The organism is Actinomyces sp. (assembly GCF_030530635.1).
Classification (GTDB): Bacteria; Actinomycetota; Actinomycetes; order Actinomycetales; family Actinomycetaceae; genus Actinomyces.
On record NZ_JAUMUL010000006.1, the window covers coordinates 1 to 57671 of the forward strand.

At 68.1% G+C, this 57671-nt stretch carries 49 protein-coding genes and 2 pseudogenes (1 of these 51 running past the window's edge); 40 read left to right on the top strand and 11 right to left on the bottom strand.

What is annotated here, in order from left to right; all coding sequences use genetic code 11:
• Nucleotides 1–145: 145 nt before the first annotated feature.
• Nucleotides 146–1027: a PHB depolymerase family esterase gene (locus Q4A20_RS02800; protein WP_303120040.1), complete on the bottom strand. Its 882-nt coding sequence runs from the start codon at nt 1025–1027 to the stop codon at nt 146–148.
• Between the two features lie 418 nt (nt 1028–1445).
• Between Q4A20_RS02800 and rpsO the strand changes: the two genes are divergently transcribed.
• Entirely contained in the window at nt 1446–1715 is a 270-nt protein-coding gene (gene rpsO / locus Q4A20_RS02805; RefSeq protein WP_303120042.1) for a 30S ribosomal protein S15, read from the top strand.
• 265 nt (nt 1716–1980) lie between these two features.
• Here rpsO and fucO read toward each other — a convergent pair whose 3' ends face one another.
• The gene (fucO, locus tag Q4A20_RS02810) at nt 1981–3132 is read right to left on the bottom strand and encodes a lactaldehyde reductase (protein ID WP_303120044.1); all 1152 of its coding nucleotides are present in this window, start codon (nt 3130–3132) and stop codon (nt 1981–1983) included.
• Nucleotides 3133–3649: 517 nt separating this feature from the next.
• Here fucO and Q4A20_RS02815 point away from each other — a divergent pair.
• Nucleotides 3650–6016 carry a polyribonucleotide nucleotidyltransferase gene (locus tag Q4A20_RS02815; RefSeq protein ID WP_303120047.1) on the top strand — a complete coding sequence of 789 codons (2367 nt, stop codon included), beginning with the start codon at nt 3650–3652 and terminating at the stop codon, nt 6014–6016.
• Between the two features lie 209 nt (nt 6017–6225).
• Entirely contained in the window at nt 6226–7587 is a 1362-nt protein-coding gene (locus Q4A20_RS02820; protein ID WP_303120050.1) for a pitrilysin family protein, read from the top strand.
• Nucleotides 7588–7593: 6 nt separating this feature from the next.
• Here Q4A20_RS02820 and Q4A20_RS02825 read toward each other — a convergent pair whose 3' ends face one another.
• A complete protein-coding gene (locus Q4A20_RS02825; protein ID WP_303120053.1) occupies nt 7594–7986 on the bottom strand; it encodes a hypothetical protein in 393 nt (130 codons plus the stop codon).
• Nucleotides 7987–8424: 438 nt separating this feature from the next.
• Here Q4A20_RS02825 and Q4A20_RS02830 point away from each other — a divergent pair, with 438 nt between their 5' ends.
• The 4 genes from Q4A20_RS02830 (at nt 8425) to dapB (ending at nt 11157) form a co-directional block, all read left to right on the top strand.
• Nucleotides 8425–8616 (top strand): hypothetical protein, encoded by a 192-nt coding sequence (locus Q4A20_RS02830; protein WP_303120056.1) that lies wholly within the window; start codon nt 8425–8427, stop codon nt 8614–8616.
• A 92-nt stretch (nt 8617–8708) separates the two neighbouring features.
• The gene (locus tag Q4A20_RS02835) at nt 8709–9605 is read left to right on the top strand and encodes an ATP-binding cassette domain-containing protein (RefSeq protein ID WP_303120058.1); all 897 of its coding nucleotides are present in this window, start codon (nt 8709–8711) and stop codon (nt 9603–9605) included.
• Entirely contained in the window at nt 9602–10408 is an 807-nt protein-coding gene (locus tag Q4A20_RS02840; RefSeq protein ID WP_303120060.1) for a hypothetical protein, read from the top strand. Before Q4A20_RS02835 ends, Q4A20_RS02840 begins: the two co-directional genes overlap by 4 nt.
• Nucleotides 10405–11157, top strand: coding sequence for a 4-hydroxy-tetrahydrodipicolinate reductase (gene dapB / locus Q4A20_RS02845; protein ID WP_303120063.1), 753 nt, complete (start codon nt 10405–10407; stop codon nt 11155–11157). The genes Q4A20_RS02840 and dapB overlap by 4 nt, the downstream gene beginning before the upstream one ends.
• An 88-nt stretch (nt 11158–11245) precedes the next feature.
• Here the strand turns inward: dapB and Q4A20_RS02850 are convergent, their stop codons facing one another.
• Nucleotides 11246–11887 (bottom strand): N-acetyltransferase, encoded by a 642-nt coding sequence (locus tag Q4A20_RS02850; RefSeq protein WP_303120066.1) that lies wholly within the window; start codon nt 11885–11887, stop codon nt 11246–11248.
• A gap of 144 nt (nt 11888–12031) precedes the next feature.
• Here Q4A20_RS02850 and dapA point away from each other — a divergent pair, with 144 nt between their 5' ends.
• The 3 genes from dapA (at nt 12032) to Q4A20_RS02865 (ending at nt 16199) form a co-directional block, all read left to right on the top strand.
• On the top strand, nt 12032–12928 hold the full coding sequence (gene dapA, locus Q4A20_RS02855) for a 4-hydroxy-tetrahydrodipicolinate synthase (RefSeq protein WP_303120069.1): 897 nt from the start codon (nt 12032–12034) through the stop codon (nt 12926–12928).
• Nucleotides 12929–13170: 242 nt separating this feature from the next.
• Nucleotides 13171–13989, top strand: coding sequence for an ABC transporter ATP-binding protein (locus Q4A20_RS02860; RefSeq protein ID WP_303120071.1), 819 nt, complete (start codon nt 13171–13173; stop codon nt 13987–13989).
• A gap of 179 nt (nt 13990–14168) precedes the next feature.
• On the top strand, nt 14169–16199 hold the full coding sequence (locus Q4A20_RS02865) for an FtsX-like permease family protein (RefSeq protein WP_303120073.1): 2031 nt from the start codon (nt 14169–14171) through the stop codon (nt 16197–16199).
• A 41-nt stretch (nt 16200–16240) separates the two neighbouring features.
• Here the strand turns inward: Q4A20_RS02865 and Q4A20_RS02870 are convergent, their stop codons facing one another.
• The 3 genes from Q4A20_RS02870 to Q4A20_RS02880 all read right to left on the bottom strand — a co-directional run bounded on the left by Q4A20_RS02870 (nt 16241) and on the right by Q4A20_RS02880 (nt 22540).
• Entirely contained in the window at nt 16241–17998 is a 1758-nt protein-coding gene (locus tag Q4A20_RS02870; protein WP_303120076.1) for an AMP-binding protein, read from the bottom strand.
• On the bottom strand, nt 17995–19872 hold the full coding sequence (locus Q4A20_RS02875; protein ID WP_303120079.1) for an AMP-binding protein: 1878 nt from the start codon (nt 19870–19872) through the stop codon (nt 17995–17997). The genes Q4A20_RS02870 and Q4A20_RS02875 overlap by 4 nt, the downstream gene beginning before the upstream one ends.
• A 211-nt stretch (nt 19873–20083) precedes the next feature.
• Nucleotides 20084–22540 (bottom strand): AAA family ATPase, encoded by a 2457-nt coding sequence (locus tag Q4A20_RS02880; RefSeq protein WP_303120081.1) that lies wholly within the window; start codon nt 22538–22540, stop codon nt 20084–20086.
• A gap of 449 nt (nt 22541–22989) precedes the next feature.
• Here Q4A20_RS02880 and Q4A20_RS02885 point away from each other — a divergent pair, with 449 nt between their 5' ends.
• On the top strand, nt 22990–23907 hold the full coding sequence (locus tag Q4A20_RS02885; protein ID WP_303120083.1) for a PAC2 family protein: 918 nt from the start codon (nt 22990–22992) through the stop codon (nt 23905–23907).
• A 37-nt stretch (nt 23908–23944) separates the two neighbouring features.
• Here Q4A20_RS02885 and Q4A20_RS02890 read toward each other — a convergent pair whose 3' ends face one another.
• Nucleotides 23945–24802 carry a spermidine synthase gene (locus tag Q4A20_RS02890; RefSeq protein WP_368502413.1) on the bottom strand — a complete coding sequence of 286 codons (858 nt, stop codon included), beginning with the start codon at nt 24800–24802 and terminating at the stop codon, nt 23945–23947.
• 96 nt (nt 24803–24898) lie between these two features.
• Here Q4A20_RS02890 and dinB point away from each other — a divergent pair, with 96 nt between their 5' ends.
• The 24 genes and pseudogenes from dinB (at nt 24899) to dnaE (ending at nt 52452) form a co-directional block, all read left to right on the top strand.
• Nucleotides 24899–26134, top strand: a complete 1236-nt coding sequence (gene dinB / locus Q4A20_RS02895) for a DNA polymerase IV (protein ID WP_303120086.1) — start codon at nt 24899–24901, stop codon at nt 26132–26134.
• A 225-nt stretch (nt 26135–26359) separates the two neighbouring features.
• Nucleotides 26360–26737, top strand: coding sequence for a DUF3040 domain-containing protein (locus Q4A20_RS02900; RefSeq protein ID WP_303120089.1), 378 nt, complete (start codon nt 26360–26362; stop codon nt 26735–26737).
• Nucleotides 26738–27291: 554 nt separating this feature from the next.
• Nucleotides 27292–27723: a division/cell wall cluster transcriptional repressor MraZ gene (gene mraZ, locus Q4A20_RS02905; protein ID WP_303120092.1), complete on the top strand. Its 432-nt coding sequence runs from the start codon at nt 27292–27294 to the stop codon at nt 27721–27723.
• A gap of 289 nt (nt 27724–28012) precedes the next feature.
• A complete protein-coding gene (gene rsmH / locus Q4A20_RS02910; protein ID WP_303120096.1) occupies nt 28013–29086 on the top strand; it encodes a 16S rRNA (cytosine(1402)-N(4))-methyltransferase RsmH in 1074 nt (357 codons plus the stop codon).
• On the top strand, nt 29083–29553 hold the full coding sequence (locus Q4A20_RS02915; protein WP_303120099.1) for a hypothetical protein: 471 nt from the start codon (nt 29083–29085) through the stop codon (nt 29551–29553). The genes rsmH and Q4A20_RS02915 overlap by 4 nt, the downstream gene beginning before the upstream one ends.
• A 38-nt stretch (nt 29554–29591) precedes the next feature.
• Nucleotides 29592–31376, top strand: coding sequence for a penicillin-binding protein 2 (locus Q4A20_RS02920; RefSeq protein WP_303120188.1), 1785 nt, complete (start codon nt 29592–29594; stop codon nt 31374–31376).
• Nucleotides 31377–31448: 72 nt separating this feature from the next.
• Nucleotides 31449–33071: a UDP-N-acetylmuramoyl-L-alanyl-D-glutamate--2,6-diaminopimelate ligase gene (locus Q4A20_RS02925; protein WP_303120101.1), complete on the top strand. Its 1623-nt coding sequence runs from the start codon at nt 31449–31451 to the stop codon at nt 33069–33071.
• A complete protein-coding gene (murF, locus tag Q4A20_RS02930; RefSeq protein ID WP_303120103.1) occupies nt 33068–34534 on the top strand; it encodes a UDP-N-acetylmuramoyl-tripeptide--D-alanyl-D-alanine ligase in 1467 nt (488 codons plus the stop codon). The genes Q4A20_RS02925 and murF overlap by 4 nt, the downstream gene beginning before the upstream one ends.
• Complete coding sequence (mraY, locus tag Q4A20_RS02935) at nt 34531–35619, top strand: phospho-N-acetylmuramoyl-pentapeptide-transferase (protein WP_303120105.1); 1089 nt, start codon at nt 34531–34533, stop codon at nt 35617–35619. The genes murF and mraY overlap by 4 nt, the downstream gene beginning before the upstream one ends.
• 91 nt (nt 35620–35710) lie before the next feature.
• Nucleotides 35711–37237 (top strand): UDP-N-acetylmuramoyl-L-alanine--D-glutamate ligase, encoded by a 1527-nt coding sequence (murD, locus tag Q4A20_RS02940; RefSeq protein ID WP_303120107.1) that lies wholly within the window; start codon nt 35711–35713, stop codon nt 37235–37237.
• 1 nt (nt 37238) lies between these two features.
• On the top strand, nt 37239–38531 hold the full coding sequence (locus tag Q4A20_RS02945; RefSeq protein ID WP_303120110.1) for a putative peptidoglycan glycosyltransferase FtsW: 1293 nt from the start codon (nt 37239–37241) through the stop codon (nt 38529–38531).
• Nucleotides 38524–39762, top strand: a complete 1239-nt coding sequence (locus tag Q4A20_RS02950) for a glycosyltransferase (RefSeq protein ID WP_303120113.1) — start codon at nt 38524–38526, stop codon at nt 39760–39762. Before Q4A20_RS02945 ends, Q4A20_RS02950 begins: the two co-directional genes overlap by 8 nt.
• Before the next feature lie 44 nt (nt 39763–39806).
• The gene (gene murC, locus Q4A20_RS02955) at nt 39807–41291 is read left to right on the top strand and encodes a UDP-N-acetylmuramate--L-alanine ligase (RefSeq protein WP_303120190.1); all 1485 of its coding nucleotides are present in this window, start codon (nt 39807–39809) and stop codon (nt 41289–41291) included.
• A gap of 40 nt (nt 41292–41331) precedes the next feature.
• Nucleotides 41332–42213, top strand: a complete 882-nt coding sequence (locus Q4A20_RS02960; RefSeq protein WP_303120116.1) for a cell division protein FtsQ/DivIB — start codon at nt 41332–41334, stop codon at nt 42211–42213.
• 147 nt (nt 42214–42360) lie between these two features.
• Nucleotides 42361–43608 carry a cell division protein FtsZ gene (gene ftsZ / locus Q4A20_RS02965; protein ID WP_303120118.1) on the top strand — a complete coding sequence of 416 codons (1248 nt, stop codon included), beginning with the start codon at nt 42361–42363 and terminating at the stop codon, nt 43606–43608.
• Between the two features lie 3 nt (nt 43609–43611).
• Nucleotides 43612–44421, top strand: a complete 810-nt coding sequence (locus tag Q4A20_RS02970) for a polyphenol oxidase family protein (protein ID WP_303120120.1) — start codon at nt 43612–43614, stop codon at nt 44419–44421.
• Nucleotides 44422–44545: 124 nt separating this feature from the next.
• Nucleotides 44546–45007, top strand: a complete 462-nt coding sequence (locus Q4A20_RS02975) for a cell division protein SepF (protein ID WP_303120123.1) — start codon at nt 44546–44548, stop codon at nt 45005–45007.
• 14 nt (nt 45008–45021) lie between these two features.
• Nucleotides 45022–45315, top strand: coding sequence for a YggT family protein (locus Q4A20_RS02980; RefSeq protein WP_303120126.1), 294 nt, complete (start codon nt 45022–45024; stop codon nt 45313–45315).
• 226 nt (nt 45316–45541) lie between these two features.
• Nucleotides 45542–45709 (top strand): annotated as a pseudogene (locus Q4A20_RS02985) (DivIVA domain-containing protein); the annotation flags it as partial.
• 164 nt (nt 45710–45873) lie between these two features.
• On the top strand, nt 45874–46482 hold the full coding sequence (locus Q4A20_RS02990) for a DivIVA domain-containing protein (RefSeq protein ID WP_303120192.1): 609 nt from the start codon (nt 45874–45876) through the stop codon (nt 46480–46482).
• A 140-nt stretch (nt 46483–46622) separates the two neighbouring features.
• Nucleotides 46623–47267 (top strand): signal peptidase II, encoded by a 645-nt coding sequence (gene lspA, locus Q4A20_RS02995; protein WP_368502414.1) that lies wholly within the window; start codon nt 46623–46625, stop codon nt 47265–47267.
• Nucleotides 47264–48184 (top strand): RluA family pseudouridine synthase, encoded by a 921-nt coding sequence (locus Q4A20_RS03000; RefSeq protein ID WP_303120129.1) that lies wholly within the window; start codon nt 47264–47266, stop codon nt 48182–48184. Before lspA ends, Q4A20_RS03000 begins: the two co-directional genes overlap by 4 nt.
• A gap of 82 nt (nt 48185–48266) precedes the next feature.
• Nucleotides 48267–48827 (top strand): GNAT family N-acetyltransferase, encoded by a 561-nt coding sequence (locus tag Q4A20_RS03005; RefSeq protein ID WP_303120132.1) that lies wholly within the window; start codon nt 48267–48269, stop codon nt 48825–48827.
• Nucleotides 48828–48837: 10 nt separating this feature from the next.
• Entirely contained in the window at nt 48838–52452 is a 3615-nt protein-coding gene (gene dnaE, locus Q4A20_RS03010) for a DNA polymerase III subunit alpha (protein WP_303120135.1), read from the top strand.
• 216 nt (nt 52453–52668) lie between these two features.
• Here the strand turns inward: dnaE and Q4A20_RS03015 are convergent.
• Nucleotides 52669–52893, bottom strand: a pseudogene (locus Q4A20_RS03015) (RNA-binding S4 domain-containing protein); the annotation flags it as partial.
• Between the two features lie 88 nt (nt 52894–52981).
• On the opposite strand from Q4A20_RS03015, the gene Q4A20_RS03020 reads away from it, so the two are divergent.
• Entirely contained in the window at nt 52982–53383 is a 402-nt protein-coding gene (locus Q4A20_RS03020) for a hypothetical protein (protein ID WP_368502415.1), read from the top strand.
• Nucleotides 53384–53442: 59 nt separating this feature from the next.
• On the opposite strand, the gene Q4A20_RS03025 is transcribed toward Q4A20_RS03020, so the two are convergent.
• On the bottom strand, nt 53443–55029 hold the full coding sequence (locus tag Q4A20_RS03025; protein WP_303120137.1) for a xylulokinase: 1587 nt from the start codon (nt 55027–55029) through the stop codon (nt 53443–53445).
• 79 nt (nt 55030–55108) lie between these two features.
• Here Q4A20_RS03025 and Q4A20_RS03030 point away from each other — a divergent pair, with 79 nt between their 5' ends.
• From Q4A20_RS03030 to Q4A20_RS03040, 3 genes are all read left to right on the top strand, one after another.
• Nucleotides 55109–55357: a hypothetical protein gene (locus tag Q4A20_RS03030; RefSeq protein WP_303120140.1), complete on the top strand. Its 249-nt coding sequence runs from the start codon at nt 55109–55111 to the stop codon at nt 55355–55357.
• A gap of 67 nt (nt 55358–55424) precedes the next feature.
• Nucleotides 55425–55622, top strand: a complete 198-nt coding sequence (locus Q4A20_RS03035) for a CopG family transcriptional regulator (RefSeq protein ID WP_303120198.1) — start codon at nt 55425–55427, stop codon at nt 55620–55622.
• On the top strand, nt 55619–55990 hold the full coding sequence (locus Q4A20_RS03040; protein ID WP_303120143.1) for a type II toxin-antitoxin system death-on-curing family toxin: 372 nt from the start codon (nt 55619–55621) through the stop codon (nt 55988–55990). The genes Q4A20_RS03035 and Q4A20_RS03040 overlap by 4 nt, the downstream gene beginning before the upstream one ends.
• A gap of 101 nt (nt 55991–56091) precedes the next feature.
• Here the strand turns inward: Q4A20_RS03040 and Q4A20_RS03045 are convergent, their stop codons facing one another.
• Nucleotides 56092–56496 (bottom strand): hypothetical protein, encoded by a 405-nt coding sequence (locus Q4A20_RS03045; RefSeq protein ID WP_303120145.1) that lies wholly within the window; start codon nt 56494–56496, stop codon nt 56092–56094.
• A 34-nt stretch (nt 56497–56530) separates the two neighbouring features.
• Between Q4A20_RS03045 and Q4A20_RS03050 the strand changes: the two genes are divergently transcribed.
• Nucleotides 56531–57671 carry the start of a glycoside hydrolase family 3 N-terminal domain-containing protein gene (locus Q4A20_RS03050; protein WP_303120148.1) on the top strand. Its footprint extends 1277 nt past the window's final position, so only the first 1141 of its 2418 coding nucleotides appear in the window; it begins with the start codon at nt 56531–56533; its stop codon lies off the right edge, out of view.

Below are 57671 nucleotides of genomic sequence, written 5' to 3' on the forward strand. Positions count from 1 at the left end.
CCTCGTCCCATTGAGCGTACTTCCGGGGGCTGCGCCCCCAACAGCGTCGACGCCCGGCCCCGGGACGCCCGGGCGGGGGGGGGCGCGGGCCCCCAGGGGCGGCCCGCCGCCGCCGTGCGAGGCACGTCTTTGCGGCGCGTCTTCGTCACTGCCGCGGGTGAGCGGCGAAGAACTCCCACATCAGTTGCGAGGCCTTGATCTCCTGGGTGATCGTGCCCAGGGCGGACAGGTCCACGCCCGTGCCCGGCCAGGTGTGCCCGCCGGCGTCCACCGTGTACAACGCCACCTCGGCACCGCCTTCACAGGAGCCGTACCGGGTCAGGGACACGTGGTCGCCGACCTTCTCGGTGGTTGGCTCGGCGGCGCAGCCGTTCAACTGCGCCCAGCCGCTCGCGGCCGCCTCGACCTTGTAGCCCCAGCGGGGATCGTCATTGCCGTCATAGGGGTTGACTACGTCGTCGGTACCGTGGAAGGTCACCACGGAGACCGGCTGCGCCGGGGTGCAGGTAGAAGGATCGAGCCTGGTCGAATCATCGGCCGCCGCCCTGCCCGCTCGCAGTCCCGCTACGGGTGCGATGGCGGCGATCAGATCGGGGCGCTCGCATGCCAGGGCACTGGCCATGCGCCCGCCCCCGGAGTAACCGGTCGCATATACGCTGTCGGTATCGACGCAGGCCTGCTCAGTCAGGGTGTCGATTACGGCGGCCAGGTAGGCGACGTCGTCGCGGGCGTCGTCCGCGGGGTACTCGCCTGCGGTTGTGGGCACGCCGGGCACATTCCACGCCCAGTTGCCGTCGGGCAGTGGATTATCTGTGTCTAGGGCGATCGCGGCGGTCGGCTGGGCGACGATGAAGCCGGTATCGGCGGCGTCGGCCACCGCATCCAGACCACTGATCTCGGCCTGGGACACGCCGTTCGAATTGGAGCCGTGCAGGTCCAGTACGAGGGGCAGAGATGTGGCGGGGTCGGCGCCGTCGGGCACATGCACGCGGACCGGGTAGGTCTGGCCTTCGAAGGAGACCTCCACGGTCTGGGTACCCGACAGGGCGCGGCTGCATGGTGGCTTCGCTGTGGCGGGATCGGACGATCCGGCGGGTCCTGAAGAGGAGGAGTTCGCGCATCCGGTGACGGATGCAGCCGACAAGAGGGCGGCCGTGACAATGAGGGAGACGAGGCGAGGCCCGCCCCTGGGGACGGACGGCCTCGGCGATGGCGCAGTGAAGAACACAGACGACTCCTCAGGGAGGTAGAAGTGATTGAAGTAACAGGATGCTAGCAGGTGCGGGAGTGGTACGTGGCGGATGTATGTGCCCGATGCCACCGGGGCGGGGGAGAGCCCGGCCTGCTGCGGCTGATATGGTTGCTCGGCCGTAGATCGGCCGCGGATGTGTCATGCCCGGGAGAACCAGCCCCGGCGCTCCGCGCAACGAGAAACAGGAGTCATCGTGTCGATTTCCCCCGAACGCAAGCAGGAGCTCATCGCCGAGTACGCCACCCACGAGGGCGACACCGGCTCCCCGGAGGTCCAGGTCGCCATCCTGTCCGAGCGGATCTCCAACCTCACCGAGCACTTCAAGTCCCACGCGCACGACCACCACTCGCGTCGCGGCCTGTACCTGCTGATCGGTAAGCGCCGCCGCCTGCTGGACTACCTCGAGCGTGAGGACATTGGGCGCTACCGCTCCCTGATCGCCCGCCTCGGCATCCGTCGCTGAGCGGACGCATTTGAACTGACCGGGCCCGGGCCTCCACTGTGGAGACCGGGCCCGGTGCGTGGTGGTTATCCGGCCATGCGTTGCCGGATTCTGGGCGAATTCATCTCGCACCTACTTGCACGGAACCCGTACGGACCTCCAAAACACGTGACTTTGAGGGGAACTCGTGGTACGAGACGCAGCGCGGTGGGTGACTCATGCCGATAACTCGTTGCCGCAGGGAGCGCCGCTGCCTACCGATCGGCATCGGCGCGCTCGGGACGGCTTACAGCAGCGAGCGGTACAGCGCCTCGATGTCCTCGCGGGTGGCCGGGCGGGGGTTGCCGGGTGTGCACACGTCGGCGAAGGCGTCCTCGGTGAGTGCGGCGATCCCGGACTCGTCCACGCCCACCTCGCTGATGCGGGTGGGGTTGCCCAGGTCGCGGGTCAGCTGAGCGACGGCGTCGACGGCGGCCTGGCGCGCCTGCTCCAGCGGCAGGGTCTGGGCATCGGCCACCCCGAAGGCCTCGGCGATGTCGCGGTACTTCTCTCCGGTGTACTCGGCGTTGAAGGCCATGATCGGGGCCAGCAGGATGCCGTTGGCCACCCCGTGCGGGGCGTTGTAGCGCCCGCCCAGCGGGTGCGCCATGCCGTGTACCAGCCCCAGGCCCACGTTGGAATAGGCCATACCGTTGATGTAGGCGGCCAGCCCCATCTGCTCCACCGCGTCGGCGTCACCGTCGGCGGCCCGGCGTAGGTTCTTGGCGATCATCTGGATGGAGCGCAGGCACAGGGCATCGGACAGCTCCCAGGCACCGGGGGTGATGTAGCCCTCGATGGCGTGGGTGAGGGCGTCCAGGCCGGTGGCGACCTTCAATCCGCGGGGCATGCCGTCCATGAGGTCGGGGTCCACCACGGCGATCACCGGGATGTCGTGCGGGTCGACGCATACGAACTTCCGCTGGTTGGCGGTATCGGTGATGACGTAGTTGATGGTGGTCTCCGAGGCGGTGCCCGCGGTGGTGGGCACCCCGATGATGGGCGTGCCCGGGTGCTTGGTGGGGGAGACTCCCTCCAGACTGAGCACGTCCTCGAACTCGGGGTTGGTGGCGATCACCGAGATCGCCTTGCAGGTGTCCTGGGGGCTGCCGCCGCCCAGGCCGATGAGGATGTCGGCGCCCGAGGCCCGGAAGGCGGCCAGACCCGCCTGCACCTTGTCCACCGGCGGGTTGGGGACCACGTCGGAGAAGATCTCCCAGGCAATGCCGGCGCCGTCGAGCAGATCGGTGATGCGGGCGGCGGTGCCATTGTCAGCCAGGACCGGATCGGTGACGATAAAGGCCTTGCGCAGGCCGCGGGCAGTGATTTCGGTGGGGATGTTGGCAATGGCGCCGCGTCCGAAGTAGCCGGTCTGGTTGAAGATCATCCGGTACGTCATGAGTGTGCTCCCTTGGTTCTAGCTCGCGGTGTCGTGCGGGTGGCGGATCCGCCATGGATCCAACTCACTTTTGAAACGATTTCATGAGGTCGTCCTCAAGGGGAAGGTCCGAAGGTCCCGGGACCGCCGGGCGCGTTCTATTTCACGTTGGAAGGCATCTACGCCGCACCCGTCCGAGCGGCGGGAAAGGTAGGATCTAGCCGTCCGTCTTCGAATCCAAGGGCCGAGCCGGGCGTTTTCGGGGTGCCGACTAAGGTTCCGCCGATCACGCCGTCCCGGATCTGATCCCCGGGGGAGCCCGTGTCGCGGTAAGCGGACGGCGCCGGGTGCGGCGTCGTCGGCTCGGCCTATGGCCATGGGGGAGCGGAACCGGCGGTCGGGAGGTACTCGACAGCCGGACGGCACGGCCCGTCGGTTTTCGGTGGTGGCCTCCGGACCAGCGTGCGCGCCGCTCCGTGGGCCTCGATCGAAGGCCACGGCCGGCCATACGATCGACATAGAAAGAGACACGCAACATATGTTCCTTGACGACCCCGAGGTCACGGCCGCCGAGGCCGTGATCGACAACGGTCCCTTCGGCAAGCGCGTGGTCCGCTTCGAGACCGGGCGCCTGGCCAAGCAGGCCGCCGGCAGCGCGATGGCCTACCTCGACGGAGAGACCACCGTCCTGTCGGCCACCACCGTGGGCAAGCACCCCAAGGACCAGTTCGACTTCTTCCCGCTCACTGTTGACGTGGAGGAGCGCCAGTACGCCGCCGGCCGCATCCCCGGTTCCTTCTTCCGTCGTGAGGGGCGCGCCGGTACCTCCGCGATTCTCGCCTGCCGCCTGATTGACCGTCCGCTGCGCCCCTCCTTCGTTAAGGGGCTGCGCAACGAGGTGCAGGTGGTGGAGACCGTGCTGTCCATCCACCCCGACGACGCCTACGACGTGCTGGCCATCAATGCGGCCTCCATGTCCACCCAGATCGCGGGTCTGCCCTTCGCCGGCCCGGTGGCGGGCACCCGCCTGGCCCTCATTGACGGCCATTGGGTTGCCTTCCCCCGCTACTCCGAGCTTGAGCGCGCCACCTTCAACATGGTGGTGGCCGGGCGCGTGCTCGAGGACGGCGACGTCGCCATCATGATGGTAGAGGCCGGCGCCACCGAGAACGCCTGGGACCTGATCGCCGCCGGGGGCACCGCGCCCACGGAGACGGTTGTCGCCGAGGCCCTGGAGGCCGCCAAGCCGCACATCAAGGTCCTGTGCGAGGCGCAGCTGGAGGTCGCCAAGCACGCCTCCAAGCCCACCGCCGACTTCCCGCTCTATCTGGACTACACCGACGAGCAGTACGACGCCGTCGAGAAGGCTGCCGAGGCTCATGACCTGGCCGCTGCCATTGCCACCGAGGGCAAGCAGGCCCGTGACGAGGCCACCGACGCCGTGCGCGAGAAGGTGCTGGCGGACCTGGCCGAGGCCTATCCGGCCGAGGAGGACGCCAAGGCCCTTAAGGCCGCCTTCCGCTCAGTGACCAAGAAGATCGTGCGCCACCGCACCCTCACCGAGGGTGTGCGCATGGACGGCCGGGGCCTGAAGGACATCCGGACCCTGGCCGCCGAGGTCGAGGTGCTGCCCCGCGTGCACGGTTCGGCGATCTTCGAACGCGGCGAGACCCAGATCATGGGCGTGACCACTTTGAACATGCTGCGCATGGAGCAGCAGATCGATGACCTGTCGCCGCTCAAGCACAAGCGCTACATGCACCAGTACGTCTTCCCGCCCTTCTCCACCGGCGAGACCGGCCGCGTCGGTGCTCCCAAGCGCCGCGAGATCGGCCACGGCGCCCTGGCCGAGCGCGCCCTGGTTCCGGTGCTGCCCAGCCGGGACGACTTCCCGTACGCCATCCGCCAGGTCTCCGAGGCTCTCGGCTCCAACGGGTCGACCTCCATGGGTTCGGTGTGCGCCTCGACTCTGTCGCTGCTCAACGCCGGTGTGCCGCTGCGCGCTCCGGTGGCCGGTATCGCCATGGGACTGATGCACGAGGAAATCGACGGCGAGACCAAGTGGGCCACGCTCACCGACATCCTCGGCAGCGAGGACGCCTTCGGCGATATGGACTTCAAGGTCGCCGGCACCAGGGACTTCATCACCGCCCTGCAGCTGGACACGAAACTCGACGGTCTGCCCTCCGACGTGCTGGCCGGTGCGCTGGCCCAGGCCCGCGACGCCCGCCTGTTCATCCTGGATGTGCTCGCCCAGGCGATCGACACTCCCGACGAGATGGCCCCCACCGCGCCGCGCGTGCTGACGGTACACATCCCGGTGGACAAGATCGGTGAGGTCATCGGCCCCAAGGGCAAGATGATCAACCAGATCCAGGAGGACACCGGTGCCGAGCTGACAGTCGAGGACGACGGCACCATCTACATCGGCGCCTCCGACGGCCCCTCGGCCGAGGCCGCTCGTGACGCCGTAAACGCCATCGCCAACCCGCAGATGCCGGAGATCGGCGAGCGCTTCGTCGGTACGGTCGTGAAGACCACCACCTTTGGCGCCTTCGTGTCGCTGACCCCCGGCAAGGACGGCCTGCTGCACGTCTCCCAGATCCGTCGATTGGTGGGCGGCAAGCGCGTGGAGAACGTCGAGGATGTCCTCAACGTGGGCGACAAGGTCGAGGTCGAACTGGCCGAGATCGACCAGCGGGGCAAGCTCAGCCTGAATGCCGTTCTTACCGAGGAACAGCTGGCCGCCGAGGCTGAGAACCGCGCCCACCGCGAGGAGGCGCGCGGCGACGGTGAGCGCAGGCCCCGCCGCCGCCGTGAGCGCACCGACTATGAGGGTGAGCGCCGGGAGCGTCGCCCGCGCCGCCGCCGCATGCGTACCGTGGAGTCCGCCGAGGAGGAGTGAGACCCGGTCACGCCGGATGTCATTGACAGGGGCCGGGCTCCGTGCGATCACGACGATCAGCCGGGGCCCGGCCTCCTTTCTCCCACCGAGATCGGTAGAAGTTACGTGCCGAGGTCGGTCGTAATGGTGGCGCGTCGCCTGGCGGTGGGCAGGGCGTGTCTGAGATCGGCGGGAATGACGTGCCGAGGTTGGTCGTCTAGGCTCGTGCGGTGATCACTCCCGCCCCGACCGGCCCCGAAACCAGCTTCGCAGAAGCCGCCCTCAACCGCGCACCCGCCGGCGCCCCCGACACCGAGCTGCGCCTCGTTGACGACGGCGCCACCATCCGCCGCTCGATCCTGCCCGGCGGGGTGCGGGTGATCACCGAGCAGGTGCCCGCGCTGCGCTCGGCGTCGGTGGGCATGTGGTTCGGCGTCGGCAGCCGCGATGAGCGTTCCGGCCAGGAGGGCTCCACTCACTTCCTGGAGCACTTACTGTTCAAGGGCACGGCCACGCGCAGCGCCCACGACATCGCCGAGGCCTTCGACATGATCGGCGGAGAGTCCAACGCCGCCACCTCCAAGGAGCACACCTTCTACTACGCCCGCGTCCTCGGCCCCGACGGCTTGACTGCGCTGGACGTGCTCGCCGACATGGTGACCTCATCCCGGCTGGACCCGGATGAGGTGGAGACCGAGCGCGGGGTGATCATCTCTGAACTGGCCGAGGCAGCCGACGACCCCGCCGAGATCGCCCAGGAGGCCTTCGTCCGCGCCGCCTTCGGAGACGACACCCCACTGGGACGTCCCATCGGCGGCACCTACGAGACGGTCTCGGCCGTGCCCCGCGACGCCGTATGGGAGCACTACCAGCGCACCTACGCCTCCGACGCTCTGGTGGTCGCAGCCGCCGGCGCTGTCGACCATGACGAGTTCTGTGCGCGTGTCACCGCCGATCTGGACGCCGCCGGCTGGGATACGGCCGGCAGCGTCGCTCCCCGGCCGCGCCGCTTCGAGACCGAGCCCGTGGCGGAGCTGACGGTTCACGACATCACCGTGAACCGGGAGGCCGAGCAGTGCCATGTCTACCTAGCCTGCCAGGGCATCCCGGCCCTGGATGAGCGCCGCTGGGCGATGAGCGTGCTCACCACGATCCTCGGTGGCGGCATGTCCTCACGTCTGTTCCAGGAGATCCGTGACAACCGCGGCCTGGCCTACGCCACCTACGCCTTCGACACCCCCTACGTGGGCGCGGGTGCCTTCGGGATGTATGCCGGTTGCGCCCCCGGCGACGTCGATGAGGTGCTGGCCGTCATGGCCGGTGAGTTCGAGTCGCTGGCCGCCGACGGTATCACCGCGCGCGAGCTGGAGCGTGCCCGCGGCCAGATCCGCGGTTCCATGGTGCTAGGGGGAGAGGACTCGCTGTCCCGCATGGGGCGCCTGGGGCGCGCCGAGGTCGTCACTGGTCGCCTGCGCTCCATGGAGGAGAACCTGCGCCGCCTGGACGCGGTCACCGCCGACGACGTGCGCGTCCTGGCGGCCCAGCTCGCCGCCCAGGAGCGCTGCCGCGTAGTCGTTGGGCCGGGCGCCTGAGTGGGCTCAGCCTTGCGTCTGTCTCCTCCGGAGCCGCTGGGGTTGAAACATGGCAAAGGCGAAGAAGAGCACAGCGCCGACAACCCATGCCCCGACTGCGCCCGAGGGATGAGTGAGGGCAACCGCGATCATGACTCCCAGTGCCACGGCGGCAATCGCCTTCAGGGCTTGCAGGCCGGTGGCGACTGCGAGTGCCGTGCTTATGGCGGAGATTGCGACGGCGATCGTCACCGCTCGTTGCGGGGTATCCCAGTTCAGATGGACGAGAACCCCGCTCAGGGCGGCGATGGCGGCGAAAGACAGCGATGACACGGCGCTCGGCCTGCGTGCGATCTGCCGATCCGTGCGCGACCGGTCCTGGAATGCGCTGGATGACGGGTCATGGCCGAGCTGCGACATGGAGGCTTCCTTGAATGTGAGGTGTGACACACATATTAATCCGCCGACCGTGCGGCAGTCAACGCCCCGACGAGGCTCAGGGCGGGTGCCCCGAGGCGCGGGGATTGAGGGTGTGGTGTCAGAGGTGTGGGCCTGCAAGGCGGCGCGGGGAGGTGCTGGGGTCGCGGGGAGCGTACGGCGTGGGGTGCTGGGAGTGTGGGGCCGTGGGAGATGGCGTTGGGTACGCCTCTTCGGCGTCTACTACGCTACTTCGACGTCTGTTGAAGGGTCCAGAGCCCTTCAATAGACACCTAACCGGCGTAGTAGAGCACGAACCGGCGTAGTAGACGACCCCGGCCACGGGCCCGAAAACGCTGCCGGTCCCGCAACCCACGTATCCGCGCGAACAGGGCCGGGCCCTGACCCCCAGACTGTGTCATCGCTGGTTGGGATGCCCGTATGAGTATTGCTGTTGCCGTTGTCAGCGCCGTGGGGCGCATGGGGTCCACCGTCTGCCAGACCGTCGAGGACGCCGACGGGCTCGCATTTGTCGCCCGTCTCCACGCGGCGCCACCCACACTTACCGCTTTACCGAATATGTGCTGGACGACGTGCTCCGGCTCTCCGGCAGGAATCGGCTGGCCGGACTGAAGCGGGCCGTCGCCGGGCATGTCCTCCAGCAGGCCGAGCTGGTTTGCGTGGATGGCTCAGCCGTCGATGCCACGAGGAGGTGAGGGCGTGCAATGATCTCGCTGAGTGAGGTGAGTAAGGATTACGGCGGTGTACGTGGGCTGTCTTCTGTCTCTTTCGAGGTGCCTGACGGAGTTGTTGCGTGCTTAGTTGGTGCGAACGGTGCTGGCAAGACGACGGCGCTGAAGGCGATCGGCGGGCTTGTGCGTCCTGATGGAGGCGAGGTCCGGGTTGGCGGCGGCGCACCGGGGAGGTCGCCATACCCGCTGGGACGCCTGGGGCTGGTTCTGGGAGCAGACCACTGGGTGGGCTCCCGAACGGGGTTCCAGTGCCTCATGGGTATTGCCCGCACCAGCGGCATTCCGGAGGTCCGCGTGCGCCGGTGTCTGGAGGAGACAGGCATAGCCGCAGTCGGGGACCGCAAGGTCAGGACTTACTCTCTGGGGATGCGCCAGCGTCTGTCGTTGGCGGCGGCGATGGTGGGCCAGCCGCAGAACGTGGTCCTGGACGAGCCCTTCAACGGTCTCGACCCCGAGGGAGTTCGGTGGCTGCGCTCCTTGCTGCGAAGGCTGGCCGATGAGGGCAGGGCTGTACTGGTCTCCTCCCACCTGCTTGGAGAGGTCGAGGACATTGCGGATCGCGTCGTCGTTCTCAAGGAGGGCAGGGTGCTCGCCCAGGCTCCCGTTGACCAGGTGCGGCGCCCCGGCGGAGTCATCGTTCGCGCCGATGATCCCGCCCAGGCTGTCGCCCTGGCACGCTCGCGGAACTGGCAGGTGAAGGCCGCGGAACGACCGGGTGAGAGCGAGGGGGCGGTACTCATAGACGCGGGTATCGAGGAGGTGCAGAGGGCCTTCTTCGATGAGGGGATCTTCTTCACTGAGATGCGCGAAGCGAAACGATCCCTTGAGAGCTGGTTCTTTCACGTGCTGGAAGGAGAGCAGGAACCATGACCGGTGATCGCGCTGCTCAGCAGGTGGTGACTTGGCGCCGGGTCCTGGTCAGCGAGTTCGGCAAGGCGGCGAGGGCGCGTTCGGTCCAGGTCCTGATCGCCCTCGAGCTCTGTCTTGTCGTCTTCTTCTCCGCCGTGGTCGGAGTCCCTGGGGTTCAGGCCGCGTTACTGCCAGCCGGACTGGCGGGTGTGGTGACCGCTGGTGCTGACTACTCTTCCGGTGCCATTATGTCCACAGTGGTGGCGGTAGGTAGGCGTACCAGGCTGTTCTGGGCGCAGCTGGTCAGTGCCGCAGTGGTTACGGCCCTTCCCGCGCTGGTGCTCATGCTGGGGCTCGTTCTGACGACCAGGCCCTACGTGGACTACCGCGGTGTTCCGTTCGACCTGGCTGCTTCTCTGGAGACCGTCATTCGTGCGGCGCTGGTGCTGGCCTTAGTCGCGGCTGCAGGTGCCCTGGTGGCGATGGGGACGCGCTCGGTAGCGACCGCTGTTATGACTCTGGCACTGGGTGTGGGGGCGGCCCAGATGCTGGCCATGCTGGTTCCGGCCCTGCTAACGCTGGGTTCCTGGACGGTGCAGCTTCCCGACTGGGTGCACGTGGTAAATGCCCAACGCGGTCATTGCCAGGCTGCAGGGTGTAGCCGCGTTGCCTGCCTCATCGTGGCTGGAGCAGCCAGTGGCCACGGTGCTGCTGGCCGTGGCCTGGTGTCTGCCCCTATTCCTGTGGGGACACCGCAGACTGACCAGAGGCGACTTCTAGATGTGGCCGCCTCGTGGCGACAGGCTGCTAGGGTGCCCGCATGAGTATTGCTGTTGCCGTTGTCGGTGCCGCGGGGCGCATGGGGTCCACCGTCTGCCAGGCCGTCGAGGACGCCGATGGGCTCGCGCTCGTCGCCCGCCTCGACGTCGGCGATGAGCTCACCGCCGCGAACCTGGCCGGCGCCCAGGTGGCCGTCGACTTCACCCACCCCTCGGTCACCGAGGACAACGTTCACGCCCTGATCGACGCCGGAGTTGACGTGGTGGTCGGCACCACTGGCTGGACGGATGAGGCCTATGAGCGTGTGCGCGAGCACCTGGCCCGGCCCGAGGCGGCCGGCCGCAGCGTCATCATCGCCCCGAACTTCGCCCTGTCCGCGGTGCTGACCATGTCCTTCGCCGCGAAGGCCGCCCGCTACTTCGAGTCCGCCGAGGTCATCGAGCTGCACCACCCCAACAAGGTTGACGCCCCCTCCGGCACCGCCATCGCCACCGCCCGCGGCATTGCCGCCGCCCGCGCCGAGGCCGGGCTGGGTCCGGCGCCCGACGCCACCGAGACCGACCCGGACGGCGCCCGCGGCGCCGTGGTCGACGGCGTGCACGTGCACGCCGTGCGTTTACGCGGACTCACCGCCCACGAGGAGGTCGTGCTCGGCAACCCAGGCGAGCAGCTGACCATCCGCACCGACTCCTTCGACCGCGCCAGCTTCATGCCGGGCGTGGTGCTGGCCGTGCGCGAGGTCGGCGGGCGTGAGGGCCTGACCATCGGTCTGGATCAGCTGCTCGACCTCTGACGCCGGCACGTCCGGCTCCGGGTTCGCTGGTTACGTGGCATGCGGCAGCCGGTGCCGGGCGTGAAGACGTTCGGACGGCCGCAGGTGCTTACAGGACGGCGGCCCAGCAGTCCTCGATGACGCCCTGCCCGACGGGCAGCTCCCGGAACGAGCCCGTGCGGGTCAGCCCGGCGCCGTGCAGGAACCCGGCCAAGGACTCGTCCCCGCGCACCGCCCACGCCAGCAGTACGCCGGCCCCTTGGGCGCGCGCCTGATCCGTGGCCGCGGCCAGCAGCCGGGAGCCGTGCCCGCGGCGCTGCTGGCCCGGGGCGACACCGAGGGCCGTGATCTCCAGGCCGCGCTCGGCCGCGTTCACGTCGGCGTCGTCGGCCTCCCCGGCGGCATCCGTGCCCTCGGGGGAGGGAGCGACGCCGACTAGCCCCACCACTTCTCCACCCTCACCGACGGCCACAAGTACGCGGTGGGCCGGAGACGGCGGGCTCAGCACCGCCTGCTCCCAACCGGCAGCGATCACCGGCGGCGCCACCATCGCCTCCACGCCCGCCGGCAGCGGCGCATCGTGGGCGGCCGTGTATGCGGCTCGGAGCGAAGCCAGCATGGTGGCGGCATGCACTTGCCCGATCGCCTCCAGGTCCGAGGCGGTGGCCTCGCGCACGAAGCCGGCGGCGGTGGGGGAGGAGGAAACAGATGGTGCGCCGAGCGTGTCGTCGGGGAGGCTGACATCAGTCATGTGCCCGAGCCTATGCGCCGATGCGGGGCGAAGCCGCCTCCGCCCCGTGCGCTCGCCCGCTGCGGCCGTAGACGCCCCGGCTCCGGCTGCTCACTTTGCGACCGCCCCCGCCGCCGGGGCGGCAATACCGTTACGCTGTTCACTATGAGCACTCTCCCCAGCCGCTCCTTCGGCTCCGTCGGCGTAGCCATGGTCACCCCCTTCACCCCGGAGGGGGAGATCGATGTTGAAGCCGCCCAGAGCCTGGCCGTCTCCCTGGTCGATGACGGTGCCGACATGATCCTGCTGGCAGGCACCACGGGTGAGGCCCCCACCACCCACCTGCCGGAGAAGCAGACCCTGCTGCGGGAGGTGAAGGACGCGCTCGCCGGCCGGGCCATGCTCATTGCCGGCGCCGGATCCAATGACACCGCCCATGCGGTGCGCATCGGAGTGGGCTCCCAGGAGGCCGGCGCGCAGGGGCTGCTCATCAACGCCCCCTACTACAATCGCCCCAGCCAGGAGGGCGTCTACCAGCACATCATGGCGGTGGTTGAGGCCACCGACCTGCCGGTCATGGTCTACGACATTCCCGGCCGCACCGGCGTGAAGATCACCGACGATACCCTCGCCCGCCTGGCCGAGCATGAGCGGGTGCTCGCGGTCAAGGACGCCACCGGCGACGTCGAGCAGGGCTTCGAGCGCATGGAGGCCACCGGCCTGGAGTACTACTCCGGCGATGACGGGCTGAACTTCGCCTGGCTCACCCATGGCGCCAGCGGCGTCGTCTCCGTGGTCGCCCACGCCGACGCCCACTCCTGGCGGGAGATGATCCGCGAGGTCGACGCCGGTGACCTGCCCGGCGCCCGCGCCGTCGCCCAGCGCATGCGCCCGTTGGTGCGCGCCATCATGGGCGGTGGCCAGGGTGCGGTGATGGCCAAGGAGGCACTCGCGTTGCAGGGGCGCCTGCCCAGTGCCACCGTGCGCCTGCCCCTGGTACGTGCCACCGCCGCCGAGGTCGCTGCTCTGCGCGATAGCCTCGAGGCCGCCGGGCTGCTGTGAGCCCGGGCGCCTCCGGTCCCCACTGGCCCTGGGCAGCCTGCCCCACTCAGGCGCCGTCGCGAACTTCAAGAGAACGAACTCCTCCTTAGGGAGGGCACTCGCATCATCCTAAGGGACGATGCGGCAACCTATGTGTGAAGTGAATAATGTCACCATGAGTTGCGGGTCTAACCTAGGTAATCATCCTCGTTCGTCACTGCGCTCCTATGTGTCTCTGATTGTCTGATCCGCTGAGTCAAGTTATGTCTTCCGTGTCTCGTGATTCTTCTAGGCTGTCGGGTGAGCATCTGCGGCTGCTTTCTGAGGCACTCACGGTTGAGGGCGTGAAATACCGCTATACGCCGTCCGGGCCGTGGGTGCTTGGCGGTGTGGACCTGAGTGTGCGGGCAGGTGAGCGGGTGGCGGTAATGGGACCGTCGGGTTCGGGAAAGTCGACGTTGCTATTGTGCGCCGCGGGTCTACTGCGGGCAGGAATGGGACGGGTTTCCTTGGATGGGGTGGACATTATGGCCGCCTCAGAGAAGGAGTTGACGGCGTTGCGGCGCGATCGGCTGGCGTTCGTGTTCCAGGATTTGAATCTGGTGGAGTCGTTGACGGCGGCACAGAACGTTGCGCTGCCAGGACTCCTGGGTGGACGCCCCCGTAATGACGGGGAAGTGGCGAAGGCATTGGAGAGCGTGGGGCTGACCGGCCTGGAGGGACGGCTGCCGGGACGACTATCCGGGGGACAACGTCAACGGGTGGCGGTTGCTAGAGCATTGGCCTCGCACCCGGCGATGGTATTCGCGGATGAGCCCACTGGCGCCTTGGATGTGCGTGCAGGTCGGGCAGTCCTCGAACAGTTGGATCTGCTGGCAGGAGCAGGCGCCGGCCTTTTGGTGGTCACGCATGATCCGCGAGTGGCGGCTTGGGCCGACCGGGTCGTCTGGCTTGTTGACGGGCAAGTCAGCGGTCAAGTCACCGGGGCCGACGCCAGTCAGATTGCCCAACGACTGGCGATCCTCCAAAACGAAGCCGAGCAGAACGGTACAGCGAGCTACGCCGATCAGGTCCGGCCATGAACCGTGCAGATAGGAACCATCAGCCGCAGAAGAACTCCGAAAGGGACGACGCTGCGAGATCTTCCTCAAATCGCTGGGGAACCCGGCGGAATTCAACGCAGCAAAGGACCTTTGGCCGTCAAGCTGGCGTGCGCACATGGGTTGGTCGCTCAAGGAACCGGTGGGTTGTCGCGTTCGCGATGCTGCGAGAACACCGGGCCTCCTACATGGGTGTAGGCGCGGTCGTGTTGGTCACCTCGGTGCTGGTCGGTTCGGAGGCGCTGTTGTTCCAGGCTTCGCGCCTGTCAGCGGTCGAAGTGTCGGCCATGAGTCCGCCGCAGGCGGTGTTCTTCCTGGGGCGGATCTATTCCGGCCACTTGACGGCAATAGGACAGCTGGCCATCGTAGGGATGGCTGGAGTGATACTCGTGGCTCAGGCGATGAGCGTTGCCGTGCAGGGGCGCCGACGTGAATTGGCGCTGCTTCGTCTGGCCGGTGCGACTTCATGGCGAATACGTCGCATGATCGCCCGGGAGGCCTTCCTTTTGGGACTGGGCTGCTCAAGCCTCGGTGCCCTGGTCTCCATCCTCGGATTGCGGGCATTGGCTCGTCTGCTCGCCTCGCAGGACAACTGGGCCGAAGACTACATTCCGAGGATCACGGCGTCCGGCCTGCTGCTCACTGTGGCGGTGATGACGGTGGTGACAACCGCCGGTGCCCTGATTGGGGCGCGAGGCGCGGCGCGAACCCCTGCGCTAGAGGCAGCACGCGAGTCGTCGACGGTCATGCGGGGAGTGGGGCGCGTCCGTTGGGCCGCGACCGCCATCTGTGCCGCGCTGGTGGTTTGGATTTGGGTAGCTGGCCCCGCGCACTTGCCCTGGGATGCCGACGATGGCGTTGCCCTATGGATCGGTGCCGCCGTCGCCGTGGGGCTGTGTGCACTCGCGCCCGCCCTGGTGGACATCGCGGTGCGGGTTTTCTGTCTACCGCTGCAGGCACTAGATCCGGGTGCGAGCCTGACCGCATGGGCACACACGCGTATGTCCGCTCGCCGGGCTGCGGCGGTCGTCGTACCCGTGGTTGCCGTGGTGACCCTAGCGACTGTTCCCGTGATGGCTTCTAGCCTCGGCTCCGGTCGGGATTACCAGGACGATTACGCTTTGCCCGGCCAAGTTGACGTCACCCTCCACCAGGAATCAGAGCAACTCGACCCCGAGCTTGAGACCGCCTGGGAGAACACTGTTGCGTCGCGTGAGGCGGCAACTGCTGTGCGCGCCAAGACTAGCGCGCGCTCTTGGATGGTGGCACCTGCTGAACAAACACCCGCCCAGATCATTGAACGGGCGCGCAGAGAATCGTTTCCTATGGGAACACTGTCCACTTACCAGGTCACCGTGACCACCGCGAGCGACCCGGGCGCATTGATTACTGCCGCGGGCCTCCACCTGGTGGAGGGTAATGCGGAAGATGTCCACGGCACGGACGTCGCGGTGCGTGCGGACCGGATCCGCGAGGACGGAAGTTCCTACCAGTTGGGTGATTCGCTTACTCTGCTCGGTAACAACGGCGACGAGACGAGACTGCGGGTGGTGGCTCGGTTCGATAATTCCGGCTATCCACTGATTACTTCCTTGGTTGCGGATGAGAACGTGTTGTCCGCAGCGACCGGGGATCCGGTCACTGAGGACTGGTTCTTAACCGCTTTTTCCGGCGGACAAGATGAACTACTTCAGACCCTGAGCCGGACCGCACCCGCAACCGCTACTGTAACGACTGGTCAAGGATGGACCGACAACATCGTTGCTGCGGAGACCAAACGTGGCGCATCCAATGACGCGACCATGACGGGCGGAATTTGTCTCTTAGCGACCGGGGTCATGGTGCAACAGGTTTTTGCCCTGATCCGCTCTCGGTGCCGCGAGAGCCGGCTTCTGCATCGTACCGGCGCCTCCCGTTCCACCGTGCTGCGCAGCGCACTCGCACAGACCGCAGGCCTGCAACTGCTCGGTCTCGCAATAGCTGGCGTTTCCATCGCCGTGACATGGGTCTGGCTCGCTCAGGCACTGGTTCCCTACTACAGCGACTTGACGGTGCCACCCGCCGTACCGTGGGCGTTCTTGATTGCCAGTTCCATTGCCGCTCTCTTAGTGCCTCAGTTGACCGCTTTGGTAACCACATTGCGGTCCACGCGCTCTGCAGTCCCGGCCAGCGAAAGGGGCGCAAGAACGTAGCGAATAATCACGGCGATGGGAGCCCGATCCGGTATGGGTCTTCAGGCGCCGTCGACGCGGCTGAGGATCTGCTCGCGCACCACGCGGCGCAGGATCTTGCCGATCTGGGAGCGGGGCATCTCCTTGATGATCTCCAGGTGACGCGGCAGCGCGTAGTGGGGGAGCACCCGCTCGGCGTGGGCGCGCACCGACTCCAGGGTGACCGTGCCCGCGGGCGTGCCCGGCTCCAATACCACCGCCGCGCACACCAGCTCCCCATTCGCCCCGCCCGGCAGTCCTACGACGGCGACGTCCGCCACGCCCGCCATGGCCAAAATTGCCGCCTCCACCTGGGAGGGGTAGACGTTGAAGCCGCCGGAGAGGATCAGCTCGCGCCGCCGATCGGCCATCCACAGGAAGAAGTCGTCCCGACGCACCATGTCCCCGGTGCGCAGCCAGCCGCCGGGCAGCATCGCCGCCGCCGTCGCCTCCGGGTCGTCCCAGTAGCCGGCGAAGACCTGCGGGCCACGCACCAGCAGTTCGCCCGGCTCGCCATCGGGCACCTCCCGCTCGGGGTCCGGGGCGTCAGGGTCCACCACGCGCACGTCCGTGGATGCAAAAGGAAGGCCCAGCGCGCCCAGGCGGCGGCTGGGGCCCATGGGCGTGCCGGAGACGATCGGGCTGGTCTCGGTCATCCCGTAGCCCTCCACGAAGTATCCGCCGGTGGCGGCCTCCCACTCCGCTCCCACGGCCGGCGGCATCGGGGCCGCCCCGCACACGCCGTAGCGCAGCGTCTTCAGGGACACGCCCTTCTTCTGGGCGCCCCGCAGGATCCGCTCGAACATGACCGGCACCCCCACGAAGAACGTGAACGGGCGCCGCAGGTGGGCCTCGAGCACCTGGCTGACCGAGAACTTCGGCAGTATCACCTGCGTGGCCGCCTTCTGCACCGCGCAGAACACGTTGAAGGTCAGCCCGAAGGCGTGGAAGAAGGGCAGCAGAGCCAGGAAGGTCTCCCCGCCCTCGTGCAGCATCGGCACCCAGGCGATGGCCTGGTTCGCATTGGCGCGCAGGTTCTTGTGCGTGAGCATGGCGGCCTTGGGCATGCCGGTGGTGCCGCCCGTGTGCAGCAGCACGGCCACGTCATCGCCGCCCGGCTGGGGCCAGGACGCCTCCAGCCGCGGCGCGCGGGCCACCTCCCGGTCCCAGGAGCGCACGCCCGCCGGCAGCGATTCGGCCCGCATGGAGGCGCGGGTCTGGCGCGCCCTGGCCACGGGCAGGTGCAGGGCGGCGCGCAGCCTCGCGGGCATGGCGGCGGCCAGGTTAACGCTGAACACCGTGCGCCCACCCAGCGGGTCCGCCGCCGCATCCGCGCCGCCGCCGGCCGACGACGCCGGATCCAGCACCAACTCGACCCCCTTCTCCCAGGCAATCACCACCCGGGCGCCGTGGCGGGCCAACTGGCTGCGGATCTCCTGCGCGGGTGCGAGCGGATTGTGCTCCGCCACGATCGCCCCCAGTCGCAACGCCCCGTATATCGCCACCACATGCTGCGGACAGTTCGGCATGAGCAGGGCGACCCGATCCCCGGCCTTGACACCCGCCCGGCGCAGCACGTTCGCGGCACGCTCGGAGGCCTCGAGCAGCTCGCGGTAGGTCAGAGTCGCCCCCATGAAGTCCAGCGCTACCCGGTCGCCGTAGAACTCGGCGGCGGTGTCCAGCAACTCGCCCAGGGGTCCCTCCGGCACGTCGATGACGGCGGGGATATTCGGCTGGTAATGCGGGCGCCGGAAATGCTCGGCATCCTGGGCCGCGCTCATCGGACCTGCTCCCCGACGGCCTGGTCAGACTCGCCACGGCCGACCTCTCCCAGGCGCTCCACCAGGGCGGTGGCGGCAGACTGGGACACCGCCGCGGCCGCAGTCGCCGCACCCGCGGCCGCCTCTCGGGCGGCCAGCAGCTCCTCACGCACCACCCGACGCAGCACCTTGCCGATCTGGGAGCGGGGCATCTCCGTCAAAATGGCTATCTGGCGCGGCAGGGCGTAGTGGGACAGGGTCTTCTCCGCCCAGGTACGCACCTGCTCCAGTGTCACCGTCTGCCCCGCCTTGGGCAGGATCGCGGCCACCACGGACTCGTTGCCGGCCTCCGCCGGCAGCCCGACTACGGCCACATCCTCCACCTGCGGCATGGTGCGCACCGCCGCCTCCACCTCACTGGGGTAGATGTTGAAGCCGCCGGAGATGATCAGCTCTTTGCGGCGGTCGGCCATAACGTAGAAGCCGTCCTCCTCCTGGCGGACCAGGTCGCCGGTGCGCAGCCAGCCCCCCTCCAGCATGACGGCGGCGGTCTCCTCCGGGTTCTCCCAGTAGCCGGTGAATACCTGCGGGCCGCGCACCACCAACTCGCCGACCTGCCCCGGCTCCACCTCCGTCTCGGGATGGTCGGGGTCGATCACCCGCACGTCCGTGGACGGGTAGGGCACGCCCAGCGCACCGGGACGCCGCTCGGGGGAGATGGGGTTGCCCAGAATGATGGGGGCGGTCTCGGTCATGCCGTAGCCCTCAATGATGACACCGCCGGTGGCCGCCTCCCATGCTTCGGCCACCGTTTTGGGCGTGGGCGCCGCCCCGCACACGGCGATCTTGCAACTGGTCAGGTCCGCTCCGGTGGCCCGGGCGCGGGTGACAATGCGGTCGAACATGACCGGTACGCCCGGGAAGAAGGTCGCCGGCCTTCGCTTCCACGCGGCCAGCACCATGTCGGCGCTGAACTTGGGCAGCACCACCTGGGTGGCGGCCATGCCGACGGCGCACAGCAGCGACAGGCTCAGGCCGAAGGCGTGGAAGAACGGCAGCACGGAGTGGAAGGTCTCCTGGCCGTCCTCACAGGTCTGGGAGGCCCACGCCAGGCTCATCTCCGCGTTTGCACGCGCATTGGCGTGCGTGAGTTGCACCGCCTTGGGGATGCCGGTGGTACCGCCCGTGTACAGCAGCACGGCAAGATCACTGACCGCCGGCAGCGGATGCCCGTCCGGCAGGGGGGCGGCGGTGGCGACCAGATCGTCCCAGGAGTCCACTCCGGCCGGCACCTTTCCACGCAGTTCGCGGCGCTGAGAACGGGCGGCCGCCACTGGCAGTCTCAGCGCCAAGCGGCTCGTCCACGGCAGTCCCCGGGACAGGTCCACCGACAGTACTCGCGCCCCGCCCATGCCGGCGGCGTCTAAGGAGCCGGCCGCCTGCACGATGCGCGCCAGTGACTTCTCCCAGGCGATGATCACGCCTCCGTGATGCATCCGGATCTGCTCGCGGATCTGGGCTGCGGGCGCCAGCGGGTTGTGCTCGGCGACGACCGCGCCGATGCGCCAGGCGGCGTAGGCGATCACCACGTGCTGGGGACAGTTGGGCAGGATCACGCCGACGACGTCGCCGCGCCCCACGCCCAGTCGACGCAGCGCCTCTGCGGCGCGGGCCACCTGCTCGCTCAGCTGCCGATAGGCGGTCGTCTGCCCCATGAAGTCCACAGCGATGTGATCCGGGAAGCGGCGGGCCGCATCGGCGAGCATGCAGGACAGCGGTTCGGTGACGGGCGCAATGATGCTGGGGACACCGGGTGCGTAGTGCGGGCGCTGGAAGGCTTCCGAGGTGGCGTCGGAACGCGCCTGCCTGGCGGTGGCCTGCTTGAAGCCGGTCATCATTCCCCTTCCCCTATGTCCGCCCGCGTTCGGTGAGCTCGGGCGGAAAGACATGACCTACGCAACCGTAACCTACGGTCGCGTAGGTGCGCAGTCGCCTGCGGGATCCGTTGCGTGTGGTGTGATGCTCATAGCGCTGGATCCGACCGCATACTTCCGCTCAGGTCGGCGGCAGGCTAGGGGGCCCGCCTGGGCAAAGGCCGTGGACCGGTTAAAGGCCGGCGGGAAGCGGCAGCCGGGAGATCACCCGCAGACGCCGCGTCGGTCGTGTCATCGCCACGTACAGGTCGCCGGGGCCGGTCTCCGCTATAGCTGCGGGATCCACGAGCACCACCACGTCGAACTCCAGTCCCTTGGACAGGCGCGGTCCCATCACAGCTAGTCGACTGCGCAGAATATCGCCGTCCCGTGTTCGCATGGCCGACACCAGGTCGGGATCCTGAGCCAGCAGCGCCGCAGTCGACTGCGGCTCGGTGGTGATGACGGCGATGCGCCCCGCCCCCACGCCCACCGCCGCATCCAGCGTGGCGGACTCCTGGGTCACCGCCTCGCGCAGGGCCACGCCCCAGGCCGCATTGGCGCGATCGTCGTGGCCTTCCGGCGCGATGGCCGCGGGGGATTGGGACAGGTCGTCGACTGCCAGACAGTCGGGCAGGTCCCGCACTGAGGTCACCGGGTAGGCCACCGGTGCACCGAGTTCGGCGGACACCCGCTCGGCCGCGCGCATGATTGTGGCCGGTGTGCGGTAGCAGACCGTCAGGGCCTCCTCACGCAATGGTGTCGAGGCCCTTTCGAGGCGCGATGCACCCCCGCCCCGATGGCGTGTACGGGGACGCGTACCCAGGGCCGAGAGCAGGTGCCGCCACGATTCCGGCCGACTCGGGCCCGAGTACTGGGCCAGGTCGCCCACGATGGTGAAGGAACGCACCGGACAGCGGCGCGCCAAAGCCCGCCACGCCATGGCCCCCAGCTCCTGGGCCTCGTCGACGACGACGTGCCCATAGGTCCAGCTGCGGTCCGCCCGGGCCCGCTCGGCCAGGGTCAGGGACGGCCCCGAGTTCTCCATCCGATCCGCCAACATCTCGGCGCTGACCATGCCGTCACCCAGATCCTGCGACTCGATCGCCTGTGCGGCGTAGGCCACGAGAGACTCGCGTCGCCGGGCCTCCAGCCGGGCGCGGCGGGCCTCGGCATCCTCGCTGGGCCCCAGCAGCTCCGCCAACTCATCAATCAGTGGCACGTCCGCCTCCGTGAGCTCACTGCCCACCGGCCGCTCCAGTAAACGACGCTCCTCCGGCTTCAGCTCGGAGGCGATCCGGGCGAGCAGAGCGGGGCGGGACCACAATCGCTCCAGCAAGCCGACCGGTGTCGTCGGCATCCAGCACAGGTTGATCTCCCGGCGCGCGTCACGGGAGGTGCGAATATCCTCGCGAATCCAGGCGCGGGTGTCGGCGTCGCTGGCGTCCTGGCGGGTGGCGGCGGCGAACTGATCGGTCAGGCGCTCCAACAGCCACAGCACGAAGGTTTCACGTGCCAGGTTGTGGGGCTTGCCGCTGCGCCGTGCCCGGGCTGCGGCCTCACGCACGTCGGCGGGCAACAGCTTAAGGCGCGTGCCCTGGACCAAGATCTCCCGGGGCGCGTCTGGTATCCGCTGCAGGTCGCGCACCGCCCGACGCAGAATGTCAGCCCACACCCAGCGCGCCTTGAGCTCGGCCACCTCGCCCGGCTCGGTGCCGCGAGCGCGCACGCCCGGCACCAGGTCCGCCAATGTGGTCGATACCACACCTGTCTCGCCCAGGGAGGGCAGCACCTGCTCCACGTACCGCAGGAAGGTACGTGAAGGCCCTACCAGCAGCACGCCGGAGCGTTCCAGACGCTCACGTTCGGCGTAGAAGAGGTAGGCCACCCGGTGCAGGGCCACCGCCGTCTTCCCGGTGCCCGGCCCTCCCTGCACCACCAACACCCCCTTACCGTCGCCGGTAACCACTCGGTCCTGCTCGGCTTGGATGGTGGCGACGATGTCCCCCATGCGTCCGTCGCGTGCGGCCGACATGGCGGCGATCAGCGCCCCCTCGCCCTGCAGGCCGTCGATGGCTGTGTCGGCTGGTTCCGGCGCGGCCGCAGTCGTCGGCACCGCGGCGCTCGCGGCACGCACATCGATCAGTTCGTCCTCCAGGCCGATCACGCGGCGAGCGCGGGTGTCGATGTGGCGACGCCTTATCAGGCCCATGGGGTCGGAGGCGGTGGCCTGGTAGAACCCCCGGGACAACGGGGCGCGCCAGTCCAGCACCACCTCACGATGGCGGGCGTCGTGCAGGCCTATACGGCCCACGTAGTGGCGTCTGCCCGCCGCCGTGACATCGTCGGTCGCCGCCGATTCGGGAACGACGCCAGTGCCGTCGGCGCCTTCAGTATTCGGCTGCGCCATGTCCATGCGCCCGAACACCAGCCGTTCCTCCACTCCCTCCAAGGAGGCGACCAGATCGGCGTAGTGAACCGCGTAGGCGTCCCGCTCCCCGCGCGACTGGTGCGTGCCGGAAGCCCCACGGGCCTGCGTGCTTGCCAGTGAATGGCGGGCCGCCGCCAGCTGGCGGTCCAGTTCGCCGTAGGCCGCTTCAATCACCGTCTGCTCCGAGGCGATCTCCCGGTCGCGGATTGTGGCCGCCACAGGCGGACGCTGCTGGGATGTAATCGACTCGGGTGAATCGGAAGACTCGGAGGAAGGGCGGTGTTGACTCACGTGATCTCGCTAGCGGTGCGGCCCCGTGGGGCGACTCGAACAAGGGTTGGAAGAAGCGGCGGTGGTGGTCGACAGGCTTCTGGATGGCGTCGTGTACGGTGGTAGTGCGTCGGCGAGGCACCTCCTGCGGGGCGGCACCCGCGTCGACGGGGATCGCCCATTATCTCCCCGCCGACCCGATCGACCACCCGTGTCCCGGCCTGTTCGCCGGGAGTGGAGCCGCGGGGCTCGACCGCGGCCCGCTCACGGGGTCGGGAACATGCGCCACCGCAATGGTGTTGCACCAGCCGACGCATGTTCGCCCGCGTGGACCACAGCGGTCCCCAGGCGGCGTCGGGATCATCAACACGAGCGCCAAAAGCGCGGGAGGAGGAGCAATGCGAACGCTATACACCGTGGAGCACCCCGCGGAGGAGCCCGTCTCGCCGCGTGTGCTCCTGCACCACTTCGAGGGAGCCATGGATGCCGGCCACGCCGGCTCCCTCGCCGTTGACCAACTCGTCATGACTCTGCCTCGCACCCGCCTGGCCACCTTCGACATCGACTCCCTGATCGACTACCGGGCCCGTAGGCCGGTCATAACCTTCGACCGCAACACCTACACCGAGGTCGCCATGCCCGAGCTGGTCCTGGACCTGCTGCAAGACGATGAGGGTGAGGATCTGCTGCTCCTGCACGGATCGGAGCCCGACTACCACTGGCAGGAATTCATCGGGGCGGTCACCCATCTGGCGGTGTCCATGGGGGTGAGCCAGGCCGTCGGGATCAGCGGCATCCCTATGGCCATCCCACACACCCGTCCCACCTACGTGCACCTGCACGGTTCGCAGCCGGACAAGTTCCACTCGCAGACGGAGGTCTTCGGCCGCGTCGAACTGCCCGGCTCCATGAGTGCCCTGCTGGAACTGCGGCTGGGGGAGGCCGGCATAGACTCGCGCGGCCTGTCCGCCTCCATCCCGCACTACATCGCCCGTGACGACTTCCCGCAGGGCGCCGCCGCGCTGCTGCGGGCGGTGGCCGACAATACGGGTCTGGCGCTGCCCCTGGGGGACCTCGAGGCGGCCGCCAACGTCAACCGTGCCGAGATTGACGCAGAGGCCGCCCAGCAGCCCGAGGTCAGCGCCGTCGTCTCCGCCCTGGAGGCCCAGTACGACGCCATGTTGCAACAGACCGAGGGGCTGGACTTCGAGGGCGCGCCGACACTCGATCTGCCCAGCGCGGATGAGATCGGTGCCCGTCTGGAGGCCTTCCTGGAGGCCAATGAGAACACCTCCGGCGAAGGCCTGCAGCAGTAGCTGGAGGCGGCAGGAGCCGGAGGAGGACTGCGGCGGCTCAGTCGCCGGCGGGCAGGCGCGGCAGTGCCGGGTCGTTCGCCGGCCACGTGCGCACGGGCAGCGGCAGGCGGCGCGCCGCACGTTCCATGGCATCCAGTTCCGCGGGTTCCCACGCGCGCTCGCGGGCGATCAGTACCAGGTTCCCACGGCGTCTGCGCCGCACTACGGCGGGATCACCTACCACCAGCACGCCGCCGAACAGCTGGCGCAGCCGCGCCAACTCCGCCGCCACCGTCTGGCGCGGCGGGCACACGGCATTGGCCAGGTAGAGCCCGTCCGGCACCAGTACACGTCGGCACTCCGCCAGGAAGTCGTGACTCGCGCAGGCGGGCGGAACCTGCCCGCCGGTGAAGACATCGCGCACGACTACGTCCCACTCACCCGAATGCAGCGTTCTCACCGCATCAGCCGCGTCCCCGACCCGTATGCGCAGGCGCGGAGCGCGCGGCAGATCAAACCACTCGCGCACCTTGCCGGCCAGAATCGCATCGATCTCCACCGCGAGTTGGGTCGACCCCGGCCTGGCGGCGTCCCAGGCCCGGGCCAGGGCGCAGCCGGCCGCTCCCAGATGCGCCGCGTGCACCGGCGTCGTCGGCCCGCGCAGGGCGGACACGAGCGCATCCATCTGCTGCTGATACTCGAAATCCAGGTGCGTGGGATCCCACAGGTCGATCCACGAGGACTCGGCGTCGTCGAGCAGCAGCAGTACCCCCGTATCGCGCACCTCCAGACGAGCCGTCGCGTAGGAGGTGACAACCGGCAGCGTCGGCAGGGTCGCGGACGATCCGGCAGGAGTCCCGTCGGTGAGGCGGCGGCGTCGTTTCCGAGAGCGGGTTGACGGTTGACCACGTGTCACAGGGGCACGTTATCGTGGCCGCGTGAGATGCCGTCGGAGCGAGTTCGCTTTGACTCGCCTTCGGCGGTACCGGGATGCGCGGGGAGGTGAGTGGGCATGAGCCGGGCACCGCGGGCGGATGCCGCACGTCGCTCCTGGGGCGGGGACGACTCGGGCACTCCCGTTCTGCATGTGGATATGGATGCCTTCTTCGCCTCGGTGGAACTGCTGGAGCATCCGGAACTGGCAGGTCGCCCCGTGATCGTCGGTGGGCGTGACGGTCGTGGGGTCGTCTCCGCCGCCTCCTACGAGGCACGCGCCTTCGGCGTCACCTCGGCCATGCCCATGAACGAGGCCATGCGCCGCTGTCCCCGGGCGGTGGTGCTGCCGGTGCGTCACGGCCTGTACTCGGCCGTCTCCCAGCGGGTGATGAGCATCCTCGGTGAGGTCACTCCGATACTCGAACGGGTCAGCGTTGACGAGGCCTTCCTGGACGTGTCCGGCGCCCGTCGACGTATGGGCTCCCCGGTCGCCATCGGCCACTGGATCCGCCAAGAGGTGCGCAGTCGGGTGGGCGTTCCGGCCTCCGTCGGCATCGCCGCGACCAAATTCGTGGCCAAACTCGCCTCCGCGCACGCCAAGCCGGACGGATTGTTACTGGTGCCGGCGCAGGCCACTCAGGACTTTCTCAACGTGCTGCCGGTCGGTGCGTTGTGGGGCGTGGGGGATAAGAGCGCCCAGGCACTGGCACGCTGGGGCATCACCGACGTGTGGCAGTTGGCCGCCACTGACCTGCGCCGCCTGGAACGCATCCTCGGCCCCGCCGCCGCCCGCCACCTGCACGACCTGTCCAACGGGATCGATCCGCGTCCTGTCACCCCGGAGCGGGAAGAGAAGTCGGTCGGTACCGAGACCACCTTCTTCGATCACCTGACCGACCGCGACCACGCCCGGCGGGTCCTGCTGGATCAGGTCCATCAGTGTGCGGCCAGAATGCGCGCCGGCGGTATGCGTGGCCGCGTCGTTGTCCTGAAGGCCCGCGGCGCCGATTTCACTACTGTGACCCGCTCCCGCACCCTGTCCGCACCCACGGACCTGGCGCGCGATCTGTTCGCCGTGGTAGAGGTGCTCTTCGGCGCCCTGCCCACCCCGGGTGGTGGCTTCCGCCTGCTCGGAGTGCGGGTGGAGGGCCTGTCCCGCGCCGACGACGGCGTTCAGCTGCTGCTCGACGATGATCCGCGCCGCGGCGCACCCGAGCGGGCGGCCGACGCCGTGCGCCGGAGGTGGGGCGATGCCGCTCTCGCCCCGGCCAGCCTGCTGGCCCGGCCCGTGCCGACCGACGACGAGGACTGAGGCCGTCTCCCCGTACGGTCTCCCATGAGGCGGCCAGGCGTTGTCCGCGCTCGGCCGCCCACAAGACGGATCGGGCAGCCGCGCGTTGTTCTGTTCCAATTAAGGGGCGCTCCGGTTTTCCTCCTGTGACTACAAACGCCTATCCTTGGTATGTCCGGGCGGCTTGGCCGGGACGAGCCCGTCCAAGCCACCCACGTAGTCCCGTAGGCGGAGGGGAGGCGCGTCATGGCATTGTCGGAACGCGAGCAGCAGGTGCTACGCGACCTTGAGGAGCAACTCAGCGATGAGGACCCATCGCTGGCTGAAACCATGCAACATGCCGACAAGACACTGCGCCGGCCCTCGCCGCGCCGTATCGGTGCCGGCGTCGCCCTTCTACTCGTAGGTCTCACAGTCGTCATTGCAGGCGTGGCCGTTGGCAACGGCATCGGCTCCGTCGTCTTGGGCGTGGTCGGCTTCGCCCTGGCCGTGTGGGGCGTCACGCTCATGCTCACCGGTGCGACCTCCAAGGAGGGCACTGCGCCCTCCCGTGGCGCGAAGCGCTCCTCCTTCATGGAACGGCAGTCCGAGCGCTGGGACCGGCGCCGCGACGGCCGGAACTGACAGGCCTCACGCCTAACGCAACCCCCCTCCCGTCGAAACCGGCACGAATGACACGCCGAGACCGGTAGTACCACGAGCAGCCGGCGTGGGTCGGCAGACGTTGGGCAATATTGCGCCTGCTGCGATCCTAGGCGTCTCCTACCTCTACCTCTCCGGCCGCTCCCCTCGGCCCGGCCATCCCCCCGACTGACCGCCTGCCGTTCCCCTCCTCCGGCGCCAGGCGGATCTGCACCCACGTCCGGCTGCTCGCCGTGCCGCTCCCTCCACTTTCCTCCACTCCCGGTTGCACCGGCTCCCCGTGCGGTGCTGCCGCACCCATCTCGGCGGTGCACGCCCTACTGTTCGCCACGCCCGTGCCGCCAGTGCCCACCCGGTGCCCCCACTTTCCTCCACCCTCGCATAGTGGCGTGATTTCAAGGAATGACGGCGATGAGGAGACCGGCCGATACGATCCCGATGCCGCAGTGCGGCCGCATTGTGGAAGAAAAGGGAGGAAAGTGGAGTAATGTGGGGTGCAGCGGATCGTCGAGAGGAGAGGAAGGAGTGAGCGCAGCATGTTCCTGGGCACACACGCTCCCCGCCTCGACGAGAAGGGCCGGCTCATCCTCCCGGCCAAGTTCCGTGAGGAACTGGCTGGAGGGGTGATCCTCACCCGCGGCCAGGAGCACTGCATCTACGCCTTCACCTCCGCCGAGTTCGAGCGCATGTACGCCCAGCTGCGTGAGGCGCCCTTGGCTCAGAAGCAGGCGCGTGACTACATCCGAGTCATGCTCTCCGGTGCTGACTCTCAGATTCCCGACAAGCAGGGACGCATCACCATCCCCGCACCGTTGCGCGCCTACGCCGGTCTCGGCCGCGATCTGGCGGTCATTGGGGCCGGCGCGCGCGTGGAGATCTGGGACGCAGGGGCCTGGGAGACCTATCTGGCCGCCCAGGAGCAGGTCTTCGCCGACACCGCCGAGGAGATCATCCCCGGCTTCTTCTGATCCGGCCGTGCCGGAAGCAGTCTCAAAACCGAATACTCGCAGCCGCCGGGCATCCGGCTATCAAAGCCGAATGTTCCGGAGGGCCGTAGACGGGCCCCGCTCCGTGAGGTCTCCGCCCGCCCCTGCGTCCGACGCCTCTTCCCCGGCGCCGGAACCTGCGGGAGGAGTCCTGGCGCAGCGGCGTCCCCGGACGGCGCTCCACATAGCCCAATAACGCCAAGCACACCCTTACAGCGCACCCCTCGTGGGCGGGCTGCCGATACGGAACCGGGATGAGAGGAGGATCATCGTGAGTAACACCCCAGCCGCGCAACCGGTGGCGTCCGCCGCCGACGTTGCCAACCGGCACACGCCCGTCCTCCTGGATAGCTGCCTGGACCTGCTCGCGCCGGCACTCACCGGCGCCGAGCCGGTCATGATCGACTGCACGCTCGGCATGGGTGGACATTCCGAAGGTGCCTTGGAGCGCTTCCCCGAGTTGACAGTCGTCGGCATAGACCGGGACCCGCAGGCCATTGCTCTGGCCACGTCGCGTCTGAGCCGCTTCGGGGAACGATTCCGAGTCGTGCGGGGCACCTACGACACCGTCGACGCGGTTGCTCGCTCCGCCTCTTCCCGAGCCGACGGCACGGTCGACGCCGTCCTCATGGACTTGGGTGTGTCCTCCCTCCAACTCGACGACGTCGACCGGGGGTTCTCCTACGCCCAGCAGGCCCCGCTGGACATGCGTATGGACCAGACCTCCGGACGTACTGCCGCGGAACTGTTGGACACCGTCGCTGAGCAAGAGCTGGCCCACATTCTGCGCACTTACGGCGAGGAACGCTTCGCTGCTCGCATAGCTGCCGCCATTGTGCGTCGTCGAAACGCCGGTCGGCCCGTCACCAACACCGCGGAGCTGACCGAGTTGGTGCGCGAGGCGATTCCCGCCGCGGCCCGTCGTCGGGGTGGGAACCCGGCCAAACGCACCTTTCAGGCGCTGCGCATAGCCGTCAACGGGGAGCTCGACCTGCTTGAAGTGGGGGTGCCGCGGGCCCTCAATTCCCTGCGGGTCGGTGGACGGCTCGTCATCGAGTCGTACCAGAGTCTGGAGGACCGCATCGTCAAACAGGCCCTGGCCGCAGGTGCGGCTCCGGGTACACCCGCAGACCTGCCGGTGATCCCGCCCGAGTTGGAGCCCTATCTGGAGCTGGTGACTCGAGGGGCGCAGAAGGCGGATGCGGCCGAGATGGCCGCCAATCCTCGTAGTGCCTCCGTGCGCCTACGGGCAGCCGTACGCATACGCCCCGCCGACCAGGCCCCCGCCCCGTACCGCACCGACTTCTCCACAGCCGTCAGAACCAGAGGAAGGAACCGCCGATGACCACCGCAAAGGTTCGCCGGAGTGCCACGGTCGATCCGTCGTGGCGTGCACTCACCGACGGCGCCACCGCTCGCGCCGCGAGCCGTAGCGCGCCGCAGTCCGCGGCCGAGACCTCGCCGCAGCCGGAGCTGCGCGTCGTGCGGGGCATCGTGCCCTCCCGGCGCACTCTGCCCTTCCTGGTCCTGGTCGTCGGCATTCTCGCATGCGCGCTGGTGTCCACCATGCTGCTCAACGCGCGCATGGCGGACACGGCCTACAAGATGAAGACCGCGCAGGTCGAGCTCAACGTCCTGTCCGATCACATCGAAACCGTGCGCGCGGACGTGCAGGAGGCCTCGGCCGCTGATGCCTTGGCCGCCCGTGCGGCGGAGCTGGGTATGGTTCCGGCCGCCGCCCCCGGCGTCATCGACCTGAGCAACTCCACTCTGGCGGGTGGCACCGCCGCCGCGGCGGAAGACACCAAGTGAATTCGGTCAACCCCAGCCGTCGCCGTGTCCTGCAGATCATGGGAATGGCAGGATTCGGTGCGCTGACAGCCAAGACCGCCTGGCTGCAGGTGGTCAACGGACCGTCCCTGGCCGCGGTGGCCCAGGCGGAACGCACCGTCACCTGGGTCAACCGCGCCCCCCGCGGTGACATCCTGGGTCGAGATGGTACGGTCCTCGCCTCCTCCGCCGTGTCCTACGACATCGGCGTCAACCAGGTGAAAGTGGCCCAGTACGAGCGTACCGAGATGCAGAACGATCCCGGTACCGGGCAGGCCAGGAGCGTTGTCATCGGACATGGCGCCGCGGCGGCCGCCGAGCAGATGGCCGAGATCCTGGGGATGGACGCGCAAGAACTAGGGGCGAAGATGGTGGGGGAGTCCACATATGTGGTCATCGCCGAGGCCGTCGCCCCGGACACCTGGAGGCGTATCAACGCCTTGGCGATTCCCGGCGTCGAGCCGGACCAGCGCACTCGCCGCATCTACCCGGCGGGTTCGGTCGCCGGCAACGTCCTGGGGTACACCTATGAGGGGGACGGGCGCGCTTTGATCGGATCCGCAGGTCTGGAGCTGACTCAGAATGATGCGCTCACCGGTGTCGATGGGCGGGGCAGCGTAGAGGTCGGCAAATCCGGGGCCATAATCCCCACCGGCGAGCAGGAGGAGGTTGCGTCCACTCCGGGAGTAGGCGTGCGCACCACCATCAACCCCGACCTGCAGGCCGTGGCTCAGGAGGCGATCGATGAGGTCGTCGACGCCCAGGGTGCCGATTGGGGATGTGTGGTAGTCATGGAGCCCGCTACCGGCAAGCTCCTGGTGCTCGCCGACTCCGACGCCGTTAATCCCGCCAGCCCGGCGGACACCCCGGAGGCTTCCCGCAACGCACGCTCGGTTCAGTCCATCTTCGAGCCCGGCAGTGTAGGCAAGGTGGTCACCTTCGCCGCCGCCCTCGAAGAGGGCGTCATGGATCCCGAGGACACCTGGACAGTCCCCTACAGTTGGACCGCCGCCAACGGGCAGAGCTTCCATGACTCCCACTACCACGAGACCCAGACCCTCACCTCCGCGGGAGTGCTGGCCGAGTCTTCCAATGTCGGTACCGTACAGATCGGCGAGCGACTCGACGACGCCGTCCGCTATGACTACTTGAAGCGATTCGGCTTCGGCGAGGTCACCGGCATTGAGATGCCAGCAGAGTCCGCGGGCATGGTTACCGCCGCCGCCGATTGGGATGACCGCACCCGCTACACCACCATGTTCGGCCAAGGCATCGCCGGCACCGCCCTGCAGGCAGCCCAGGTACTGGCCACTGTTGCCAACCGGGGTGTGCGCGTGGCCCCGCGGGTGGTGGATGCCTGGATCGACGGCGAGGGCAAGGCGACTGAGCAGGAGGCTCCCGCGGGGGTGCGGGTGATCAGCGAGGCGACCGCTCAGACACTCACGCAGATGCTGATCGGCGTCACCCAGGAGGGCGGCACCGCTGAGTCCGCCTCCATCGACGGCTACCTGGTGGCCGGAAAGACCGGCACTACGGAGATCCTCACCGAGGACGGTACGGTGGCCTCATTCGTCGGCTTCACCCCAGCACACGATCCGGCCATAGCCGTCGCCGTATTCGTCTATCGCCCCCGCGATACCTACGGCGGCACGGTCTCCGCGCCAGTTTTCCGTAAGGTCGCCCTGGCCGCCATGCACTCCCTGGGAATCGCCCCGGATCCCGGTGTCATAGCGGCTCAGGCGGCGGCCGAGGCGGATGCGGCCGCCGAAGCTGCACGCAATGAAAGCGGAGATGAGGAAGGATGAGTACCCTCTTCCTGGCATGCGCCGTCCGTGCCCGGCGGCCATCACTGTTATGTCACGATAGATTGAGGACCCATGAGCAACCACGCCTACGAGTCGGCCGCACGGCTGCGCCCGCATCGGTGTACGCCCACACCCGTGAGCGACCTCGCCCGGGACTTCGCGCTGACCCCCGCGGTGCGTGAGGACGGCGGCGTCGCCCCATTGGAGGGGCTGGTAGTCAATGGCGTGAGCGTGGACTCCGCAGATGTGATGCCCGGCGAGTTGTTCACCGCCCTGCCCGGTTTCAAGACCCACGGGGCCGCCTACGCCTCCGAGGCCGTCGCCGCCGGTGCGGTCGCCGTCCTGACCGACCCGGCCGGTGCCACCATGGTGCATGAATCCTGCCCAGAGGTCCCGGTGCTCACGCACCCCGACCCGCGCGCGGTGGTCGGCCCACTGGCTGCCGCCGTCTACCATCGGCCGGGCGAGCACGTGCTTACCACCGCCGTGACCGGGACCAACGGCAAGACCACCACCTCCTATTTCCTGGAAGCGATGCTTTCGGCCCACCGCGCCGCCTGCATGGTCGCCGGTACGGTTGAACTGCGCGTGGGTGCGCTGGCTGTGGAGTCCCCCCGTACCACCGTCGAAGCGCCCGTGCTGCAACGCATGCTGGCCCTGGCCGTGGAGGAGGGCGTGGGCGCCGCCAGTCTGGAGGCCTCCAGCCACGCCATCGTGCTGCACCGTCTGGACGGGCTGGTGGTGGATGTCGCCGGTTTCACCAACCTTCAGCGCGACCACTTGGATTTCCACAAGACCATGCCGGAGTATCTGGACGCCAAGGCGCAGCTGTTCACCCCCGCCCATGCCCGCCGCGCGGTGGTGTGCGTCGACGATGAATGGGGCGTCCAGCTGGCTGAGCGCATCGCCGCCGCCGGCTGCCTCCCAGTGGATCGGGTGCGGGCCTATCCGGCCTCCCAGACCGAGGGCGGCACCGACTGGTGGGTCACCGATGCCGCTGTGTCGATGACGGACGCCGCCACCACCTTCACCCTGCACGGCCCCGCCGGAGAGGTCATCAACGCCTCCTGCCCGCTGCCCGGGCTGGTGAACGTGCAGAATGCCGCCCTGGCCCTAGTCATGGCCATCCGGGCCGGTGTGCCGCAGGAGACTGCCGTGACCGCCCTGGCCGGTGCGCATAACATCCCCGGCCGTATGCAGCGCATCAGCCGGCGCGACGGGGTACGCGGCACCTGCATCGTCGACTTCGCCCACACTCCTGACGCCATGGAGCTGACCCTGCAGGCCGTGCGTCAGATCACTCCGGGACGTTTGATTGTCGTTTTCGGTTCTGACGGCGACCGCGACCGAGGCAAGCGCCCCATGCTCGGTCAGGTCTGTGCGCGCCTGGCCGACGTGCTCGTGGTCACTGACGAGAATCCGCGCGGAGAGGAGCCGCAGTCCATCCGTGACGCCATCCTGGAGGGGGTTCGCTCGGTGCGTCCCGACCTACACGATGTTGAGGAGATCACCACTTGGCGCGGCGACGCCGTGCGCCGCGGCGTTGAGCTGTGCGGGCCGCAGGACACGGTCATCGTCACCGGTAAGGGACATGAGCCCTTCCTGGAGATGGCAGACGAATTCATCCGCTACAACGACGCCCCCGTCATGCGGGACGCCGTCAACGCCAAGTGGGGAGCGGGGGAGTCCGCATGATCGACCGCACCCTATTCGAGGTCGCTGCCCTGGCCGGCGGCGAACTTCTTCCGGCCGGCCCGGCCACGGATGCCTTGACCGTTTCCTCGGTGGTGACGGACTCCCGCCGGATCGGCCCCGGGGCCCTGTTCGTCGCCCTGGCGGGCGAGCGCACCGACGGACACACCCATGTCGGCACGGCCGCGGCCGCCGGTGCCGCCGCCGCCCTGGTCAGCGATGTGGATACCGCCCGTACCGCCCTGGCGGATGCCGATGTCGCCCTGCCGCTGATCGCGGTGTCGGACACCGTCGCGGCACTCGGAGCGCTCGCCCGGGGTCACCTGACCGATCTGCGTCGCCGCGCCGCACGCCGAGGCGGGGCATTGACCGTGGTCGCCGTCACCGGATCGGTCGGTAAGACCACCACGAAGGACCTGACCCGGCAACTGCTGGCAGCCCAGGCGCCCACCGTCGCCCCGGTGGCCTCTTTCAACAATGAGATCGGACTGCCGCTGACCGTGCTGGAGGCCGATGCCGACACCCGTTACCTAGTGCTGGAGATGGGTGCATCCGGACCCGGCCACATCGCCTACCTGACGGACATAGCCCCGTTGGATGCCGGCGCCGTTCTGATGGTCGGCCACGCCCACATGGAGGGCTTCGGAACGGTGGACGGCGTGGCTCGCGCCAAGAGTGAGATCGTCGGCGGTCTGCTGCCCACCGGTACCGCCGTGCTCAACCACGACGACGCCCGTGCCGTCGCCATGGCGGAACTGGCTCCCGCGGTACTGACCTTCTCCGCGGACGGCGCCCCCGACGCCGACATTCGCGCCACGGATGTCGCCCTGGGCCGGGACGCCCACGCCGTCTTCGACCTGCATCTGCCGGGACGTACCGTCACAGGTGTGCGACTGGCCGTTCCCGGTGCCCACAACGTATCCAACGCCCTGGCCGCCGTCGGCCTGGCGCTGGCCGCCGGCGCGGATCCCGAGCAGATCGTGGCCTCGCTTGGGACGGCCCGCATGGAGAGTCCGCATCGCATGGACGTGACTCGCCTGGGTGGGGACGTGTTGCTCATTGACGACGCCTACAACGCCAACATCGACTCCATGACGGCGGCCCTGGACTCTCTGCGTGCCCTCGCCGGCCACCGCCGCCGAGTCGCCATCATCTCCGAGATGCTGGAACTGGGCGACGCCTCGGCCACCGACCACGCCCGTACCGGCGAGTTGGCCGCGGCCGCCGGCGTGAGCCTACTGATCACCGTCGGTTCCGGCGCCGCCCCGGCGGCCGCCGCCGCCCGAACCGCCGGCGTGAGAGTATTCGAATTGCCCGACGCCGATGCGGCACTGGCGGTCCTGGACGCACCAGGCGGTCTGCTGCAAGACGGCGATGCCGTCCTCGTCAAGGGATCCCACGGGTCCGGCGCCTGGCGCCTGGCCGATCACCTCCGGGACAGTCTCAAGGAGATGCACACCCAATGACAGCAATCCTCGTGTCCGCGGCGGTTGGCCTGCTGACCACCCTACTTGGGACGCCCCTGCTCATCCGTTTCCTCCACAAGCGTGAGTACGGGCAGTTCATCCGGCAGGACGGCCCCCAGGGCCATTTCACTAAACGCGGTACGCCCACCATGGGTGGACTGGTCATCATCGTTGCCACGGCGCTCGGTTACGCGGTGGCCAACCTGATCGAATTACGCACCCCGCATGCCAGCGGCGTGCTGTTGCTCTTCCTGATCGCCGGGCTGGGGCTGATCGGCTTCCTGGACGACTTCGCGAAGATCTCCAAGCAGCGCTCGCTGGGGCTCAGCCCCTGGCAGAAGATTCTCGGCCAGGCATTCATCGGCATCACCTTCTCAGTCGTGGCGCTGAACTTCGCCAACCGAAATGGGCTCACCCCCGCTTCCACCAGGATCTCCTTCGCTCGCGACTCGAACCTGGATCTGGCCTTCGCCGGCGCTGTAGGCGGCATCATCCTGTTCACCATCTGGTCCAACTTCCTGATCACCGCCTGGTCCAACGCCGTTAATCTCACCGACGGGCTCGACGGTCTGGCTGCAGGTTCCTCCGCCATGGTGTTCGCCGCCTACACCCTCATCGGGGTGTGGCAGACCAACCAGTCGTGCACCTACGGGCACGGCGACGTGGTCGCCACCCTGTGCTATCAGACCCGTGACCCGCGGGACATGGCCATGATCGCCGCCGCCCTCATGGGCGCCTGCTTCGGCTTCCTGTGGTGGAATGCCTCACCCGCCAAGATCTTCATGGGAGACACCGGCTCTCTGGCCCTGGGTGGTGCTGTGGCCGGGCTGTCCATCCTCACCCGCACCGAGTTCCTGGCCGTGCTCATCGGCGGTCTGTTCGTCGCCGAGGTCATGAGCGACATCATCCAGGTGGTCTCCTTCAAATCGACCGGCAAGCGGGTATTCCGTATGGCCCCGCTGCACCACCACTTCGAATTGGGCGGCTGGACCGAGGTCAATGTCGTCATCCGTTTCTGGATCATCACCGGCGTGTGCGTAGTACTCGGCCTGGGGCTGTTCTACGCCGAGTACCTGGTCTCCTAGGACTCAGCCTCGGCCCCGCGCCCCGGAGCCGTCGCCCGCAGGCGTCCAGTATCAACAACCAGTCACCGTCAAGCAGAGGTCAAAGGCAGCGATGAGCAGCAGTACATCGGTTGAGGCGCTTATCGGGGCGCGCGTGGGAGTGATCGGACTCGGCCGCACCGGGCTCGCCGTCGTCGACGTACTGACCGGTTTGGGCGCCCAGGTGACGGTATTCGACGCCCGGCAAGGTGCCGTCGACGCCGTGGCCAGTACGCTCGGCGCCACTACGGCCTCCCGCCTGGCCGGTGCCGTCGTGGGCGACGATGCAAGGATCGCCGCTGCCATCAACGATTCGCGCGTGCGTCTGCTCATCGTCTCGCCCGGTGTGCCGGCAACCGGACCGGTGTTGGCCGCCGCCCGCGCCCAGAAGATCGAGATCTGGAGCGAAATCGAACTGGCCTGGCGGTTCCAGCGCGCCTCCGCGCGGCCCGACGTTCCCTGGCTGGCAGTGACCGGCACTGACGGCAAGACCACCACCGTCGGCATGCTCGCAGCCATCCTGGCCGCAGCCGGCCTGGACGCGCCCGCGGTCGGCAACATCGGCGCTCCGGCCATCACCACGGTTGGCTCGGGACATCCTGACGTCCTGGCCGTGGAGCTGTCCAGCTTCCAGCTGCACTCGACCCACACCCTCAGCCCCTTGGCCGCCACTTGCCTTAACGTCGCCCCCGACCACCTGGACTGGCACGGTTCCCTGGCGGCGTACACGGCCGACAAGGCGCGCATCTACGCCCGCACCCGCCGTGCGGCCGTCTACAACGCCGCCGACGCCGCCACCGTGACCATGGTTGAAGACGCCGACGTGGCCCCGGGCTGCCGTGCCATCGGCTTCACCGCCTCCGCACCGGCGCTCGGTCAGATCGGTCGCGTCGAGGACATCCTCGTCGACCGCGCCTACCACGCCGATCGGCGCCGCAGCGGAGCCGAACTCGGCACCCTGGCGGACCTGGCCCACCTCGCCCCCGGGGGTGACGCCGCTCGCCTGCCCGTCCACGTCGTCGCCGACGCCCTGGCCGCGGCCGCCCTGGCCCTGGCCACCGATGCGGTCGCCGCCGACCCGACGGCGATCGCCCGCGGTCTGCGCGCCTACCAATCCGGTGCCCACCGCATCGTCACCGTCGCACAGGGCCGGGGCGTTACCTGGATCGACGACTCCAAAGCCACCAATCCCCACTCCGCCCAGGCCGCCCTGACCGCCCTGCCCGAGGGCACCGGTGTGTGGATCGTCGGCGGCCAGACCAAGGGCGTCTCCTTCCAGGAGTTGGTGCGGGCTGTCACCCCTCACCTGCGCGGAGCCGTCGTCATCGGGCGCGACCAGACCACCGTGCTGGAGGCGCTGGCCAAGCAGGCGCCGGGACTACCCGTGACCACGATCCCGGATGGGAGCCCCGAAGCCGTCACCGACGCCGCGGTCGCTGCGGCGGACGTCATGGCCCGCCCCGGTGATACCGTCATGCTCGCCCCCGCCTGCGCCTCCTGGGATCAGTTCGATTCCTACGCCCAGCGTGGCGAACTGTTCGCGCGGGCCGCCGCCCACCGGGCACGGCGCAGCGCCTCCGCCGAAGAGGGGGACCACTGACATGGCGGCCGCCGAGACTCCCGCCGCCCGGCGCCGCAGGTCCGGCTGGTGGCGTCAACGCAGGGGAGGGGACGGCCCCGTCAAGGGCGAGAGCACCACCCTGAGCTACTACGCCCTGCTCATCGCCACACTGGCCCTGCTCGCCCTGGGGCTCATCATGGTCTTCTCGGTGCAGTCTGTTACTACGGCCGCTGAGGGCGGCAACGCCTTCACCACTTTCACCAAGTACTTGGCCTTCGCCGCCGTCGGCCTGGTCGGCATGGTCGTCCTGTCCCGGCTGTCGCTGCGAATGCTCAAACGCTTGTCATGGCTGGTGCTCCTACTCGCCTTCGGCCTGCAACTGCTGGTGTTCGTACCCGGCGTCGGCATCGACGTGTACGGAAACCGCAACTGGATCACCCTGCCCGCCGGCCTGGGCACCGCCCAGCCCTCGGAGTTCATTAAGCTGGGACTGTGCCTGTACCTGGGCGTCATGGTGTCCACCCGTCAGGACGCCTTCCTGGAGGGCGTGAACACCTGGAGGAAGTTCGCCCGCCTGCTCGGCTGGATCGTGGTTCCGGCCGGCATCGGCATCGGACTGGTTATGGCCGGGGGCGATCTGGGTACCGTGATCATACTCACCGCCCTGGTTGCCGGTGCCTTGTGGATGGGCGGGCTCGGCTGGCGCTGGTTCGCCACCCTGGGGTCGGTGGGCCTGGTCGGCTTCGCCGCCGCGTCCATGCTGTCGGCCAACCGTCGCGCCCGCATCCTGTCCTGGCTGCATCCGGAGCGATACGACCCGCTCGACGTCGGCTACCAGCCCCTGCACGGGCGCTATGCCCTGGGCACCGGTGGCTGGTGGGGAGTGGGGCCCGGATCCTCCCGGCAGAAGTGGGGGTACTTGACCCAGGCGGACTCCGACTACATCTTCGCCGTCCTCGGTGAGGAGTTCGGACTGGTCGGCGCCCTGTTGGTGATATTCCTGTTCGCCGTCGTCGGCTGGTGCGGCATGCGCATCATCCGCCGCAGCGATTCCCTGTACGTCTCGGTGGTCACCGGTGGCATCCTGAGCTGGATCGTCGGGCAGGCCCTGATCAACATGAGTGTGGTGGTCGGGCTGCTGCCCGTGTTGGGTGTGCCCCTGCCACTTATCAGTGCCGGCGGATCAGCGCTGGTATCCGTACTGCTCGCCGTCGGTGTGCTGCTCGCCTTCGCCCGCAATGAGCCCGGTGCCCCGGAGGCGCTGCGCTCCCGCACCGGTGCTGTACGCCGTACGCTGGCAGTCATCGCCCCGCGCAGGAGGAAACGTGTCTGACCACCCCAACCCGGACCACGCCACGGTCGACCCTTCCGGACGGCCGTTGCGAGTGCTGCTTGCAGGCGGCGGCACCGCCGGCCACATCAATCCCCTGCTGGCCACCGCCGCCGCGCTGCGCAACGATGCGGCCGGGGGTGACCCGGAAACCGGCATCCTGGTACTGGGCACCAAGGAGGGGCTGGAAGCACGTCTGGTCCCGGAGGCCGGCTACGAGTTGGCCCATGTGCCCCGCGTGCCCATGCCCCGGCGCCCTACCGGGGATCTGCTGCTGCTCCCGCGGCGCCTGCGCCGCGCGGTGGCGGCCGCCGGCCAGGCCATCACGCAGGTCGGGGCCGACGTGGTCGTCGGCTTCGGCGGTTTCGTCTCCACCCCTGCCTATCTGGCCGCCCGCAGTGCCGGCGTTCCCGTGGTCATCCACGAGCAGAACGCCCGCCCCGGACTGGCCAATCGTCTGGGTGCCCGCTGGGCCGCCGCCGTCGCCCTCACCTTCGCATCCACCCCGCTGGCCGCCTCGCACGGACGTACGGAGGTCACCGGCCTGCCGCTGCGGCCCGCCATCGCCGGCCTGGTAGGCCGTCTTCACGCCGATGCCGACGCCGCCCGTCGGGAGGGTGCCGCGGCCCTCGGACTGGACCCGCAAGCCCCCACGCTGTTGGTAACCGGCGGTTCACTTGGTGCTCAGCACCTGAACGAGGTCATGTGCGACTGCATTGGGCGACTGCCCGAGAACCTGCAAGTACTGCACTTGACGGGCCGTAACAAGGATGCACCCGTGCGCAACGCCTTGGAACAGGTCGGAGTCGATGCACCCGGAATCCTCGAGCGTTATCACGTCCTGGAATACCTCACCGCCATGGAACACGCCTACGCATGCGCCGACGGCGTTATTTGCCGCTCCGGAGCCGGCACCGTGGCCGAGCTGACCGCCCTCGGGCTGCCCGCCCTGTACGTACCCCTGCCTATCGGCAACGGTGAGCAGCGGCTCAATGCCGCCGACTGTGTGGCGGCGGGAGGCGGACAACTGGTCAGCGATGCCGATCTGGGCGGTGATGACGTGATGGCCTTCACCGCGCTGCTCACCGACTCCGACCGGCGTCGACAGGCGGCCGTGGCCGCCGCCTCCACGGGGGTGCGGGACGGGGCCGAGCGCCTGGCCGCACTGATTCGCTACGTAGCCGCCGGCGATTCGGCCGACGGCCCTGCAGATGACACCGAGAATCAGGAGTAGAACCAGTGACCGCGGAGCACGTTTCCAACAGCGCGCCGAGCCCGGTGCGGCTACCTGCGGCGGCCGAGGACCTGGCCGGCCGGGTTTTTCACCTCATCGGTGTGGGCGGCGCCGGCATGAGTGTGGTCGCCCAGATCCTGGTCCAGCGCGGAGCCTCCGTCACCGGCTCGGACGCCGGCGGGGGCGAGGCCTTTGACCAGCTGCGGCGCCAGGGTGTGGATGTGCGCCTGGGGCATGACGCCGCCAATCTGCCCCCGGACGCCACCGTGGTGGTATCCACGGCCATCAAGGACTCCAACCCCGAACTGCTGCGGGCGCGGGAGCGGGGCCAGGCCGTCATCCACCGCTCCGAGGCCCTGGCGCTGGCGGCTCGCGACCGTGCCTTCATCGCCGTAGCCGGTGCTCACGGCAAGACCACCACCTCTGCGATGCTCGCCCAGGCGCTCACCACCGCAGGCCAGGACCCTTCCTTCGCCGTCGGGGGAGTGGTCCGGTCCCTGCGCACCGGTGCCCACCTGGGCGGTGGACGCGCCTTCGTCGCCGAGGCCGACGAGTCCGATCGCTCCTTCCTGAACTACATGCCCGCCATCGAGATCGTCACCAACATCGAGCCCGACCACCTCGACAACTACGGCACACCCGAGGCCTTTGCGGAGGCCTTCGTCTCCTTCTCGAAGCGCCTGGAGCCCGGCGGCCTGCTCATCGCCTGTGCCGACGACTCCGGCGCCCGTCGGCTCGCCCGGACCGCGGCGGCGGCCGGTACTCGCGTGACCACCTACGGCACTACCGCCCCCGCCGACATCCCTGACGGACCGGTTGTCGGCGCAGCCCACGTGCGCGTGGCGATCACCTCCCGCCATGCCGGCGGTACGCGCGCCGTACTGACCCGCTGGCAGGCCGACGCCGACGTACCCTCCCTGGGGCCGTTGTCCCTGGAATCGGCCATCCCCGGCGACCACGTAGTCCTCAACGCCGCCGGTGCCTGGGAGGCCGGTTATGAACTGGGCGTGGAGCCGCAGGCCATGGCCGACGCCCTGAGCGGCTTCGCAGGCACCGGGCGGCGCTTCGAGGAGCGCGGCGAGAAGGCCGGTGTCCGCGTCATTGACGATTACGCCCACCACCCCACCGAGATCGAGACGCTGCTCGCGGCCGCACGGGAAGTTGCCGAGGCCCGCCACGGACGCGTCATCGCCCTGTTCCAACCGCACTTGTTCTCCCGCACCCGCAACTTCGCCGAACGCTTCGGTGCGGCCCTGGCCGCGGCTGAACATACGATCGTCACCGGCGTCTATCCGGCTCGCGAAGCACAGGCGGACTTCCCCGATGTCACCGGACAGCTGGTGGTCGACCACACCGCGGGCCAGGCCCGCTACATCGCCGAGCCCGAGGCCGCCGCCCGTGCGGCCGCTGAAGTCGCCCGCCCCGGTGACCTGATCCTCACGATCGGCGCCGGAGACGTTACCCGGCTGGGCTCAGTCATTCTGGATGCGCTTGCCGCCCGCTGCGAGCCGGACCAGGCTAATGCGTAAACCGGATGCGCCCCGACCCCGCGGCGCAAAGAAGCCGATTGTGCGGGCAGATGCGGGTGACGTGGCCGGAGCCGAATCCGCTGCGACGCCTTCCGCCGCAGCTGCCGGGCGAGCGGGTGGTGTCGCCATCCACGGCCCTGGCGGCGCCGGGCGGCCCTTGTCGGCCTTGGCGGATCAGCGGAACCGGGTCGTCTCCACCGGTTTGACGGACCGGCTCGACGAGCGTCGCCGTGCCCGCCGTCGGCTGCACCGGGGGTGGCTGATACGCGCGGGCGCCGTTGCGGCGGTGGCGGTGCTGGTCGTATGGGCGTGCCTGTTCTCGCCTCTGTTGGCGTTGCGCACCGCTGATATCACCGTTACGGGTGGTGACGGCGCGGTTGATGCCGCCGCGGTACAGGAGTCACTGGCCGCACATGCCGGCCGGTCTTTGCTGCGCCTGGATGTGGACGCCCTGGGTGAGCAGGTGGCCGACTCCCTGGTGCGGGTGCGGGAGGCGGAGGTGACCCGCTCCTGGCCCCATGGCCTGGCGGTGACACTGACCATGCGCGTGCCGGTCGCCGTCCGTTCGACCGACGCCGGCCATCAGGTGCTCGACGATGAGGCGGTGGTCCTGGATACGGTGAGTCAGGCTCCCGAGGGCCTGGCGGTCATCCAGGCCGAGCCCGGGCAGGAGTTGTCACAGGCGCAGGTGTCGGCGGTGACCGAGGCGATCGGCAGCTTGAGCGCCCAGGTGCGGGCGCGGGTGGCCACGGGAGCGGTTTCTGGCACCGGGCGGGTGACGTTGACCATGGTCGGCGGTGCCACCGTTGTGTGGGGTGAAGCGACTGATAATGAACTGAAGGCGCGGGTGTTGGAGGTACTGCTCGGGCAGGAGGCGCAGACATATGACGTGTCCAGCCCGCATAGTCCGACGACCTCCTGACACGCCGAACCCAAATACCTCCGCGGCGGGAAGTAGCTCATAGCGTTGGGCACGTCATCGGAAGAATGACATAAGTATACACCTCGACTTCAGGTTGAAGGTTGAGGGGAGTCCTCCGGGACTCGGCATCAAACGCGGAGGCAGACAGTGGCGGAATCGCAGCACTATCAAGCAGTCATCAAGGTGGTGGGCGTCGGCGGCGGCGGCGTCAACGCCGTCAACCGCATGATCGAGGCCGGCCTGCGCGGCGTCGAGTTCATCGCCGTCAACACCGACGCCCAGGCGCTGCTCATGTCTGATGCTGACACCAAGCTGGATGTCGGCCGTAATCTCACCCGTGGTCTCGGGGCCGGTGCGGACCCGACCATCGGCCGTAAGGCCGCCGAGGACCACGAGGACGATATCCAGGAGGCGCTCGAGGGCGCGGACATGGTTTTCGTCACCGCCGGCGAGGGTGGTGGGACCGGCACCGGCGCCGCTCCCATCGTCGCGAAGGTGGCACGCTCCCTGGGTGCGCTCACCATTGGCGTGGTCACTCGGCCATTCGCCTTCGAGGGGAGGCGCCGCGCCACTCAGGCCGAGGACGGGGTGACCAATCTGCGCGCCGAGGTGGACACCCTCATCGTCATCCCCAACGACCGGTTGCTGCAGATCGCCGACCGCAATATCAGCGTCGTCGACGCCTTCAAGCAGGCCGACCAGGTGCTGTTGCAAGGGGTTCAGGGCATCACCGAACTGATCACTACTCCCGGTCTGATCAATGTGGACTTCAACGATGTCAAGTCCGTCATGCAGGACGCCGGGAGCGCGCTGATGGGTATCGGCTCCGCGACCGGAGAGGACCGGGCCCTGACCGCCACCGAGCAGGCAATCGCCTCGCCGCTGCTGGAATCCTCAATCGACGGCGCCCACGGTGTCCTGCTGTTCTTCCAGGGAGGAAGCGACCTGGGGCTGTTCGAGATCTCGGAGGCTGCCAACCTGGTGCGTGAAGCCGTCCACCCGGAGGCGAACATCATCTTCGGCAATGTGGTCGACGGTGCCCTGGGAGATGAGGTGCGCGTCACGGTCATTGCCGCTGGTTTTGACGAGGATCCGGTCACCGACTCCGGTGCCCGCGGGGCGAACCTGTCACGGGCGGCCGCCGCCGCGACCCCTGCTCGCACCGCCCAGACCCCCGCCCGCGCCGCCAACCCCGCCACGCCGCCTCGGGGCGCCCATGCCGCGGAGAATCCGGTTACTCGGCCCGTGTCCGCGGTTCCGGCCCCTGCCACGGCGGAGGTCCCGACCTACGTGGACGACTCCCGGCCGGAGGAGGAGCCCGAGCTGACCGTGCCACGGGTGATCGGTGTCGACGCCGAGAAGGACGATATCGACCTGCCTGACTTCCTGCGCTGAGCCGTGGATCAGGAGGCCCTCACCGGCTCATTGCTCGCCGTCGATCTCGGTCCTGGCGCAAGTGGCTACTTCACCACTCGTGGTCCGGTGCCCTGGCGGGAGGGCGGCCCGTATGCGGGTTTCAACCTCGCCCTCCATGTCGGTGACGACCCCGCCCGGGTGGAGTCTCACCGTGGCCGGCTGGCGCGGGAACTAGGAGCGACTCCGGGCGTCGATGGCCGGGAGGGCATCGCCTGGATGAATCAGGTCCACTCGGCCAGTGTTGCCGGGGCCGTGACTGACGCCGTACCCACCGCGGACGCCCTAGTACTAGACATCCGTTCCACGACCTACGCCGAGCCCGACGTCGGACGGGCGCCGCTGCCGGCGGCGGCGGCCGTGCTTGTGGCCGACTGCGTGCCACTGCTGCTGGCGGGAGCCGGGGGCGAAGTCGTCGCTGCGGTTCATGCCGGACGCCGCGGCCTGCTGGGAGGCATTGTCCCGGCCGCGGTGGGCGCCCTGGTCGACGCGGGCGCGGAGCCATCGGACATCTGGGCCGCCATCGGACCGTCGATCTGCGGCGCCTGCTATGAGGTGGGTGCCGACCTGCATGATGCCGCGGCACAGGCCGAGCCCGCCTGTGCGAGCACCACGCGCTGGGGCACCCCCGGTATCGACCTGGCCGCCGGCGTAACCGCGCAACTGGAGCATGCCGGGGTGCGCCACATCCTCGACGTGCGTCGGTGCACCTATGAGGACGGCGACTTGTTCTCCTACCGTCATAGCGGCGTAACCGGTCGGCAGGCGGGGGTCGTTGTGCCGATGCTCAGATGAAGAATGGGACGCTGCTGACTTCCCATCTGATGACACGCCGCGGCGAATCATCCGCGCGACTGCTCCCTGCCGATACCGTCAACCACGTCCGGGCCGCGGGATCCGGACGGACAAGGAGCAACCCATGAGCGCGCTGCGCAAAATGACCAATTTCCTCGGCTACTCCGAGCCTGCTGATGAGGACTACGCCGAGACCCCCGAGGCCGCCCACGTCGATTTCACCCGGGACCTGGCGGATGACTACGCCGAGCCCGATGCCGACACCAACGTGTACGAGGCCCAGTTCGAAGAAGCGGCAACGCCCGATCTGCGCCGGATCGTCACGGTGCACCCCTCGACCTATAACGAGGCACGGGTGATTGGTGAGGCCTTCCGAGACGGAGTGCCGGTAATCGTCAACCTGACCAACATGAGCGAATCGGATGCCCGCCGTATGGTCGACTTCTCTGCCGGGCTGGTTTTCGGCCTGCACGGGGCCATTGAGCGGGTCACGCCGCGCGTCTTCCTCCTGACCCCGACGTCGGTGGCCATTGACGACGGCGATGACTCCGAGGACGCCCACGGACGTTTCTTCAACCAGAGCTGACTGGGTCTCCAACATTGGTAACCGTTTCAATCGTCAGTATCGTTGCGAGTCTGCTCAACCTGTACGTCCTGGTCCTGCTGATCCGGGTGGTGCTGGACTGGGTCCAGATATTCGCCCGCAGCTGGCGGCCCACCGGCGCGGTACTGGTCTTGGCGAACATCGTGTACGGCCTCACCGACCCACCGCTGCGGCAGATACGCCGCTTCGTGCCGCTGCTGCAGCTGGGGGGCGTTGGTATCGATCTGAGCTTCCTGGTGCTGTGGTTCGGCATCTCCATCATCCAGCGCCTGCTCCTGCTGCTGGTATGAGGCAGAGGTCTCGGGAGACAGTACAACATCACAGTGACAGAACGACGCCTGCGGAAATGAAATGGTATCGTGATTCCAGGCGTGCTCGAGTAACGCCGGTGTGACGCCATTGGCGCAACATGCCGTTCTGAATGTGCTTGAACCTCGCGTTCAGGTATCGTTCATCCACGAGGGCCGGTCCTCCGGTGCTCGTGGCATCTATCGTAACGACACCGAGGTAACGACTATGGCGCGGCTGACAGCAGACGACGTCCTCAACAAGAAGCTCCCGATGACCAGACACCGCGGGGGGTACGAGCAGGATGCGGTCGACGAGTCTCTTGACGAAGTCATCGACTCCATGCGTTATCTCGAGGATGAACTGGTGTCCGCCAACGCCGCGGTGGCGCGTTTGGAACGCGCCACCGCACCTATGGAGGGGTTGGGGGGTGTGACACCGGGCGCGTGACATGCGCCTCCGAAAGTGGCCTGAACCTGGAGTTCAGGTAATCTGTCCGCATGAGTCGCCGGTTATCCGGTGCTCGTGGCATCTACCGTAACGACACCGAGGTGACGACTATGACGCTGCTGACAGCAGACGACGTCCTCAATAAGAAGTTCCAGGCAACCAAGTTCCGCGAGGGATACGAGCAGGACGAGGTCGACGAGTTCCTCGACGAGGTCGTCGAGTCCATGCGCCAGCTTGAGGCCGAGAACGCCGACCTGAAGTCGAAGCTCGAGGCCGCCAACGCACGCATCTCTGAGCTTGGCGAAGGCGCTCAGGCTGCGCCGACACCGGTCTCCGCGCAGGAGACGACGGTGGTCGAGCCCGTCATCACGCACGCTCCGGTTGCCCAGGTCGCCGACGGGTCTCAGGAGCCGGTTGCCGCCTCCGGCATGCTCGAGCTGGCCCAGCGCCTGCACGATGAGCACGTCGCCAACGGCCGGGCCGAGGGCGAGCGCATCATCGCTGAGGCGCGTGCCACCGGCGAACAGGTGGTTCGCGAGGCCGAGGACCAGCGCAACCGCACACTGGCCCAGCTGGAGAAGGAGCGCTCCGGCCTGGAGCACAAGATCGACGAGCTGCGCCGCTTCGAGTCCGACTACCGCACTCGCCTCAAGAGCTACCTGCACAATCTGCTCACTACGGTCGAGGACGGCAACGAGTCGGCCACGCCGAGTCTGTAACGCTTACGCCTCTGCGCCGTTCGACGTCGCGGTGCCCCCCAGCTCGGGGCGATGGTTCATTCCTGACCGTCGCCCCGAGTGGGTGAGTCGTCGCGCTGCGTAGGCGTGCTGTCAGCGATCCGACGATTCCCGTGAATGACATGAGCGACACTCCTGAACCCGTCACGCCGATCCGGCCCTCCGTGGCGGCCTCACCAGCCCAGGCTCCGGAAACGGCAGAAGCGGCGGATACGGGCGATCCGCGGAGGCCGGGGGCTGCGGAGTCTAAGTGGCGACGGCACTCGGTGTTCCTATGGGCTCTGGCCTCGACAGTGGTGGTGGTCGATCAGCTGACCAAGGCGGCGGCGGTGGCGACCCTGTCTGATGGGCACCGCGTAAACCTGCTGGGCGACTGGCTGACTCTGGTCCTGGTACGCAACCCCGGCGCCGCGTTCTCCTTCGCCACCGGCCAGACCTGGATCTTCTCCATCGTCGCTGCGGTTGTGACGGTGGTGATCATCCGCGCCTCCCGGCGTCTGGGGTCAACCTGGTGGGCGGCCGCGCTCGGCCTGGTACTGGGGGGTGCGGTGGGAAATCTCATCGACCGGTTGGCCCGCGCCCCCGGAGTGCTGCGTGGGCACGTCATTGACTTCATCGACTATGGCGGTTGGTTCGTGGGGAACGTGGCCGATATCGCGATCGTGAGCGGCGCCGTATTCATTATGGCGCTGTCTCTGCGCGGCCGCGAGATCGACGGAACCCGCACCGGGGAAACAAGGGGCCGTCACGTGGAGCGCGGCTCGTGAGTCTGCGGCTGATGCCGGTTCCGGAGGGACTCGTAGGGCAACGTCTGGACGCCGCGCTGGCGCGCATGACCGGCCTGTCGCGCACCAGGATCGGCACGTTGTGTGCCCAGGGCGGGGTGCGCCTGGACGGGGTCGTGGCAGACAAGTCGGAGCGTCTGGCGGCGGGGGCCATGATTGAGCTTGACCTGCCCGAATCCCGGTCGCAAGAGCCCGTATCCACGCCCGTGTCCGGACTGGGGATCCTCTACGAGGACGAGCACATCGTCGTTGTGGACAAGCCCGCCGGCGTCGCCGCGCATCCGTCGGTGGGTTGGGATGGCCCCGATGTGCTCGGCGCACTGAAGGCGATGCAGGTGCGCGTGGCCACCTCAGGAGCCGCCGAGCGCCAGGGCATCGTCTCCCGGCTGGACGTGGGCACCTCCGGCGTCATGATCGTCGCCAAGGGGGAGCGCGCGTACTCCGTGCTCAAGCGCGCCTTCAGAGAGCATACGGTGGATAAGGTCTACCACGCGTTGGTGCAGGGGCATCTGGACCCCACTTCGGGAACGATCGACGCCCCCATCGGCCGCCATCCCGGGCGCGAGTGGAAGATGGCGATCATCAATGGTGGTCGCGAGTCCATCACCCATTACGACGTCATAGAGGCCATGCCCCGCGTCTGCCTGGCACAGGTTCATCTTGAGACCGGTCGGACTCACCAGATCCGCGTGCACATGGCCGCTGTCGGCCACCCCTGCGTAGGCGATGCCACCTACGGCGCGGACCCGGCCTTGACGGCTCATACCGGCCTGAGGCGTCAGTGGCTGCACGCCACCGAGCTGACCATCGCCCATCCGATTACCGGGCGGCGACTCACCTTTAACAGCGACTACCCCGAAGACCTCGCCCACGCCCTGGAGGTCGTGCGTTTGCCTTGAGTTCGCTGAGATCGGTTGAAACCGAAGCGTGGAAGGGGAGCTACGCTGTACATGGCCCTACCGCGCTCACTGGAGGTCAAGCGTGCTCCACGAACCGATCCTCAACGGCCATCCGCCCCTGCGGATTGCACCTCTGCGCACCGTTGTCGAGCCGATCTCCTTCGCCACCGCCCGCGGAGACGATGCAGACCCCGCCCTGGACGCCCTGCGACGCGGGCTGGCAGACGTGCGGCTAGAGGTGTTCGTAGGCGAGCAGGACGTCCCTCTGGCATTGGAGATCGACGCCCGTGATTTCGCCGCCACCACTATTCACGTGCTTGCCTCCGGCTCCGATGGCGCCCCCCTGGGCGCAGCGCGCCTACTGTTCGACTCCGATCACCCCGGGCAGGCGCATTTGGGACGCCTGGCAGTCAGGCGGGCCGCCCGCGGTATCGGGCTGGGCGCGCGGCTGGTCGCTGCTGTCGAACAGGCCGCGCTGGAACGCACCATTGCAGAAGGCGGTGAGATCACGGTGTTACTCGCGGCGCAGGAGCAGGCGATGGACTTCTACCGGCGCTGCGGTTACCGGGTGCTCACCGGCGAGCGCTACCTGGATGCCGACATCTGGCATCAGGACATGGTCCGGACCCTGCATCGCTCCTAAGATGAGCCGCATGGCAGACATGAGCGGCCCGCAGACGGCAGGCGAGCAGGCGGACGGCAAGGAGCCCCACGACGACTTCGTCCACCTGCACGTGCACACCGACTACTCCATGCTCGATGGTGCCGGCAAGATCAAGGACTACGTCGCCGAGGCCAAGCGGCTGGGGCAGCGCGCCCTGGCCATAACCGACCACGGCTACATGTTCGGCGCCTACGAGTTCTACGCCGCGGCCAAGCAGGCCGGCATCAAGCCGATCATCGGGGTGGAGGCGTACATGACGCCGGGCACATCCCGCTTCGACAAGACCCGCGTGTTCTGGGGGGAGGAGTCCCAGCGCTCCGACGATGTCTCCGCCCGTGGCTCCTACACGCATATGACTCTGTTGGCCCGCAACGACGAGGGCCTGCACAACCTCATGCGCCTGGACTCCTACGCCTCCCTGGAGGGGCAGTGGGGTAAGGCGCCGCGTATGGACCGTGAACTGCTGTCCCGCTACGCGGGTGGCCTCATCGGCTCCACCGGTTGCCCGTCCAGCGAGGTGCAGACCCGTCTGCGCCTGGGCCAGTGGGATGAGGCCCTGCGCGCCGCCGGCGAGCTGCAGGACATCTTCGGCAAGGACTTCTTCTACGTCGAACTCATGGACCACGGGCTGGAGATTGAGCGGCGCGTCGTCAAGGACCTGCTGCGGATCTCCGAGATTCTGGACGCCCCCCTGCTGGCGACCAACGACTCCCACTACGTGCGCCCCGAGGACCGTACCGTTCAGGACGCGATGCTGTGCATCAACTCCGGCTCGGTACTGTCGGACCCGGACCGCTTCAAGTTCGACGGCGACACCTACTACCTGCGCCCCGGCCGCGAGATGCGCGCCCTGTTCAAGGAGATGCCCCAGGCCTGCGATAACACGCTGCTGGTGGCCGAGCAGTGCAATGTCACCTTCCAGACCGTCGATGAAGGTGCCTCCTTCATGCCGGTCTTCCCCGTGCCCGAGGGGGAGACCATGGAGTCCTGGTTCATAAGCGAATGCTGGAAGGGCATGGACCGGCGCTTCCACGGCAGCATCCCGGAGGAGTGCCGCAAGCAGGCCGAGTACGAGATCGGCGTCATCGTGCAGATGGGCTTCCCCGGCTACTTCCTGGTGGTGGCCGACTACATCAACTGGGCCAAGGATCACGGCATCCGAGTGGGGCCCGGGCGCGGCTCCGGCGCCGGCTCCATGGTCGCTTACGCCATGGGCATCACCGAACTCAACCCCCTCAACCACGGCCTGATCTTTGAGCGCTTCCTGAACCCCGAGCGGATATCCATGCCGGATATCGACGTCGACTTCGACGAGCGTCGGCGCGACGAGGTCATCGAGTATGTCAAGCAGAAGTACGGGGACGACCGTGTCAGCCAGGTGGTCACCTACGGCGTCATCAAGGCCAAGCAGTCTCTGAAGGACTCCTCCCGCGTGATGGGCTACCCCTACGCCGTCGGTGACCGGCTCACCAAGGCCATGCCGCCGACCATCATGGGGAAGGACATCACCATCAAGGGCATGTTCAACCCCGAGGACCCGCGCTACGGGGAGGCGCAGGCCTTCCGCGATCTACACGCGGAGGATCCGGACGCGCAGAAGATCGTGGAACTGGCCGGCGGTCTGGAAGGCATGACCCGCCAGTGGGGCGTACATGCCTGTGCCGTGATCATGTCCAGTCAGACGCTGACCGACATCATCCCCATGATGCAGCGCCTGCAGGACGGCGCCTACATCACCCAGTTCGACTACCCCACCTGTGAACACCTGGGCCTGCTGAAGATGGACTTCCTGGGGCTGCGCAACCTCACGGTCATCTCCGACGCTCTGGACAACATCATCGCCAACGGCAAGGAACCGCTGGATATCGATCATGTCGAGCTGGACGACAAGGCCACCTACGAGCTGCTGGCCCGCGGCGAGACCCTGGGAGTCTTCCAGCTGGACGGCGGCGGCATGCGCACCCTGCTGCGGCTGATGAAGCCAGACAACTTCGAAGACATCTCCGCCGTCGGCGCCCTGTACCGGCCGGGCCCCATGGGTGCGGAATCCCACACCAACTACGCCCTGCGCAAGAACGGTCTGCAGGAGATCACCCCCATCCACCCCGAGCTCAAGGAGGCCCTGGAGCCGATCCTGGGCACGACCTACGGCCTGATCGTCTACCAGGAGCAGGTCATGAAGATCGCCACGGATCTGGCGGGCTTCTCCATGGGTAAGGCCGACGCCCTGCGCAAGGCCATGGGCAAGAAGAAGATGGACATCCTGGAGAAGATGTTCGTCGAGTTCGAGGCCGGCATGGTCGAGCGGGGTTTCTCCAAGGAGTCGGTCAAGGCGCTGTGGGACGTGGTGGTCCCGTTCGCCAAGTACGCCTTCAACAAGGCGCACTCCGCCGCCTATGGCGTGGTGTCCTATTGGACCGCCTACCTCAAGGCGCATTTCCCCACCGAGTACATGGCCGCCCTGTTGACCTCCCAGAAGGACAACAAGGACAAGCTCGGCGTCTATCTGGGCGAGTGCAGGCACATGGGCATCAGGGTGCTGCCACCGGACGTCAACGCCTCTCGCGCCCAGTTCTCCGCCGTCGGGGAGGACGTGCGTTTCGGACTCGGTGCGGTGCGCAATGTCGGTGCCAACGTCGTCGAGGCCATCGTGCAGGCCCGTGAGGACAAGGGCGACTTCACCAGCTTCGAAGACTTCCTCGACAAGGTCCCGGCGGTGGTGTGCAACAAGCGCACCATTGACTCCCTGATCAAGGCCGGCGCCTTCGACACGCTGGGCAAGTCCCGGCGTGCGCTGCAGGCCTGTCATGAGGAGTTCGTCGACGAGATCATCGGGGTCAAGCGCAACGAGGCCGCCGGCCAGTTCGACCTGTTCGCCTCCCTCATGGGGGAGGGGACCGGCGACGCCGCTGCCGGCTTCGGCTCCGGTCCGGTCTTCTCCTCGGAGGTCCCCGACCTGCCGGAGTGGGACAAGAAGGACAAGCTCGCCTATGAGCGCGACATGCTCGGCCTGTATGTGTCCGATCATCCGCTGCTCGGGCTGGAGAGCGCCCTGGCCAAGCTGGCCGACACCGAGATCTCCGATCTGATCGAGGACGATGACCGGCCCGACGGTGCCATGGTCACCATTGCCGGCTTGATCACCGCGTTGACTCGCAAGACCACCAAGCAGGGCAACCTGTGGGCGATCGCCCAGATCGAGGACCTCGGCGGCAGCATGGAGGCGCTGTTCTTCCCGTCCACCTACCAGACGGTCTCCACGATGTTGGCTCCGGATACGGTGGTTACTGTGCGCGGCCGACTGAACCGGCGCGACGGTCAGGTCGCCTTGTATGCGCAGGAGATGACGGTTCCGGATGTCTCGAGTTCCACGCACGAGGCGGTCACCATCACCCTGCCCACGAACCGTTGCACCGGCCCGCTGGTGGAGCAGTTCAAGACGGTGTTGGAGAAGCACCCCGGGATGTCGACCGTGCGCCTGACTCTGACGAGTCCCGGGCGGGAAGTGCGTACGCAACTGGACAACTCCCTGCGGGTGGAGGCCTCCGCGGCCTTCTACTCCGACATCAAGGCGTTGCTGGGACCTGGTTGCCTGAAGCGCTGACTTGCTGAGGTGTTGACGTCGCGGACCGTGGGCAAGACAACGCCCAACTCCACTGACTCCCGGCCTGCTGCGACCTTTTGTACCCTACTACGAGCTTTTGCGTGCGCCAGAGACCTCCGCGGTCCGGGATGCTCGGCTGCCTACAACCACAGGTCCTTCCGGCGTCGTGTCAGGTGCGCTGCGGATGGTGGGGACAGGTCCACCAGGCGCCGCGATTACGACGGCGCCGGCCGCTCCCGTCGGCAAGTCCACGACGACGACGTCGCCGCCGACCAGGCGGTGTCCACGTCGGGTCTCAACCTCTCCGTTGACCATGACGTCGCCGGACTGGATGGCTATGCGGGCCTCGGCCCCATCCTCCACCAGGCCTGCGAGCTTGAGGAACTGTCCGAGCTTGATTTCGCCGGAGACGGCAACGGAGGGGAACGCGGAAGCAGACATGCGCCCATTTTGGCAGGGCCGCACGGTATTCGCAGCCGCGCGCCCTGCCTCGGCCTGCGTCTGCATCAGGATCTGGGAGGATGGATGGGTGTCATCGTCTGTGTGTGGGGCATTGCCCGAGCCCGAGCCTCTTGCGGGAGGAGAACTCGCGCTGGCCGTGGGGGAGCGCTACCTCGTGGGGGAGCGCCTGTACACGCTGACGCCGCGGCTGGCCGAAGCCGTGGCGCGTGCCCGCGAGGTGCTGATCGACGTTGCCGCGCACCGTGGGGTCATCACCTACGGTGAGCTCAGCGAGGCGATCGGTGGCACCGTCCTGCCTCGCCACATGGGCCCGCTGCTGCACATGCTCGGTCATGACTGCGCGGAACGCGGAGAGCCCAGCCTGCCGGCGCTGGTCATCAATCGTGCCAAGGGCGAGGTGGGCACGGACGACGACGCCTGGGCGGGCCCCGAGCGCAGCGTGTGCTGGGAGCACTGGGGCCGAGACTGACCGGGCCTGGGAGGGTAGTCTCCAGGAAGGGTCACCGTGGCGGAGGTATTCCCGAGACTTCAAAGAACCCGGACGGCGGCCTCTTCCAACGGCAGAGCGGCAACGAAACGTTCGAGGTAGCGCGCGTACTCCGCGACCTGCGCGGGTGTGGGGACGATGGTGGTGACTTCCAGATCGGTGAAGATGCGCTGCTCCAGGTAGTCGGCCAACTGCGTTCCTTCACCCCACAGCAGGAAGCCGGCCAGCAGGGCCATGCCCCAGGCGCCGCCCTCGGCAGCGGCCTGTCCGACGGAAACCGGAGTGTCGAAGGCCGCGGCCAATACCCGCTGAGGAATTTCGGGTGTCTTGAAGATTCCGCCGTGGGCGAACATCGAATCGATCGGGACGTCCGCGCTCTGCTTGAGGATCTTCAGCCCGTAAGCCATTGAGGCGAAGGCGGCGAACAGATGGGCGCGCATCAGTCCGGACAGCGACAGCGTGCCCTCCGGGTGGCGCACGACCAGCGGTCGGCCCTCGGCCAGCCCCACCAGGTGTTCACCGGACAGGAAGTTGTATGACAGAACCCCGGCGTCGTCCATATTGCCCCCGGCGGCGGCGTCCAGGAGGATGTCGAATATCGGGCCGCGCTGGATGGGCCGGCCGATGGCGTCGGCGAACTGAGAAAAGACCTCCACCCAGGCATTCAGATCCGAGGTGCAGTTGTTGGAGTGCGCCATGGCCACCGGGGCTCCGCACGGGGTGGCCACCAGGTCGATCTGTTCGACCAGGCTGCGCAGGGGCCGCTCCAGCACAATCATGGCGAAGGCGCTAGTGCCGGCGGAAACATTGCCCGTGCGGGGGCGTACCGAGTTAGTGGCGACCATGCCGGTGCCGGCGTCACCCTCCGGCGGACACAGGGGCACTCCCGCCCGGAGTGTGCCGGTGGGATCAAGCAGGCGGGCGCCTTCAGGGGTGAGTTGGCCGGCACCGTGGCCGGCCACAGCGATCTCCGGCAGGATGTCGGCCAGATGCCACGGCACGTCGACCAGCCGGTCGTAGGAGGCCAGCATGTCGGCGTCGAAGGAGCGCCCGTCCGGGCCGATGGGAAACATGCCGGAGGCTTCGCCTACGCCCAGCACGTGCTTCCCGGTGAGCCGGTGATGGACGTAGCCGGCCAGTGTGGTCAGGTGAGCGATGCGGTCCACGTGCTCCTCAGCACGGGTGATGGCATGGTGCAGGTGCGCGATGGACCAGCGCTGCGGGATGTTCAGCCCGAACAACTCAGACAGCTCGCGGGAGGAGCCCTGGGTGAAGGTGTTGCGCCAGGTCCGGAATGCCGTCAGCGGTTCACCGTTGGCGTCCAGGGGGAGGTATCCGTGCATCATGCCGGAGACGCCGATTGCCCCTACCTCGGAAAGCGGTGTGCCGTAGCGCTCCCGATATTGGCGGGCCAGTTGGGCGTACGCTGCCTGTAGACCGGCGACGATCGCGTCCATCGAGTAGGTCCAAACGCCGTCGACTAGCTCGTTCTCCCAGGTGAAGCCCCCGTCTGCCAGTACGGTGCCGGTGGGGTCAGTGAGTACGGCTTTGATACGGGTCGAGCCGAACTCAACGCCGAGGGCCGTGCGGGCCGGGTCGATGTTGGCAGGGGTCGTTGCTGCGGTCATGCGGCGCTCCGTTGCTGATTGGTGTGTTGCTGCCTTCCGGCCGGGTGCGACGTCGCGCCCGGGCGGTCCCATGGGCGCCATGATAGTGGGACCGGCCACTAATTGTGAACGTTCACTGTGGGAGACGGATCGTGGGCGGTGGGCCGGGTTTAACCTGCATGCCCCAGCGCCCGAGGTCGACTGGCTGTTCCTGGCCGATGCCGATGGCCTGACTGATGCGCGCCTGGGAGTGCTCGCGGATGCCCTCAACGCCGCCCTGCGGGAATGCGGCCTGCAGGGACCCGTGCACATCGTCGATCGGCGGGATGCGACGGAAGGTGCCGGGTGACGATAAGGGACGGCCTCCCGGCAGCACTCGGATCGTGACACCAAACTGGTATCATTATTGAGTGGCTATGACTCTGCGGCTGAACGAGCGCCAGGACCGACTCCTCAGAGAGCTGGCCGCGTCCCAGAACATCTCCAAGCAGGAGGCCGCCGCACGCGCGATTGTGGAGACGGCTGAGCGCCACCTGCATCAGGAACGGCTGGCCGAGCTTTCCGAGCAGACTCGGACCCGTTACGCCGATCTCCTGCGGAGGCTCGGTGAGTGACGGTACGTTTCCTCGACTTGGAAGACCTACTTGCACTCGCCGCCGACCTCGGCGTACGGGAGGTGCGGGATCTGGGTTTGTTGGCCGCCGCGGCGCAGCGGCCAACAACCACTCTTTACGGACACGACGCATACCCGACTTTGGCGGCGAAGGCGGCCGTCCTCCTGGAATCGCTTGTTCGCAACCACGCGTTGGTCGATGGGAACAAACGGCTCGGGTGGCTCTGCATGGTCGTTTTCCTGGAACTCAACGGCGTGCAACTGGACGTCGATGATGACGAGGCCTATGACCACGTGGTCGACGTTGCTGCGGGGCGAGTCGAGTGGCAGCAGATAGCAAGCTGGCTGAATGCGAATGGAGTGCCTTAACGGTTCAGCCCGGCAGTAGCGGTGGCCCGGGCCGGGGCGCGCAGGTCGGCCAACCGTGTCTTTGTCCCGGCTGGCGCGTACGGCCCGGTCCAGCAGCGTATTCATCTAGGCACGGGCAATGCTTCCGCGCCCACCCGCCAGGGCCGTACCGGAATGGCTGCCGGCGCGGTTGGCAAAGGTGAAGGCAAGGGTCGCATGCCCGAGTGCGTGCACGGTGAAGCCGTCGCCCGAAGGCGGATCTTGGTAGTGAGCCGCATCCAGAATCCCGTCGTCCAGCCGGTGCGCGCATGCAGGTCCGCGGCTCCCGCACGCATCCGGGCGGCGATTCCCGGAGCCTCGGCGTCGGCGACGACGGCGCCGATTACCTCCCGGGTCTGGGTGCCGACGCCGGTAGCGCCGTCGACGCTCGCCCAGTGCCAACAGCCGCGTGCGATCTCATCCAGGGCTGCATCTTCGGCACCGGGAAACTCATGCGCTCCCGACGCGCCCGTGCCATGCTTGGCCACAGCGACCGTGTAGTCACCAAGCGAAGGAGCACTCGTGACCACTGAACCTACATCCCGCCCCGACTCGCCCACCGCCGTTGGCGACGTCGAGCCCCTGGTTACGCTCCATCCTCAGCCCGACGGCCCCACCCTGGGGGTCACCTCGGCTCCCGTGATCGAGGTCGACGGACACCTGTTCAAGGACCTGGCCCGTACCGGCGCGCTGCTGCCATACGAGGACTGGCGGCTGCCCGCCGCCGCGCGTGCCGCCGACCTCGCCTCCCGCCTGAGCCTGGAGGCGATCGCCGGCCTGATGCTCTACTCGCCCCACCAGCCCGTCCCCAACCCCGGAGTCGGCCCCTTCGCCGGCACCTACGGCGGCCGCCCCTACCCGGAGGCCGGCGTGCCCGCCTGGGCACTGACCGACCAGCAGCGCACCATGCTCACCGCCGACCACGTCCGCCACGTCCTCGCCTTCACCCTCCAGGATGCGGCTACCGCCGCCCGCTGGAACAACGCCATGCAGGCGCTCGCGGAGGCCGAGCCGCTGGGCGTGCCGGTCAATACCTCCACCGACCCGCGCAACGGCGCCGCCGACGCCTCCGGGGCCGAGTTCGCCACCTCTGCCGCCGACGTCTCCCGTTGGCCGGAGGGACTGGGCATGGCCGCCCTGTTCGATCCCGAGCGCGTGCGGCAGTACGCCGCGATCATCTCCCGCGAGTACCGCGCCCTGGGCATCACCACCGCGCTCGGCCCCCAGATCGACATCGCCACCGACCCGCGCTGGATGCGGCTGCAGGACACCTGGGGGCCGCACTCCGGCCTGGTGGCGGACTACACCCGCGCCTACTGCGACGGCATGCAGACCACTCCCGTTGGTGGTGAGGGCGCCGCCTTCGGCCTTACAAGTACCCCGGCCGACGCCGACCTGCCGCCGGTAACCGCCGCCGTGGCCGATCCCGGCTGGGGCAGTGCGTCCGTTTCCGCGATGGTCAAGCACTGGCCCGGTGGCGGCACCGGCGAGGGCGGCCGCGACGCCCATTACGGCTTCGGCAAGTTCGCCGTCTACCCCGGCGGCAACGAGACCGAGCACCTGCGCGCCTTCGAGACCGCCTTCAACCTCGAGGGCCCCACCGGATCGGCCGGCGCCGTCATGCCCTACTACACGATCTCATGGCACTATCGGACTCCCGATG

Bases quoted from the DNA above. Each gene is read 5' to 3' on its own strand.
- fucO (WP_303120044.1), bottom strand. From the start codon at position 3,132: ATGACGTACCGGATGATCTTCAACCAGACCGGCTACTTCGGACGCGGC.
- Q4A20_RS02815 (WP_303120047.1), top strand. From the start codon at position 3,650: ATGTTCCTTGACGACCCCGAGGTCACGGCCGCCGAGGCCGTGATCGAC.
- Q4A20_RS02825 (WP_303120053.1), bottom strand. From the start codon at position 7,986: ATGTCGCAGCTCGGCCATGACCCGTCATCCAGCGCATTCCAGGACCGG.
- Q4A20_RS02830 (WP_303120056.1), top strand. From the start codon at position 8,425: ATGAGTATTGCTGTTGCCGTTGTCAGCGCCGTGGGGCGCATGGGGTCC.
- Q4A20_RS02835 (WP_303120058.1), top strand. From the start codon at position 8,709: ATGATCTCGCTGAGTGAGGTGAGTAAGGATTACGGCGGTGTACGTGGG.
- Q4A20_RS02840 (WP_303120060.1), top strand. From the start codon at position 9,602: ATGACCGGTGATCGCGCTGCTCAGCAGGTGGTGACTTGGCGCCGGGTC.
- dapB (WP_303120063.1), top strand. From the start codon at position 10,405: ATGAGTATTGCTGTTGCCGTTGTCGGTGCCGCGGGGCGCATGGGGTCC.
- Q4A20_RS02850 (WP_303120066.1), bottom strand. From the start codon at position 11,887: ATGACTGATGTCAGCCTCCCCGACGACACGCTCGGCGCACCATCTGTT.
- dapA (WP_303120069.1), top strand. From the start codon at position 12,032: ATGAGCACTCTCCCCAGCCGCTCCTTCGGCTCCGTCGGCGTAGCCATG.
- Q4A20_RS02860 (WP_303120071.1), top strand. From the start codon at position 13,171: ATGTCTTCCGTGTCTCGTGATTCTTCTAGGCTGTCGGGTGAGCATCTG.
- Q4A20_RS02865 (WP_303120073.1), top strand. From the start codon at position 14,169: ATGCTGCGAGAACACCGGGCCTCCTACATGGGTGTAGGCGCGGTCGTG.
- Q4A20_RS02870 (WP_303120076.1), bottom strand. From the start codon at position 17,998: ATGAGCGCGGCCCAGGATGCCGAGCATTTCCGGCGCCCGCATTACCAG.
- Q4A20_RS02875 (WP_303120079.1), bottom strand. From the start codon at position 19,872: ATGACCGGCTTCAAGCAGGCCACCGCCAGGCAGGCGCGTTCCGACGCC.
- Q4A20_RS02885 (WP_303120083.1), top strand. From the start codon at position 22,990: ATGCGAACGCTATACACCGTGGAGCACCCCGCGGAGGAGCCCGTCTCG.
- dinB (WP_303120086.1), top strand. From the start codon at position 24,899: ATGAGCCGGGCACCGCGGGCGGATGCCGCACGTCGCTCCTGGGGCGGG.
- Q4A20_RS02900 (WP_303120089.1), top strand. From the start codon at position 26,360: ATGGCATTGTCGGAACGCGAGCAGCAGGTGCTACGCGACCTTGAGGAG.
- mraZ (WP_303120092.1), top strand. From the start codon at position 27,292: ATGTTCCTGGGCACACACGCTCCCCGCCTCGACGAGAAGGGCCGGCTC.
- Q4A20_RS02915 (WP_303120099.1), top strand. From the start codon at position 29,083: ATGACCACCGCAAAGGTTCGCCGGAGTGCCACGGTCGATCCGTCGTGG.
- Q4A20_RS02920 (WP_303120188.1), top strand. From the start codon at position 29,592: ATGGGAATGGCAGGATTCGGTGCGCTGACAGCCAAGACCGCCTGGCTG.
- Q4A20_RS02925 (WP_303120101.1), top strand. From the start codon at position 31,449: ATGAGCAACCACGCCTACGAGTCGGCCGCACGGCTGCGCCCGCATCGG.
- murF (WP_303120103.1), top strand. From the start codon at position 33,068: ATGATCGACCGCACCCTATTCGAGGTCGCTGCCCTGGCCGGCGGCGAA.
- mraY (WP_303120105.1), top strand. From the start codon at position 34,531: ATGACAGCAATCCTCGTGTCCGCGGCGGTTGGCCTGCTGACCACCCTA.
- murD (WP_303120107.1), top strand. From the start codon at position 35,711: ATGAGCAGCAGTACATCGGTTGAGGCGCTTATCGGGGCGCGCGTGGGA.
- Q4A20_RS02945 (WP_303120110.1), top strand. From the start codon at position 37,239: ATGGCGGCCGCCGAGACTCCCGCCGCCCGGCGCCGCAGGTCCGGCTGG.
- Q4A20_RS02975 (WP_303120123.1), top strand. From the start codon at position 44,546: ATGAGCGCGCTGCGCAAAATGACCAATTTCCTCGGCTACTCCGAGCCT.
- Q4A20_RS02990 (WP_303120192.1), top strand. From the start codon at position 45,874: ATGACGCTGCTGACAGCAGACGACGTCCTCAATAAGAAGTTCCAGGCA.
- lspA (WP_368502414.1), top strand. From the start codon at position 46,623: ATGAGCGACACTCCTGAACCCGTCACGCCGATCCGGCCCTCCGTGGCG.
- dnaE (WP_303120135.1), top strand. From the start codon at position 48,838: ATGGCAGACATGAGCGGCCCGCAGACGGCAGGCGAGCAGGCGGACGGC.
- Q4A20_RS03025 (WP_303120137.1), bottom strand. From the start codon at position 55,029: ATGACCGCAGCAACGACCCCTGCCAACATCGACCCGGCCCGCACGGCC.
- Q4A20_RS03030 (WP_303120140.1), top strand. From the start codon at position 55,109: ATGATAGTGGGACCGGCCACTAATTGTGAACGTTCACTGTGGGAGACG.
- Q4A20_RS03035 (WP_303120198.1), top strand. From the start codon at position 55,425: ATGACTCTGCGGCTGAACGAGCGCCAGGACCGACTCCTCAGAGAGCTG.